Annotated in this window: 48 protein-coding genes, 4 tRNA genes and 1 pseudogene (1 of these 53 cut by a window edge); 17 read left to right on the forward strand and 36 right to left on the reverse strand. The window is 71.1% G+C overall.

Features of this window, described 5'->3' with window-relative positions; genetic code table 11:
• Positions 1-117: 117 nt before the first annotated feature.
• Positions 118-1,479 carry a trigger factor gene (tig, locus tag ACRX5S_RS26720; protein ID WP_436775654.1) on the reverse strand — a complete coding sequence of 454 codons (1,362 nt, stop codon included), beginning with the start codon at positions 1,477-1,479 and terminating at the stop codon, positions 118-120.
• A gap of 91 nt (positions 1,480-1,570) precedes the next feature.
• A tRNA-Pro gene (locus ACRX5S_RS26725) sits at positions 1,571-1,646 on the reverse strand.
• A gap of 146 nt (positions 1,647-1,792) precedes the next feature.
• Between ACRX5S_RS26725 and ACRX5S_RS26730 the strand changes: the two genes are divergently transcribed.
• Positions 1,793-1,866: transfer RNA gene (locus ACRX5S_RS26730), tRNA-Gly, on the forward strand.
• A gap of 61 nt (positions 1,867-1,927) precedes the next feature.
• On the opposite strand, the gene ACRX5S_RS26735 is transcribed toward ACRX5S_RS26730, so the two are convergent.
• The 12 genes from ACRX5S_RS26735 to ACRX5S_RS26790 all read right to left on the reverse strand — a co-directional run bounded on the left by ACRX5S_RS26735 (position 1,928) and on the right by ACRX5S_RS26790 (position 8,617).
• Positions 1,928-3,061 carry a tyrosine-type recombinase/integrase gene (locus ACRX5S_RS26735; protein ID WP_436775655.1) on the reverse strand — a complete coding sequence of 378 codons (1,134 nt, stop codon included), beginning with the start codon at positions 3,059-3,061 and terminating at the stop codon, positions 1,928-1,930.
• Positions 3,061-3,264 (reverse strand): excisionase family DNA-binding protein, encoded by a 204-nt coding sequence (locus ACRX5S_RS26740; protein ID WP_436775656.1) that lies wholly within the window; start codon positions 3,262-3,264, stop codon positions 3,061-3,063. The genes ACRX5S_RS26735 and ACRX5S_RS26740 overlap by 1 nt, the downstream gene beginning before the upstream one ends.
• A gap of 1 nt (position 3,265) precedes the next feature.
• A complete protein-coding gene (locus ACRX5S_RS26745; RefSeq protein WP_436775657.1) occupies positions 3,266-4,660 on the reverse strand; it encodes a replication initiator in 1,395 nt (464 codons plus the stop codon).
• 81 nt (positions 4,661-4,741) lie between these two features.
• Complete coding sequence (locus tag ACRX5S_RS26750) at positions 4,742-4,864, reverse strand: hypothetical protein (protein WP_436775658.1); 123 nt, start codon at positions 4,862-4,864, stop codon at positions 4,742-4,744.
• A gap of 88 nt (positions 4,865-4,952) precedes the next feature.
• Complete coding sequence (locus ACRX5S_RS26755) at positions 4,953-5,102, reverse strand: hypothetical protein (RefSeq protein WP_436775659.1); 150 nt, start codon at positions 5,100-5,102, stop codon at positions 4,953-4,955.
• 112 nt (positions 5,103-5,214) lie between these two features.
• Positions 5,215-5,352 carry a hypothetical protein gene (locus ACRX5S_RS26760; RefSeq protein WP_436775660.1) on the reverse strand — a complete coding sequence of 46 codons (138 nt, stop codon included), beginning with the start codon at positions 5,350-5,352 and terminating at the stop codon, positions 5,215-5,217.
• 17 nt (positions 5,353-5,369) lie between these two features.
• Positions 5,370-5,555: a mobile element transfer protein gene (locus ACRX5S_RS26765; RefSeq protein WP_436775661.1), complete on the reverse strand. Its 186-nt coding sequence runs from the start codon at positions 5,553-5,555 to the stop codon at positions 5,370-5,372.
• Between the two features lie 43 nt (positions 5,556-5,598).
• Entirely contained in the window at positions 5,599-5,880 is a 282-nt protein-coding gene (locus tag ACRX5S_RS26770; protein WP_436775662.1) for a hypothetical protein, read from the reverse strand.
• Positions 5,877-6,560, reverse strand: a complete 684-nt coding sequence (locus ACRX5S_RS26775) for a DUF2637 domain-containing protein (protein ID WP_436775663.1) — start codon at positions 6,558-6,560, stop codon at positions 5,877-5,879. Before ACRX5S_RS26775 ends, ACRX5S_RS26770 begins: the two co-directional genes overlap by 4 nt.
• Before the next feature lie 25 nt (positions 6,561-6,585).
• Positions 6,586-6,759, reverse strand: a complete 174-nt coding sequence (locus ACRX5S_RS26780) for a hypothetical protein (RefSeq protein ID WP_436775664.1) — start codon at positions 6,757-6,759, stop codon at positions 6,586-6,588.
• 90 nt (positions 6,760-6,849) lie between these two features.
• Positions 6,850-8,259, reverse strand: a complete 1,410-nt coding sequence (locus tag ACRX5S_RS26785; RefSeq protein ID WP_436775665.1) for an FtsK/SpoIIIE domain-containing protein — start codon at positions 8,257-8,259, stop codon at positions 6,850-6,852.
• Between the two features lie 10 nt (positions 8,260-8,269).
• Complete coding sequence (locus ACRX5S_RS26790) at positions 8,270-8,617, reverse strand: SCO3933 family regulatory protein (protein WP_436775666.1); 348 nt, start codon at positions 8,615-8,617, stop codon at positions 8,270-8,272.
• Positions 8,618-8,742: 125 nt separating this feature from the next.
• Between ACRX5S_RS26790 and ACRX5S_RS26795 the strand changes: the two genes are divergently transcribed.
• On the forward strand, positions 8,743-9,120 hold the full coding sequence (locus ACRX5S_RS26795) for a GntR family transcriptional regulator (RefSeq protein WP_436775667.1): 378 nt from the start codon (positions 8,743-8,745) through the stop codon (positions 9,118-9,120).
• A 222-nt stretch (positions 9,121-9,342) separates the two neighbouring features.
• Positions 9,343-10,857: a peptide deformylase gene (locus ACRX5S_RS26800; protein WP_436775668.1), complete on the forward strand. Its 1,515-nt coding sequence runs from the start codon at positions 9,343-9,345 to the stop codon at positions 10,855-10,857.
• Between the two features lie 50 nt (positions 10,858-10,907).
• Here ACRX5S_RS26800 and ACRX5S_RS26805 read toward each other — a convergent pair whose 3' ends face one another.
• Positions 10,908-11,774: a nuclease-related domain-containing protein gene (locus tag ACRX5S_RS26805; protein WP_436775669.1), complete on the reverse strand. Its 867-nt coding sequence runs from the start codon at positions 11,772-11,774 to the stop codon at positions 10,908-10,910.
• A gap of 749 nt (positions 11,775-12,523) precedes the next feature.
• Here ACRX5S_RS26805 and ACRX5S_RS26810 point away from each other — a divergent pair.
• On the forward strand, positions 12,524-12,763 hold the full coding sequence (locus ACRX5S_RS26810; protein ID WP_436775670.1) for a DUF2188 domain-containing protein: 240 nt from the start codon (positions 12,524-12,526) through the stop codon (positions 12,761-12,763).
• A gap of 351 nt (positions 12,764-13,114) precedes the next feature.
• Here the strand turns inward: ACRX5S_RS26810 and ACRX5S_RS26815 are convergent, their stop codons facing one another.
• Positions 13,115-14,377 carry an MFS transporter gene (locus ACRX5S_RS26815; RefSeq protein WP_436775671.1) on the reverse strand — a complete coding sequence of 421 codons (1,263 nt, stop codon included), beginning with the start codon at positions 14,375-14,377 and terminating at the stop codon, positions 13,115-13,117.
• A gap of 276 nt (positions 14,378-14,653) precedes the next feature.
• Here ACRX5S_RS26815 and ACRX5S_RS26820 point away from each other — a divergent pair, with 276 nt between their 5' ends.
• Together ACRX5S_RS26820 and ACRX5S_RS26825 are read left to right on the forward strand one after the other, a co-directional pair.
• Positions 14,654-15,565: an NAD-dependent epimerase/dehydratase family protein gene (locus tag ACRX5S_RS26820; RefSeq protein ID WP_436775672.1), complete on the forward strand. Its 912-nt coding sequence runs from the start codon at positions 14,654-14,656 to the stop codon at positions 15,563-15,565.
• Positions 15,566-15,716: 151 nt separating this feature from the next.
• Positions 15,717-16,205, forward strand: a complete 489-nt coding sequence (locus tag ACRX5S_RS26825) for a glutathione peroxidase (RefSeq protein ID WP_436775673.1) — start codon at positions 15,717-15,719, stop codon at positions 16,203-16,205.
• 57 nt (positions 16,206-16,262) lie between these two features.
• Here ACRX5S_RS26825 and ACRX5S_RS26830 read toward each other — a convergent pair whose 3' ends face one another.
• The 6 genes from ACRX5S_RS26830 to ACRX5S_RS26855 all read right to left on the reverse strand — a co-directional run bounded on the left by ACRX5S_RS26830 (position 16,263) and on the right by ACRX5S_RS26855 (position 22,383).
• On the reverse strand, positions 16,263-17,324 hold the full coding sequence (locus tag ACRX5S_RS26830) for a PP2C family protein-serine/threonine phosphatase (protein ID WP_436775674.1): 1,062 nt from the start codon (positions 17,322-17,324) through the stop codon (positions 16,263-16,265).
• Between the two features lie 224 nt (positions 17,325-17,548).
• Positions 17,549-18,451 (reverse strand): Fpg/Nei family DNA glycosylase, encoded by a 903-nt coding sequence (locus ACRX5S_RS26835; RefSeq protein WP_436775675.1) that lies wholly within the window; start codon positions 18,449-18,451, stop codon positions 17,549-17,551.
• Between the two features lie 375 nt (positions 18,452-18,826).
• On the reverse strand, positions 18,827-19,294 hold the full coding sequence (locus tag ACRX5S_RS26840; RefSeq protein WP_436775676.1) for a ribose-5-phosphate isomerase: 468 nt from the start codon (positions 19,292-19,294) through the stop codon (positions 18,827-18,829).
• A 71-nt stretch (positions 19,295-19,365) separates the two neighbouring features.
• Positions 19,366-19,953, reverse strand: a complete 588-nt coding sequence (locus tag ACRX5S_RS26845; protein WP_436775677.1) for a hypothetical protein — start codon at positions 19,951-19,953, stop codon at positions 19,366-19,368.
• A gap of 173 nt (positions 19,954-20,126) precedes the next feature.
• Positions 20,127-20,723: a biotin transporter BioY gene (locus tag ACRX5S_RS26850; protein ID WP_436775678.1), complete on the reverse strand. Its 597-nt coding sequence runs from the start codon at positions 20,721-20,723 to the stop codon at positions 20,127-20,129.
• Between the two features lie 214 nt (positions 20,724-20,937).
• A complete protein-coding gene (locus ACRX5S_RS26855; protein ID WP_436775679.1) occupies positions 20,938-22,383 on the reverse strand; it encodes an aldehyde dehydrogenase family protein in 1,446 nt (481 codons plus the stop codon).
• 153 nt (positions 22,384-22,536) lie between these two features.
• Here ACRX5S_RS26855 and ACRX5S_RS26860 point away from each other — a divergent pair, with 153 nt between their 5' ends.
• Positions 22,537-23,166, forward strand: a complete 630-nt coding sequence (locus ACRX5S_RS26860; protein ID WP_358349461.1) for a superoxide dismutase — start codon at positions 22,537-22,539, stop codon at positions 23,164-23,166.
• A gap of 260 nt (positions 23,167-23,426) precedes the next feature.
• Here ACRX5S_RS26860 and ACRX5S_RS26865 read toward each other — a convergent pair whose 3' ends face one another.
• The gene (locus ACRX5S_RS26865) at positions 23,427-24,101 is read right to left on the reverse strand and encodes a hypothetical protein (RefSeq protein WP_436775680.1); all 675 of its coding nucleotides are present in this window, start codon (positions 24,099-24,101) and stop codon (positions 23,427-23,429) included.
• Between the two features lie 166 nt (positions 24,102-24,267).
• Positions 24,268-24,885 carry a mycothiol-dependent nitroreductase Rv2466c family protein gene (locus ACRX5S_RS26870; protein ID WP_436775681.1) on the reverse strand — a complete coding sequence of 206 codons (618 nt, stop codon included), beginning with the start codon at positions 24,883-24,885 and terminating at the stop codon, positions 24,268-24,270.
• Between the two features lie 229 nt (positions 24,886-25,114).
• Between ACRX5S_RS26870 and pepN (ACRX5S_RS26875) the strand changes: the two genes are divergently transcribed.
• The 3 genes from pepN (ACRX5S_RS26875) (at position 25,115) to ACRX5S_RS26885 (ending at position 30,634) form a co-directional block, all read left to right on the forward strand.
• A complete protein-coding gene (pepN, locus tag ACRX5S_RS26875) occupies positions 25,115-27,670 on the forward strand; it encodes an aminopeptidase N (protein ID WP_436775682.1) in 2,556 nt (851 codons plus the stop codon).
• 38 nt (positions 27,671-27,708) lie between these two features.
• Entirely contained in the window at positions 27,709-30,267 is a 2,559-nt protein-coding gene (gene pepN, locus ACRX5S_RS26880) for an aminopeptidase N (RefSeq protein WP_436775683.1), read from the forward strand.
• A 181-nt stretch (positions 30,268-30,448) separates the two neighbouring features.
• On the forward strand, positions 30,449-30,634 hold the full coding sequence (locus ACRX5S_RS26885; RefSeq protein ID WP_436775801.1) for a hypothetical protein: 186 nt from the start codon (positions 30,449-30,451) through the stop codon (positions 30,632-30,634).
• 111 nt (positions 30,635-30,745) lie between these two features.
• On the opposite strand, the gene malQ is transcribed toward ACRX5S_RS26885, so the two are convergent.
• Positions 30,746-33,040, reverse strand: coding sequence for a 4-alpha-glucanotransferase (malQ, locus tag ACRX5S_RS26890; protein ID WP_436775684.1), 2,295 nt, complete (start codon positions 33,038-33,040; stop codon positions 30,746-30,748).
• A 255-nt stretch (positions 33,041-33,295) separates the two neighbouring features.
• Positions 33,296-33,799 (reverse strand): annotated as a pseudogene (locus ACRX5S_RS26895) (HNH endonuclease); the annotation flags it as partial.
• Between the two features lie 156 nt (positions 33,800-33,955).
• On the opposite strand from ACRX5S_RS26895, the gene ACRX5S_RS26900 reads away from it, so the two are divergent.
• The 4 genes from ACRX5S_RS26900 to ACRX5S_RS26915 all read left to right on the forward strand — a co-directional run bounded on the left by ACRX5S_RS26900 (position 33,956) and on the right by ACRX5S_RS26915 (position 40,113).
• Entirely contained in the window at positions 33,956-36,097 is a 2,142-nt protein-coding gene (locus tag ACRX5S_RS26900; RefSeq protein ID WP_436775685.1) for a prolyl oligopeptidase family serine peptidase, read from the forward strand.
• Positions 36,098-36,214: 117 nt separating this feature from the next.
• Positions 36,215-37,225, forward strand: a complete 1,011-nt coding sequence (locus ACRX5S_RS26905; protein ID WP_436775686.1) for a mechanosensitive ion channel family protein — start codon at positions 36,215-36,217, stop codon at positions 37,223-37,225.
• Between the two features lie 828 nt (positions 37,226-38,053).
• Complete coding sequence (locus ACRX5S_RS26910; RefSeq protein WP_436775687.1) at positions 38,054-38,452, forward strand: globin; 399 nt, start codon at positions 38,054-38,056, stop codon at positions 38,450-38,452.
• Positions 38,453-38,517: 65 nt separating this feature from the next.
• Positions 38,518-40,113 (forward strand): glycoside hydrolase family 13 protein, encoded by a 1,596-nt coding sequence (locus ACRX5S_RS26915; RefSeq protein WP_436775688.1) that lies wholly within the window; start codon positions 38,518-38,520, stop codon positions 40,111-40,113.
• Between the two features lie 602 nt (positions 40,114-40,715).
• Here ACRX5S_RS26915 and ACRX5S_RS26920 read toward each other — a convergent pair.
• From ACRX5S_RS26920 to ettA, 5 genes are all read right to left on the reverse strand, one after another.
• Complete coding sequence (locus ACRX5S_RS26920; protein ID WP_436775689.1) at positions 40,716-42,800, reverse strand: MMPL family transporter; 2,085 nt, start codon at positions 42,798-42,800, stop codon at positions 40,716-40,718.
• 434 nt (positions 42,801-43,234) lie between these two features.
• Complete coding sequence (locus tag ACRX5S_RS26925; RefSeq protein WP_436775690.1) at positions 43,235-44,434, reverse strand: glycosyltransferase family 39 protein; 1,200 nt, start codon at positions 44,432-44,434, stop codon at positions 43,235-43,237.
• Between the two features lie 314 nt (positions 44,435-44,748).
• On the reverse strand, positions 44,749-45,645 hold the full coding sequence (locus ACRX5S_RS26930) for a hypothetical protein (protein ID WP_436775691.1): 897 nt from the start codon (positions 45,643-45,645) through the stop codon (positions 44,749-44,751).
• 8 nt (positions 45,646-45,653) lie between these two features.
• Entirely contained in the window at positions 45,654-46,061 is a 408-nt protein-coding gene (locus ACRX5S_RS26935; protein WP_436775692.1) for an acyl-CoA thioesterase, read from the reverse strand.
• A gap of 136 nt (positions 46,062-46,197) precedes the next feature.
• Positions 46,198-47,862 carry an energy-dependent translational throttle protein EttA gene (gene ettA / locus ACRX5S_RS26940; protein WP_436775693.1) on the reverse strand — a complete coding sequence of 555 codons (1,665 nt, stop codon included), beginning with the start codon at positions 47,860-47,862 and terminating at the stop codon, positions 46,198-46,200.
• 121 nt (positions 47,863-47,983) lie between these two features.
• Here ettA and ACRX5S_RS26945 point away from each other — a divergent pair.
• A tRNA-OTHER gene (locus ACRX5S_RS26945) sits at positions 47,984-48,088 on the forward strand.
• Between the two features lie 197 nt (positions 48,089-48,285).
• Here ACRX5S_RS26945 and ACRX5S_RS26950 read toward each other — a convergent pair.
• The 4 genes from ACRX5S_RS26950 to ACRX5S_RS26965 form a co-directional block, all read right to left on the reverse strand.
• Entirely contained in the window at positions 48,286-48,717 is a 432-nt protein-coding gene (locus tag ACRX5S_RS26950; RefSeq protein WP_436775694.1) for a single-stranded DNA-binding protein, read from the reverse strand.
• 319 nt (positions 48,718-49,036) lie between these two features.
• Positions 49,037-50,653, reverse strand: a complete 1,617-nt coding sequence (locus ACRX5S_RS26955) for a GTPase (protein ID WP_436775695.1) — start codon at positions 50,651-50,653, stop codon at positions 49,037-49,039.
• A complete protein-coding gene (locus tag ACRX5S_RS26960; protein WP_436775696.1) occupies positions 50,650-52,395 on the reverse strand; it encodes an ATP-binding protein in 1,746 nt (581 codons plus the stop codon). Before ACRX5S_RS26960 ends, ACRX5S_RS26955 begins: the two co-directional genes overlap by 4 nt.
• 220 nt (positions 52,396-52,615) lie before the next feature.
• Positions 52,616-53,689, reverse strand: a complete 1,074-nt coding sequence (locus ACRX5S_RS26965) for a Gfo/Idh/MocA family protein (RefSeq protein WP_436775697.1) — start codon at positions 53,687-53,689, stop codon at positions 52,616-52,618.
• A gap of 245 nt (positions 53,690-53,934) precedes the next feature.
• Between ACRX5S_RS26965 and ACRX5S_RS26970 the strand changes: the two genes are divergently transcribed.
• Positions 53,935-54,007 (forward strand) — tRNA-Arg (locus ACRX5S_RS26970).
• 474 nt (positions 54,008-54,481) lie between these two features.
• A complete protein-coding gene (argG, locus tag ACRX5S_RS26975; protein ID WP_436775698.1) occupies positions 54,482-55,930 on the forward strand; it encodes an argininosuccinate synthase in 1,449 nt (482 codons plus the stop codon).
• A 314-nt stretch (positions 55,931-56,244) separates the two neighbouring features.
• On the opposite strand, the gene ACRX5S_RS26980 is transcribed toward argG, so the two are convergent.
• Positions 56,245-57,671, reverse strand: the 3' portion of a protein-coding gene (locus tag ACRX5S_RS26980) for an ABC transporter ATP-binding protein (protein ID WP_436775699.1). It continues 289 nt past the right edge of the window; only the last 1,427 of its 1,716 coding nucleotides appear in the window; its start codon lies off the right edge, out of view — the gene reads right to left on this strand; the stop codon is at positions 56,245-56,247.

Consider the following 57,671-nt stretch of genomic DNA (forward strand, 5'->3'; position numbering starts at 1 on the left):
GGGCCCGGCCGCTGGGCAGCGGCCGGGCCCTGGCACTGGAGCGATCGGTCGGACGGGGCGTCGGAATCAGCCGCGGACGACCGCGGCCTCCACCGGCACCCCGAAGTCCGCGGGCGCTCAGTGGTCGTGGTGCTCGTGGCCCTCGTCGCCCGCGTGCAGGTCCTTGGCCAGGTCGATCTGGTTGCCCGAAGCGTCGGTGGCCTTGGCGGCCGCCGCGATGACGTCCAGCGCCTTGCCGCGCGCGACCTCGCCGACCAGGACCGGGACGTACCCGGCCTGCATCACCTGCTGCGCGAACTGGTCCGGGCTCATGCCGGACTGCTGCGCGCGGGCGATGAGGTGCTGGGTCAGCTCCTCCTGGTTGACGGAGATCTGCTCCTTCTTGACGACCTCGTCGAGCAGGAACTGCACGCGCATGCCCTTGGCGACGCTGTCCTCCAGCTCGGCGTCGTACGCCTCGGCGGTCTGGCCCTGGATCTCCAGCCACTTGTCCAGCGTGACGCCCATCATCGAGAGCTGCTGGTCCATCTGCTGCTTGCGCTGGTCGATCTCCTCGGCGACGACCTTCTCCGGCAGCGGCACCTCGACCAGGTCGAGGAGCTTCTCCAGGACCTTGTCCCGGCCGTCGTTGATCTGGTCGTGCGCCTTGGTGTGCTCCAGGCGGCCCTTGATGTCCGCCTTCAGCTCGTCCAGCGTGTCGAACTCACTCGCGAGCTGCGCGAAGTCGTCGTCCAGCTCCGGCAGTTCCTTGGTCTTGACGGAGGTGACCTTGACCGTGACGTCCGCGGTCTGGCCCTCGCCGCTGCCGCCCTTGAGCTCGGTCGAGAACGCCTTCTCCTCGCCGGCGGACAGGCCGGTCACGGCCTCGTCCAGGCCGTCGATCATCGTCTCGCTGCCCACCACGTACGACATGCCGGACGCGACGCCGTCCTCCAGCACCTCGCCGTCGACCTTGGCCTCCAGGTCGATCACGACGGTGTCGTCCTTCTCGGCGGCGCGCTCGACGACCTTGAGCGAGCCGAAGCGGTCGCGGAGCTGGTCGATCTGCGCGTCGATGTCCTCGTCGGTGACCGCGAGGTCGTCGACGGACACCTCGATGCCGTCGTACTCCGGCACCTCGATGGCCGGACGGGTGTCCACCTCGGCGACGAACTTCAGGTCCGCGCCGTTGGACAGCTCGCCCACCTCGGTGACCTCGGTCACCTCGGGCTGGCCCAGCACGCGGAGCTCGTTCTCCTCGACGGCCTTGCCGTACGACGACGACAGGATGTCGTCGAACGCCTCGACGAAGACCGCCTCGCGGCCGAAGCGCTGGTCGATGATGCGCGAGGGGATCTTGCCCTTGCGGAAGCCCGGCACCGTGATCGACTGGCTGATCTTCTTGTACGCCGCATCGAGGCTGGGCTTGAGCTCCTCGGAGGGAACCTCGACGGTGAGCCGAACCCGGGTCGGGTTCAGAGTCTCCACGGCGCTCTTCACGGTTGGGTCTCCTTGTTGCGGGCGGCTGTACTTCCGGCCAGATGGAAATGGTCTGTAGCGGTGCGCTTGGGGGCTCCGCCACCAGGACGCGTGGTCGGGGCGGGGAGACTCGAACTCCCGATCTCCTGCTCCCAAAGCAGGCGCGCTAGCCACTACGCTACGCCCCGTGGCGCTCGGAAGAGTCTAGAGGACGCCACGGTACAGTCTGCACTGCCCGGTGGACGCCTCGTCGCGTGCCTGCCCGCACGCTCCCCCGCCGATCCGGTACTCTAATGCCCGGACGCCCGGTCGAAAGCCGAGCGTCGCGACATGTGCGGATGTAGCTCAATGGTAGAGCCTCAGTCTTCCAAACTGATTACGCGAGTTCGATTCTCGTCATCCGCTCCAACAGATCAGGCCCAGCTCAGGGGCACATTCCCCGAGCTGGGCCTGACTCGTTCTGGATCTTCTAGCCGCGTGACGTGCCCTTATCGTGCCCGTGGGGCCTCCGGGCCGAGGTCACGACATTGCTCAGGGCGTCGGCGATGAGGCGCTGCCGCTCGTCGGTCGCGTGCTGGTAGATCAGCGCCGCCCGCGCCGTGCTGTGACCCATCCGGGTCATCATCTCCCGGGTGTTCGCCCCGGCCGCCGCCGCGAGCATGTTGCCCGTGTGCCTCAGGTCGTGGAAGTGCAGGTGCGGCATGCCCACCGCCGTCCGCGCCCTATGCCACAGCTTGTGGAAGTGGTTCGCGCGCGGCGTGGCCCCCTTGGCGCCGACGAACAGCCGACCGTCGCGGCCCGGCTCGGCGTAGCACTCGATGTGCCACCGCAGCTCAGGCACCAGCACGGCCGGGACCACCACGGTCCGGACGCCCGCCGCCGACTTGGGCAGCTTGCGGAACTGCTGACCGTTGCGGAGCACGGCGACCGAGGCCCGGATCCGCACCGTGCGGGCGTTCACGTCCACGTCGTCACGCGTGAGCGCGATCAACTCGCCCCAGCGCAGGCCCAGCAGCGCGGCGACCAGGACCAGCGCGCGGAACCGCCGGGGCACCTGCCCGGCGAGGGCGTACACGTCGGCGACGGTCGCGATCGGCCGTTCCGGGGTGTGCTCCTTGCTCCCGCCCTTGATCTGGCACGGGTTCCGGCGGATCAGCTCATCCTGGACGGCGGTGGTCAGCACGGCCCGCATGAAGGCGTACGCCTTGGCCACGGTGGACGCGCCTACGCCGACGCCGAGGCGACCGGCGCGCCAGCCGCGTACCTCGGACGGGGTGATGTCGGAGACGTAGACGTCGCCGAGGGTCGGGGCGATGTGCAGCCGCAACAGGGACTGGTACAGCTCCACCGTTCGAGGGCTGAGCCCGCGTTCGGCGATCCACTTCGTGGCGTACTCCCCCAACGGGATCTTCCCGGCATCCGGGTCGATCCATCCTCCGCGCCGCATCGCCACGAGCTGTTCGGCAAGCCACTCCTCCGCGTCCTTCTTCCTCGCGAAGGTCAGCGGGGCGGGGCGGTCGATGCCGTCCGGGCCCTTGTAGCGCGCCTGGTAGCGGCCGGAGGGCAGTTTCCGCAGGCGTCCGAACTGTCGCTTCTTGGGCATCAGCTCACCGCCCGCAGGGAGCGCCGCGCCGGGGCGATCGTGTGCGCCGCAAGGTAGGCGTCCACGACGCTTTCCCGGATGCGCACGTGGGTGCCCACCTTGACGTACTCGATCCGCCGTTCCTCGATCAGGCGCCGGGGGAAGCGCGGACCCTTGAGGCCCATCCGCTCCGCCACCTCGTGGACGTTCAACAGCCTGTCCATGTCACCACTCCCCCGCGTCGCCGGTGTCGAGTTCGGCGCGTGCGTCGCGGGCGGTGTCGCGGGCGAGCTGCTTGTTGCGGGCGATGGTGGCGGCGATGAGGGATTCGCCGGGGGTGTGGCCATGTCCGGCGTAGGTCCAGTGGGCGATGACGAGGGTGGTGTCCGGGTCGGGCAGCGGATGTCCGGCAGCCTCGGCGGCGGCGCGGCTCTGGGCTTCGTTCCAGTCCGCGCGTGCGGCGCGCAGTGCGCCCAGGGTAGTGCTGTAGCGGCGTGACTTGGTGGTGAAGTGGCCCCGGAAGCCGAGCATGTGTGCCCACTTGCGCAACAGCAGGTGTTCGAGCCCGGGGTGTGCGCCGAGGGCCCACGCGGTGGTGACGAGGCGGCGGGCGTGGTCGGTCAGGTCGTGCCGGTCCAGGTCGGCGGGGCCGCCGATGGGGCGGTCAAGGGTGCCGGTCGCGGTCTCCGCGCCCTTGGTGGCGTACTTGGCGATGTACGCGGCCACCGCGCGGTCGGTGATCGGCTCTGTCGACAGGGCGTCGCCGACGATGGGCCGGATGTCGAGCTGGCGGCCGAACACGAAATCGGCCGGCATAGCGTCGGACTGCGGGGCGGGAACCCGGGCGCGGGAAGCCGCGGTGCGGATGGCGGCGTCCAGGACGCCGAGGCTGAACCGGGCGGCGGGCGGTGACACCTCGTCGGGGCCAGTGCGGCCATCCAGGCGGATGACGGCGTGGAAGTGCACGGCGCCGCGCCGCTGGTATTCGGCGACCTTCGCGAAGGACAGCCGCAGCCGTTCGGCGCAGTCGCGTTGGGTCAGTCCGGTGGCGGCGGCGAGGGCGCGGCGCAGTTCGATGGTGAAGCGCCGCCACAGGTCCCCGGCGTGGGCGTTCCACAGCACCGCCCCGGCATAGTCGTACCTCTCCGGGTCCAGCGGCGTGCCGAGTTCGGGGGCGTCGGCGTCGTGGCGCGCACCGCAGCGGCAGCGGCCGGTGTCGGGCCGGTTGTGGACCGGGCCGAACGACGGAGCGGTCAAGGTGAGGAACACACGCGGGTGTTCGGCCACGGTCTCCGGGACGGACTTGCCGCCGACGAGTCCGGCGCAGATCAGGTGGTAGGTGTCGCGGCGGTAGACCTCGGCGCAGGCGGGGCAGCGGGTTGCGCGGCGGTTGCCGCAGCGCACCAGCAGTTCGCCGGACGCGCGCGGGGCGGTGGGGTGGACGAGGATTTCGCCGGTGTCGGTGCGGATGTCGGTGCGGTCGAGGCGGATCGGGTCGGTGCAGCCTCCGGTGTGGGCGAGTTGCCGGAACGTCTCGTCGGTGCGGCCGGACCTGGCGAGGCGGGCCAGGTCGGCGAACGCGGCGTCGACGTCGGGCGCCGCGAGCGTGGGCGCGGTCAAGGGTGTGTCCTCCAGGTTGGTGGCGTGGGAAGGAGGCGGGGCGTCCGGATATCCGGGCGCCCCGCCGTTGGGTGCTGCGCGCTACTTGCTGCGGTGGTCGTTCTGGGGGTTGCGGGTGCGCGAGGTGCCGGTGATGCGGCGCCATTCGCCGCGGATGCGGGCCAGTTCGGCGGGGTTCGCCCCGGCCGGGCGGCGGGCGGTCACCGGGCGTCCCGCTTGATCTGCGCGTCGTCGCGGGACTGCTTGTTGCGGGCCCGGACGCGGTCCTCCAGGGCGCGGCGTTCGGCGTCGGTCACCGCTTCCCCCGTCCCCGGCACGCGGTGCAGGTCACGATGCGCGTGGCGGGGCGGCGGGCGGTGTGGCGGGGGCCGGTGACGACGGCGCGGCCGAAGCCGTCGCAGCTCGGGCACGGCTGGGCGAAAGTGGGGACGTTCGCGGGCATGATGGTGTCTCCTCTGCTGAGTCGTTGGTTCGGGTCGGTGAGGGATCCGGAGTCCCCAGGGGGCGGCCGTCTTCTTGGCGGGAGTGGGCCGTCCCCGGGGGCTCACGGGGGTTCAGGCGCGCGGGACGCCCAGGCAGGACGGGCACGCGGCGTGTCGGTCGGCACGGCGGCGGATCGCGGTCGCGCCGGGGAGGATCTGGCGGCGGGGCAGACGAACCGAGCCTTTGCCCTTGCAGGTGGTGCAGGCCATCGCTGGCTCCTCTCCGGTCAGTGGGCGGGGCAGCGGTGGGTGCGGGCGGCCAGGTCGGCGGCGTCGCGGTTGCTGTAGCTGGCGGACCAGCCGCAGTTCGGGGCGGTGCACGCGGCGGTGTGCCTGGGCTTGCCGCGCTGGTCGGGGCGGGTGCCGACGTTGACCGGGCCGACCCGGGTCACGCGGGTGAACGGTCGGTGCATGGGGCTTCCTCCTCTCGGGTGCGGTTCGGGCATGGGCGGGCGGTCAGGTGAACAGGGAGGTGACGCCGTTGACGCCGGAGACGGCGAGCTGCGCGCCGAACTGGCCGACGAGACCGCCGAGTTGGGTGTCGGCGAGCATCACGCCCGCGATGGCCATCAGGACCCATCCGGCCTTGCCGGTGCCGAGCTTGATCAGGAAGAACGCGACGACGAAGATCACGACGCCGGTGCCGAGGGTCACCGACCCGGCGGCGGGCGTGGTGCTGGGCGTGTTGTTCGGCTGGTCGCCGACGGCGAGCAGGGCGGCGGTCAGGTCCGGGTTCACGGGTTGCCTCCGGTGGTGGTCAGGTGGGCGGTGATCTGGTCAGCGAGGTGCGCCGCTACGCCGAGGCGGGCGCGGAGCGCGTCCGGGGCGATGGCAGTTCCGGTGGTGCGGTGGTGCTGGTCGGCGATCCGCCGGGCGTGGTCCAGCAGCGCCGGGGGCACCGCGACCGGCGCGGCCTCAGGCGGCGCGGCGGGCGGCTCAGGCGGGGCGGGCAGCGCGGGGGGATCGGTGTGCGGCGTGGCGTCGTCCAGGTCTGCGAACACCTCGACCTGGGGCGCCGGTTCGGGGGCGAACCCGGGCGGCGCGGCGGGCGAGGCGGCGTGGGGCCGGTGGACGAGGAGGGTGCCGCCGAGGAACGCCAGGGCGGGCCATCCCGCGACCGTCAGCCGCAGCCAGGCGGGCGGGTTCTCCAGGTCCAGGAGTCCGGCGGTGGCGACGTTCGCGCCGAGCGACGCGGCCAGCGCGACGACGAACCACAGCCACGGCCCGAACTGCGGGCCGCCGCAACTGCGGGCGACCATGAGGCGGCGCCACGCCGCCACCAACAGCAGGTCGACGGACACGGGGTAGGCCCACGCCTGCCAGCCGGACTGCCCGGAGGCCTGAGCGATGTCGTGCAGGTGCGAGAACGACAGCGCCCCCGCAATGGCCGCCTGGATCAGCAGCGGATCGAGGCGCACAGCGCGAAGTCGGCGCGACACCAGGTCACTTCCGCTTCTGCGCCGGGACGCGCTTGCTGCCCAGGCAGGTCATGCACATGGCGGCCTGCTTGACCGACTTGCCGCTGTTCTTGCGGCCGACCGTCACCGTGGTGTCGACGTCGCCCTGTCCCTTGCAGGCCGGGCACTTCACCGTCAGCGGCCTACGCGCAGCAGCCACGAGGGCTCTCCCTTCGGTTTCGGGCATGGATCGGGTAGGGACGCGGCGTGAGGCGGTCACGCCAACCGGATTGCGGGAAGCGCCAGTTCGTCAGGCGACCGGGACTTTGCCGGTCCCGTCCGGTGCGCCGACCTTCGCGATCAGCGCGTCAATGGCGGTGTGCAGGTCAACCGAGCCGAGCGTGACCGCCGGGGCGAACGGCGCCAGCGCGGGCAGGTCCGGCACGAGGTGCGCGGTGTCGGCGCACAGCCGGGCGACGTCGCCGATCTTGCGGTGCGGGGTGCGGATGTGTGACCAGCCGCCGGAGGAGTCCCCAGCGATCGCCGTGCCGGGGCGGTCCGCCGGAATCGCGGTGGCGGCCTGGGCGGCCTCGGCGGCGATGTCGCCGAACGCCATGTCGGCCGACTGCGAGTCGTTCACGCGGTGGCACACCCGGCCGGTCAACTGCGCCCGGAGCATGGTGGCGCCCTTGCCGAGGTCGGAGCCGAACCGCTGGCCGCACGCCTCCACGTAGATCCCGGCGGCGCGCCCCAGTTGGGCGAGCCGGATCAACGCGGTGACCAGCCGGGCGCGCCGTTCGTCGTCGGCCTTGCTGGCGGTCAGGAACAGTTCGGCGATCTCGTCCACGATCAGGACGACGGGCACCGGCCGCAGATGTTCAGGCAGGCCCCAGATGTCCGAGGTGATCTCGGCATCCTCGACCGCCGGGCCGATGCCCTGGGCCGCGCGGATCAGGTGGTAGCGGTTCTCCATCTCGACCACCAGCGCGGCCAACAGGTCGTCGACCTGGTCCGGGTCGACCGCGAGCGCGGACAGGCGCGGGGCGTACGGGGCAAGCTCCACACCCCACTTGCAGTCCACCCCGACCAGCGCGACCGGTTGCGGCGCAAGCCCGGCAACTAGGTTCCGCTGGAACACCGACTTGCCCGACTGCGTCGCCCCGATGACGAGCTGGTGCGGCACCGCGCGGTAGTCGCGCACATGCACCGTGCCGTCCGCCCGCAGCCCGACCGGGAACCGCAGCAGCGCCGACTCAGCCGACTTCGGCATGCGCACGTCCGCCAGAACGTCCCAGCCGACCACACGCAGTTCCACCCACCCGGGGCCGGGCGAGGACACGTACACCGCCCGCACGCCCCAGGCATGCCGCAGTCGCTCGGTCGCCACCGCGAAGTCGTCGGGTGTCTGGCCCGGGCGCATCCGGAGCCTCAGCCGGTAGCCCATCACAGACGGACGGAAACCGCGCCGACGCGGCAGCGACCGGGCTGCCGTGGTGTGCCGCATCCGCGCCAGCGACCGAGCCGTCAGCGTCGGATCGGCCGTCAGCCCGCATGCTTCCATCACCGACCGGTACGACGCCGTCAACCGGACCGCCGAGACCGGCAGCCCCACCGCCGACCAGTACGCGCGCGGCGCCCGAACCCGGGCAACACGAGCGCCACCAGCCACCGCAGCGACGGGGCCGCCGACACCGGCGAGCGTAAACAGCAACTCAGACACGGAGACTCACTCAGCCCCTCGCGCCGACCGGGGCCAGCGCGGTCACCGCGACCGCCCGGAACGAGATCCCGTGCTGCTTACGGCCGTTGAACTCCGTCTCCCACGGCCGCGCCACCAGACCCGTCAGCGCAACCAGCATGCCCGGGAGGAACTCCCCCGACAGCCCCGTCTCCGGCACCGCCACCGTCAGCAGCTCCACCGCACCGTCGTAGATGTAGTTCACCGTCACCGTGCTCATCGGTGCACCGGTCTCGTGGTCCATCGACCGCTCACCCGTGCGCTTGTCCTTCAACTTCGGCGCGGGCGGCACCACGAGCATCACCGTGGCCGCCGACGTGTCCACCGGAATCGAACGCATCAATGTCTCCTGGAAGTTGGAGCGGAAGACGACTGCCTGCCGCCTTAAGTGTCACAGTACACCTAGGACAGTCAGAGTCAAGAGTCCTGAGTGACCTAGAACAGATCTGGCGATACTCTGCTGGCATGACTCCGAGCGCCGACGACAAGCGGGCACCCGCTTCACAAGAAGTGGCCGATGTCCTCCGCGCCGAGATCAGAAGCGGCGCGCTCGCGGCTGGGGCAAAGCTGCCATCCGTTCGGCAGCTCGCCGAGAAGTTCAAGGTCGCCCCCATGACCGCTCAAAGCGCGGTCGAGATCCTTCGGGCTGACGGCTTGATCTACACAAGCCCCGGCCGGGGAAGCTTCGTTCGGGACGAGCTTCCTCCAGACGACCCCGGACACTCGCCCGAGTACCTGCTGATCAGCGAGCACCTTCACCGGCTGGATCGCACGGTCCAAGAGCTATCGGAGCGCTTGGCGGACCTGGAGCGCCATGGCAACGACCGTCAGTCGGCCGAGTAGCGACACGGGAAGCCCTCGCCGAGAGCTGCGCCACGGCCTCATCCAAGAGCGCGAGTCGGCGGCGGACACTTTCAAGTTCGTCCGGTGTCATGCCCATCGGTGGCTCCTCAGCCTTGGTGGAAGGTCGCAGAACCAGAAGAGCCGAACAGCAAGGTGTGACCACAGGCTGATTGCCGATCACTCACAGGTCACTCACAGGCACAACGCCCACGGGGAGGCGTCATGTCGGACGAAAGCCACGCCGCAGAACCGTTCATCGCTGAGTTGAAGCGCTGGCGCGAGGTACGCGGCCTCTCCCAATCTGCCTTGGCCAAGGCGGTTGGCTACACACCCTCGTACGTCTCCAAGGTCGAGAGTGGGCAACAGCGCCCAAGCCAGTCCTTCGCCGAACAGGCGGACCGCGTCCTGAACGCTGGCGGTGCCATCAAGCGCGCGTTCAACGAACTGGAGCCAGTCGAGCGCGCGACCGCTGGTGTGCCGCACGCCGGGTCCGACAGCGCAACAGACGTGCAGCCTTCAAGTCTCATCGTCAAACACGACGATGCAGAACTCCGTTATGACGGCCGGTACTACCGGGCCACGCAGCGCCGCCTGATCTACAACGCGAGCCCTGACCCCATCACGCAGTACTTGATCCGAATCTCCGTTGATCGCCATCCAGGGAACCCCGAGCGATCGAATCGCCTCTACCGTGACAATCCCTTGACTTGGGAAGAAATCAACCTGGCGGCGAAGGTAGGACGTGAGCCCATCGGCTGGCGCGTCCAGCACGACCGCGACGCGTTCAAAGAACTGTGGCTCCTCTTCGAGAACGAATACGGCAGGTACCCGCTCTACCCAGGGGAATCTACTTGGATCGAGTACAGCTACACGGTGAGCGATGACAAGTGGGGAACCTGGTTCCAGCGTGCCGTGCGACTGCCTACTGAGAAGCTGAGCGTGCGACTCGACTTCCCGTCAGAGCTGGATCCCGGCGTCTGGGGCACTGAAACAACGATGACAGCCGCCGCGTTTCCCTTCCGAACCGCCATCACTCATCACACAGTCGATGACCGCAGCATCTATGCATGGACCACTCAGGATCCGCCGCTGCATGCCCGATACCGGCTCGAATGGAAGTTCCGCGCCGGACCAAGCGATGAAGGAGATGCCAGTCATATGGCCCTGACGCCAAGCGCCAAGATGTCATCCATTGGCATCGTCCAGGTCGGCGACGAGATCCTGAACAAGCCCGCCCGGCCGTTCCAACTCCCCAAGGAGGCCGAGGAGGTCCGCAGAGTCGTGGCCGAACTCGTCTCGGCCGGAGAGCGCGCTGCCGGCATCCACGTGTTCAGCAAGGGAATGGGGTGCGCGGCCCCGCAACTCGGCATCGATCGAGCAGCAGCCATCGTCCGCACGGCTGAGGGCGAGACCATCACGCTCGTGAACCCCAGGATCATCGAGCAGTCAACCGAGGCGGACGAACAGTACGAGGGATGCTGGAGCTTCTTCGACGTACGAGGCATGGTTCCACGCCCGCTCAGCATCAGCGTGGAGCACCAAGACATCGACGGGCAACGTCGCATCACAATCTTCGAGCATGCGGTAGCTCGCCTAGTCGCGCACGAAGTGGACCATCTACACGGCGTTCTCTACACATCTCACATGCCGCTGGGAACCTCCCCGATTCCCGTAGCTCAATATCGAGGCACCGGCCAAACCTGGCAGTACAGCGGCGGTAGCACGCAGCCGCAATAGCAAGGCAGTTGGCGCCTTGCCACGGCATCACCTACGCATTGTCGGGCGACTCATCCACCCCAAGTCCGTGCGTCCCGCGCCGCAGCGTAAATCGCGTCGACCGTAGGCGGGCTCAGCTTGCCGGGCAGCCCCCACAGGATTGAGCCAAGCATGTGCCCGTCCGCGACTAAGACGCGATTCCGCGTCTGTCCATCACGGATCTTCCCGGCATTGACGAAGGCGAGCACGGGTTGCGCGTGTACGTCGAACCCACAGGCTGTGGTCAGACTCTTTGCGGCCCGCGCCGCTTCCCCGCGGCTCCTTCGGGGGTAGGGCTCTTTCGCCCGATTGATGGTCGCCATCTCATCACCGACCCAGATACTGGCTCCCCGGTGGTGCTTCGTATTCACAGTGAAGACTCCGGCAGGGCCGATCACGACGTGATCTATGTCTGCACCGCTGGGTAGGCGGACGGACTGGAGCACGTACCAGCCGCGCCCCTCCAGAGACGAGAGCGCAGCGCCCACAATGCGTTCGCCTGCGGCACCGACTTCCCACGATGTCGCGGCTGTACGGATGCGGAAGACCTTGGTCAACAGGCGCACGAAGCGGCTCGGAACCAGTTCGGCAGCTCGCTCCGAAACTGCTTGCCCCGCACGATTAGACGCCAAGTCCGTTGCAGGCGAGCGACCCGGCAGTGGCGGCGGCGGTGGCGGTGCAGCCGACTCAACCGGCGTCATGGGCGCCGCTGGGGGCACCGGAGGTGTCATGTGGGGCCGCAACACCTCAAGCACGCGCGACCTGAACTCTTCGACTTCAACTGTCAGAACCCCGGTCTTGCGATCGTAGAACGCGACGCGTTGGCCGCCGGAACCCAGGTTCACGTAGAGGCGATCATGTCCGTATCGCTTCCACGGAGTCACCACCAGATCGGTCACACGCCACCCCCGAGGGACGTAGGAACCATCCAACTACCGGTACTACCCTCCCAGTTCAGCAGACGCGACCGACAGCCGGAGGCTCGTTACAACTTTCCCTACGTGTTCAAGAACCCCGCACCCGCGCGCACAGCGCGCCGGGCGCGGGGCCGCCGCCGCCGACCGGGCATGCGGCGTGGCCGCCGTTCCGGGCCGCCGCCGTCGGCCCCGCGCCCAAGAGCAGGCGCGCAGGAGGTCACGAGGACCGGCACCGCGAAGCTTTACCGAACCTCGATAGCCGGGGGCCCACCGGGAGCAAGAACGGGGGCCCAATGTGGGAATTCGGGTGGGGTGCCTACGGCCCCCACATTCACCGATCAAGTTTACGGGCCCCCGTTCATGCTCCCGCCCCGGCGATCAAGGTTCGGCAAACCGTCGCGGCGCCTCCTCCGCGGCGCGACCCTCCGTGTTGTCGGTGGGGCGGCGTATACTCCGGCGCTTCTCGCGGACCACAACATGTAGTGACAGCAAGGGACTTGATCATCTACATGTTGTGGCGTGTCGCGTTTGCGCGGCGCTTCCGGGAGTGCTACTACTGAGGCGCCCACAACGAGACGGCCCCGCCAAACGGGGGCCGACTAGACGTCGGGCCGCCCATCTGCGGGGCCGTTGCACATTGTGGAAGGTGCGCTTCGGACCCTACCCCTCTTGTTGAACGTGGGCCAAGAGGGCAAGCGATCGGTTGGCCTGACTGCGGAGAGGAATCCGATATGTCAAGGCCAAAGACTGTCCACGTCACGAAGCGCCCGGACGCCCAGTGGCAGGCGAAGGCAGAGGGTGCTGACCGCCCGATAGCCGTGACCGCGACCCAGAGCACGGCCGCCGCGCGAGGCACGGAATGGCTCCGGCGCAACGGCGGCGGCGAACTCGTCGTTCACGGTGTCGACGGAACCATCGTCGACAAGCGGACGATCGCCCCCGGCAACGACCCGTTCCCGCCGCGCGGCTGATCAGCATCCAGCATGAAGGCACGCCCCGGTCTGCGCGCAGCGGGTCGGGGCGTGCCCGCCACATGCCCGATGGCCCGGTGCACGACGGGGATTCACGGGGAACAGCGCGGGCTTGGTGCGTTCACCTGCGGAATCGTCTTCCCACGTCGTGCACAACGCGCTCGGTTAGTCTTCCAAACTGATTACGCGAGTTCGATTCTCGTCATCCGCTCCACACTGACAGGCCCGGCCGGGGTGGTTTCCCGGATCCGGGCCTGTTGCGTTGTCGGGCTGGGTTGTCGGGCTGCGTCGTCGGCCTGTGTTGTCGGGTACGGGTTGTCGGCCTCGGGTTGTCGGGACGGGCCGGGCCGCTCAGCTTGCGGGCTCGGGGGTCGCCTTTTCGGGGCTTGCGGGCTCGGCCGGGGTCGGGGCCGCGGGCGCCTGGGGGCGGGTGGCCGGGCGGCGGAGCCAGGGGCTGCCGGCGAGCGCGATGACGGCGCCGAGGGCGGCGGCCACCACCGGGACGGAGTAGCCGGCGGAGGAGCCGTGGGCGTCCACGACCGCGCCGCCGATGGAGGAGCCCGCCGCGACGCCGACGGCGAGGCCGGTGATGGTCCAGGACATGCCCTCGGTGAGCTGGCGGGCCGGGACGAAGTCGCCGACGAGGGACATCGTGGTGACCATGGTCGGCGCGACCGAGAGTCCGGCGAGGAAGAGGGCGGCGCCGACGAACCAGAGGTTCGTGACGAAGAGCAGCGGGACCATGCTGGCCGCCATGACGAGGACGCCGGTGAGGAAACGCGCCGCACCGGAACCGCGCACCTTGACGATGCCGAAGGCGATGCCCGCGACGCACGAGCCCAGGGCGTAGACGGACAGGGCCACACTGGCGAGGGCCTTGTGCCCCTCGTCCTCGGCGAAGGCGACGGTCACGACGTCGATGGACCCGAAGATGGCGCCGGTGGCGATGTACGTCAGGACGAGCACGCGCAGGCCCGCCGCGCGGATCGCGGAGCCGTGCCTGGCTCCCTCGGCCGCGCGTACCGGCGGCTCGGTCTTGGTCTGGGCGCACAGGAGCACCGCGCCGGTGGCCAGGAAGGCCCCGGAGACCAGGACGCCGGCCTCGGGGAAGACCGCGGTGGACAGGCCGACCGCGAGGATCGGGCCGAGGATGAAGCACATCTCGTCCACGACGGATTCGAACGAGTAGGCGGTGTGCAGGCGTTCGGGGTCGCCGCGGTAGATGTGCGACCACCTCGCCCGGACCATCGAGCCGAAGGTGGGCATGCACCCGACCGCGAGCGCGCTGACGAAGAGCGTCCAGTCGGGGGCTTCGAGCCGGGCGCAGAGCAGCAGCGCGGCGCCGCCGGAGAGGGTGACGACGGTGGCCGGCAGCGCGACGCGGCGCTGGCCGAAGCGGTCGACGAGGCGCGAGATCTGCGGTCCGCAGACCGCGCCGGAGATCATGATCACCGCGGTGACCGCACCCGCGAGCCCGTACGAGTCGCGCATCTGGGAGAGCATCGTGACGATCCCGATGCCGGTCATCGAGAGCGGCATGCGTGCGACGAACCCGGCCGCGGAGAACGCGAGGCTTCCTGGCGCTTCGAATATTCGCCTGTAGGGGGACAGCACAGAGGCTCCACGTTGGTACGCGAGTGGTCAGGAGCGCTCTCTTTGCGTCGGATGCCACGGAAAGGGAGCGAGTGCTCAGCTTACTCGTGTAAGGAACAACGTTTTAGGTCTTTAGTCTTTGGCTTCGACGGGCGGGGACCGCCGCGTTCGACGGAGCGACGCCGGCCGGCGCGGGCCGGTGCGGGCCGGTGCGTCGAGCGTCACGCCGCCGTCCTCCTGGTTTCGGTGGCCGAACTCGGATATGACGAAGCGTCACGTCCCGAAGGAGGCCACTCGATGTTGTCCGGCGAAAAGATCCTGATCACCGGCCCGGCGGGGCAGATCGCGTTCCCGCTCACCGAGCACCTGGCCAAGGACAACGAGGTGTGGGGCATCGCCCGTTTCTCCAACCCGGACGACCGCGCGAAGGTGGACGCCCTCGGCGTCACGACGCGCGCCGTCGACCTCGGAGCCGCGGACTACAGCGAGCTCCCGCAGGACTTCACCTATGTCCTGCACCTCGCGACCTTCCAGGCCCCGGGTCTGGACTACGACGAGGCTCTGCGGGTCAACGCGGAGGGCACCGGCCTGCTGTTGCAGCACTGCCGCAAGGCCAAGGCCGCGCTGGTGATGTCCACGGCCTCGGTGCTGCGCCCCCACGAGGACCCCATGCACGTGTACGCGGAGACCGCCGCGCTGGGCGACGCCAACGTCATGCACGCCCCGACGTACTCCGTGTCGAAGACCGCCGAGGAGGCGGTGGCCCGCTTCTGCTCCCGCGCGTTCGGCCTGCCGGTGACCATCGCGCGCATGAACGCGTCGTACGGCCCCAACGGCGGCCTGCCGACACACCACCTGACCGCGATCCTGGAAGGCCGCCCGGTGGTCACCCGCTGGGACCCGTGCATGTACAGCCCGATCCACCAGGAGGACATCAACGGCCAGACCGAGGCGCTGCTCGCCGCCGCGTCCACGCCCGCGACGATCGTCAACTGGGGCGGCGACGAGCCGGTCAGCGTGCAGGAGTGGTCGGCGTACTTCGGCGAGCTGACCGGCAGGCCCGCCGAGGTGCAGGTGGTCGAACAGCCGGGCTCGCTGCGCGGGCAGATCCAGGACACCGCCAAGCGGATCTCGCTCACCGGGCCGTGTGCGGTTCCGTGGCGCGAGGGGTTCCGGCGTACGGTCGAGGCGTGGGGCGCGGCCGGCTGACCGGCGGCGCGCGTCCGCCCCGGACCGGGGCGCGGACCTGACCGACCCGGCGTGACCAGCGAACCCGGCAGAACCCAACGCAACCCAGCAGAACTCGGCAGAAATCGGCGAAACCCGGGAAACCCGGGGAAACAAGGAAGGGAGAGCGGCTGTGAGCCTGCTCGACACGTCCATCGCCCGCCTCGACGGCACCACCGGCACCCTCGGCGACCTGACCGGCGGCAAGACCGCGCTGGTCGTCAACGTGGCGTCCAAGTGCGGTCTGACCCCGCAGTACACCGGCCTTGAGGAGTTGCAGAAGGAGTACGCGGGGCGGGGCTTCACCGTCGTGGGCGTGCCCTGCAACCAGTTCATGGGGCAGGAGCCCGGATCCGCCGAGGAGATCCAGGAGTTCTGCTCGACGACCTACGGCGTCTCCTTCCCGCTGACCGAGAAGATCGAGGTCAACGGCGACGGACGGCACCCGCTGTACGCCGAGCTGACGCAGACCGCCGACGCCGAGGGCGCGGCCGGCGACGTGCAGTGGAACTTCGAGAAGTTCCTCGTCGCCGCGGACGGCTCGGTCGTGGGCCGCTTCCGCCCCACCACCGACCCGCACGACCCGGCCCTGGTCGCGGCCATCGAGAGCCGCCTCGCCTGACGACGCGGAACGGTGTCCCCCTCGGCCGCGCCGAGGGGGACACCGTCGTGTGCGGGGTCAGAGGTTGCCGTGGCGGCGGATCAGCACCACGGCCCGGTCGTCGGCCACGTTGCCGCCGGCCGAGTCGGCGATGCGCCGCGCGCCGTCCGCGAAGTCGTCGGCGACCAGCTTGTCCGCCTCGCCGAGCAGGCGGTCGATGCCGACGCTGATGTCCTGTCCGGGCACCTCGACCATGCCGTCGGTGAACAGCAGCAGCGCGTCACCCGGCCCGAGCACGCCGCTGACGCCCTCGTACGTCGATCCGGGGATGACGCCCAGCAGCGGCCCCTCCGCCTCCCGCACCTCCCAGACACCGGACGCGGCGACCCAGTGCGCGCCGGGCGGGTGGCCGGCCGAGAGCAGCTCGTACTCCCCCGTCTCCAGGTCGATGGCAACGTGCACGGCGGTCGCGAAGCCCTCGTCCCAGCCCTGGCGCAGCAGGTAGTCGTTGGCGGCCGGCAGGAACCCGCGCGGGGCCAGCGAGCCGATGAGACCGCCGAAGGCGCCGGACAGCAGCAGCGCCCGGGTGCCCGCGTCGAGCCCCTTGCCGGATACGTCGACGAGCGCGATCTCCAGCGTGCGGCCGCCGCGCCTGCCGCGCGTCGCCACCACGAAGTCGCCGGAGAACGCCTGGCCTCCGGCCGGGCGCAGGATCACGTCGGTGTGCCACTGCGGCGGGAGTTCGGGCACCAGGCCGTGTGCGCGCAGGCGGTCGCGCAGGTCGAAGAGCATCGTCTCGCCGCGGGTGCCCTGGAGCCCGAGCCGGGTCCGCTTGCGGGCGACGAAGACGACCATGAACGCGACCAGCGCCACAACCACGACGGCGCCGGGCCGCACCAGGTCGGTGCCGTGCACCCGTTCGAGGGCGACGAGGACGCCCGCCGTCGCGGCGTACAGCAGGAGCAGGCTCGCCATGCGCAGGACCAGGCCGCCGACGAAGAGCGGGACCACGAGGGTGGTCACCGGAAACCACGCGTCGTCGACCGACGGAAGCAGGCCGCACACGGTCACCAGAGCGAGCAGCGCGACCAGAAAGAACCGGTCGGAGGGCAGCAGCGTGTGCCGGACCCAGAATGCCAACTTCCTTCCCCGACGGGCGAATCGCCGGGCCCGCGACTCCCTCGTCTCCGCCATTGCGCGACCCTACCCAGCACTTCGCGCCACGTCGACGGAGTGTCGGCGGGGCTGCCCCGGCACATCCGGACGTACCCGGAGAAAATCCGAGGAGATATCGACATGTCTCCGGATTGCCTGTGGCGTCCGGTGGTCGGCGGCTCCTGGCCGTGGACTCCGCCGGGCCGAGGTCAGCGCCGTCGCGCGGTCGCGGCCGAACGCGGCGCCTCGGTGCTTCCGGGCGAGGCCACTCGCGCCGCGGCCCGGCGGCGCGCCTTGGGCTGGCACTTGGGGCACCAGAAGAGGTTCCGTCCGGCCAGTTCCTCGATGCGGACCTTGGAGGTGCACACGTGGCAGGGCATGCCGGTGCGGCGGTAGACGTACACCTCGCCGCCGTGGTCGTCCTTGCGCGGTTCGCGGCCCATCGCCTCGGGGGTGTGCTCGGGGCGCACGGTGTCGATGCGGTTGAGGCGTACGCCCTCGGCCATGAGGTCGACCAGATCCGCCCAGATCGCGTCCCACACGCGCCGCTTGACGAGGCGGCCTTCGCGGTGCGGGTCCAGCCGGGCGCGGAACAGCGCCTCCGCGCGGTAGACGTTGCCCACACCGGCCAACACCCGCTGGTCCATGAGCAGTTCGGCGATCGACTTGCCGCTGCGCGAGATGCGCTGCCAGGCCTCGTCGGGGTCGGCGTCGGCGCGCAGCGGGTCGGGGCCGAGGCGGGCGTGCAGGGCGTTCTTCTGCGCGAGGGTGACGATCTCGCAGGTGTTGGGGCCGCGCAGGTCGGCCCACCCGTCGTCGCCGACCATGCGCAGGCGTACGACGCCGACCACCGGCCCCGGCTCCCCGCCCGCGGGGAACTCGCCGAAGCGGAACACGCCTGCTATGCCGAGATGCACATGGATCCAGCGCTCGCCGGGGAACTCCAGGAAGAGGTGCTTGCCGTGGGCCTCGGCACCGACCATCTCGGCCCCGTCCAGCAGGGCCGCCGCATCGGCGAACCGCCCCTGGGGACTGGAAAGCGCGACCTCGCGCCCCGCGAAGCGCTGGATGTGTTCCGCGGCAAGACGGTGGATCGTGTGACCCTCGGGCACGTACTCCCCTTCCGGAGGCGGACGGCGGTCAGCGGCTCAACCGCCCCCAAAGTAACCGACCGCACCGACACGTCGGACGGGCGGTCGAGGCCGTGGCCGAGGGCCGGCGGAGGCGTGGCGTGGGTGAGCCCGGGAAGCAGGCGGGCCCCAATGTCACCTCCGAAGCCGACGGCCCGGCGACGGTGCCGGGGCACCACCTGCCGGGCCGAATGCGGCGATCAGCTTTGCGAGTCGGAGGAGGAACCCGGGCCCGCCTGCGGCACTCGCGCACGGGCCACCGGGTGCTGTGGGCCGGCGGCCGTGGGACGTGGTCACCGGACCTTGCCCAGGGCCGCGCCCAAGCCCCGGCAGCGGGCAACCGGGCCGCCCCACGCGCTACGGGAGCGGGGGCAGCTCGCCGGTCGTCTCGTACGCGCTCATCTGGTCGATGCGCTTGATGTGGCGCGGGGCGTCGGAGAAGGGGGTGTCCAGGAAGACCTGGACGAACTTCGTCGCCTCGTCGGCGGTGTGCATGCGCGCGCCCAGGCTGATGACGTTGGCGTTGTTGTGCTCGCGCGCGAGGGCGGCGATGTCCTCGCGCCACACGAGCGCGGCGCGGATGCCCTTGACCTTGTTGGCGGCGATCTGCTCGCCGTTGCCGGAGCCGCCGATGACGACGCCGAGCGAGCCGGGGTCCTTGGCGACGGCCTCACCGGCGCGCAGGCAGAAGACGGGGTAGTCGTACGCCTCCGCCTGCACGGCCGGGCCGACGTCGACGGCTTCGTGGCCGTTGGCGTTCAGCCAGTCGATGAGGTGCTTCTTGAGGTCGTAGCCGGCGTGGTCGGAGCCGAGGTAAACGCGCATGGGGGCAGTCTCTCAGGCCGTCGGCCGAATCTCACACCGCGGGTCCGCCCGGCCGCCCGGACCGGTGCGACTCAGTAACGGCGGTCGCTCGGCGGCGGGGGCTGGACCGACGGGAAGGACGACCCGTACCCGAGCGAGCCGCCCGCGGTGGCGAACACGCAGGCCAGGCCGACGAACCAGCCCGCAAGCAGCCCGTATCCGCCGCCGTACGCGAGCATGGAGAGCGTGCCCGCGAGTGTGCGGTCGTCACCGTCCCCCGCAAACGACGTGGTGCCCGGACCGCCGCCGGAGACAAGGTAGTTCACGAACGTGTAGACGGCGCCGCCCGCGACCAGCGAGAACCAGCCGGTGAGGAAGGCCGGGAACCCGTCGCGGCGGGCCGCCGCCCCGATGACCAGGCCGACCGTGACGATGAGGCCGACGGCGCCCAGCAGTCCGCCGATGACGCGGTCGTCGTCGATGCCCTCGAAGATGCCGCCGGTGTCCACGATCCAGAGCGGTGTGGCGAGCCAGTCGAGGATCTGCCAGCCGGAGTTCGGGCCGGCGTCCCGGTGTTCGAAGATCTCTTCCCACAACCATTGGTTGCCGAATCCGGCAACGAGAAGGAAGGCCGCGATGGTGCCGGCCCAGACAGCGCGCCGTGCAATCCCGGTGTTCATGGCGCGGATCGTAGGCCGTGGCCTCCCGCCCCCGGAAGACTCCGCGGCGTATTGCGCCGGCCCGTTCGCCGGACGCCGCCACCCGGGGGCCGAAACGCGGAAGGGCCCTTCCGCCGTACGGCGAAAGGGCCCCGGGTGCCGCGGTGTTCCGGATGCGCGGCTGTGCGCGCCGGTCAGCTCCGGCGGTCGGCCAGCTTCCACGCGGCGGGCAGCAGCCCCATCGCGAGGGCGATCTTGAGGCCGTCGCCGAGCAGGTACTTCTCCATGCCGATCTCGTACGCCTGCGTCAGGCTGATGCCGAGGTCGTGGGCCAGGTACGACAGCCCCACCGCGTAGATCACCGCGTTGCCGAGCAGCATGACCGCCGCGGTGCCCAGCGGTCCGCGGTCGGCGCCGCGCCGGGCCAGCGCGCCCGCGAGGGCGGCGGCGAGGACGAAGCCGACGACGTACCCGAACGTCGGCATGCCGGTTCCGGAGGTGCCCTCCGCGAACCACGGCATCCCGGCCGCACCGGCCGCGAGGTAGAGCGCCATCGCGGCCATGCCGCGCCAGGCGCCGAGTGCGGTCCCGGCGAGGAGGACGGCGAAGGTCTGGCCGGTGACCGGGACGGGCGAGCCGGGGACGGGCACCGAGAGCTGGGCGGCGAGGCCGACGAAACCGGCGGCGCCGACGACGAGGGCGGCGTCGCGCACGGTCGCGCCGCGGAAGGCCCGGGCGGGGACGAGGTCGGCGAGTACCGGCAGGGAGGTGCCGGGCAGGGCAGTGCTCACGAGGACTCCACACTCAAGATTCAGTTGCGGGACCAGGCGAACGTACCGAACCCGTTAACGACCGTTCATGCCGGTGCCCGACAACGTACGGATCGGTTCGTTGTCGGGCACCGCTCTCAACGCCGTCCCGGGCGCGGCACCCGACGCCGCGCGGTGCCCCGCACATGGCGAGGCCGGGCGCCGCCTCCCGCGCCGCCCGGCCTCACACGCGTCCTCAGAGCTGGATCGACTTGACCTCCAAGTACTCCTCCAGCCCGTACCGTCCGAGCTCGCGGCCGTTCCCCGACTGCTTGTAACCGCCGAACGGGGCAAGGGGGTTGAAGGCGCCCCCGTTGACGTCCACCTGGCCGGTGCGGATCCTGCGGGCGAAGGCCAGGCCCTCCTCCTGCGTCCCGGCCCACACCGCGCCGCCGAGGCCGTACGAGGTGTCGTTGGCGATGCGCTCCGCGTCGGCCTCGTCGTCGTACGGCAGGATCGACAGCACCGGTCCGAAGATCTCCTCGCGCGCGATCGCCATGTCGTTGGACACGTTCGCGAAGACCGTCGGGCGCACGAAGTAGCCCGCGTCCACGCCCTCAGGGCGCCCCGGCCCGCCGGTCGCGAGCACCGCGCCCTCGTCGATGCCGCGCTCGATGTACCCCTGCACGCGCTCGAACTGCACGGACGACACCAGCGGCCCCAGCTTGCCGTCGAGCGCGCCCGCGGCCGCCGCCGCCAGCTCCACCGCGCGGTCGTGGTCGTCGCGGTGCACCAGCATGCGGGTGAGCGCGTTGCAGGCCTGGCCGGAGTTGAGGTAGGCGCCGTTCACCCCGGCCTTGACCGCGGCCTCCAGGTCCGCCCCCGGCAGGATCACGTTCGCCGACTTGCCGCCCAGTTCCAGGGCCACGCGCTTGACGGTCGGCGCGGCGAGCGCGGCGACGCGCGTACCGGCCCGGGTCGAGCCGGTGAACGACACCATGTCGACCCCCGGGTGCGAGGCGATCGCCTCGCCGACCACCGGGCCGCTGCCGGAGACCAGGTTGACCACGCCCGCCGGGATCCCGGCCGCGTCGAAGATCTCCATGAAGACGTACGCCGCCGACGGCGCGACCTCGCTGGGCTTGAGCACCACCGTGCAGCCCGCCGCGAGCGCGGGGCCGAGCTTGTTGGTGATCTGGTGCAGCGGGAAGTTCCACGGCGTGATGGCGCCGACCACGCCGACCGGTTCGCGGACCACCAGCGAGTTGCCGATGCGCTCCTCCCACACGAACTCCTCGGCGAGGCGCACGTATGTGCCCAGCACGCCGATGGGCAGGCCGACGTGCACGCGCTGCGCGAGCGGGCCGGGCGCCCCGATGTCGCGCGACACCGCCTCGGCCATCTCGGCGGTGCGCTCGGCCAGCAGGTCGCGGACCTTGGCCAGGTGCGCGGCGCGCTCGGCGGGCGGGGTCGCCGCCCACGCGGGGAAGGCGCGGCGGGCCGCGGCGACCGCGCGGTCCACGTCCTCGGCGGTGCCGTCCGGGACGGTCGCGTGCACGGCCTCGGTGACCGGGTCGACCACCTCGATGACGCCGGCGCCGGTCGACGGCACCCAGGCGCCGCCGATGTGGATGGTGTCGTGCACCGTGACCGCCGCCTGTGCGGGCGTCGCGGCTCCCGTGGTCTCCGCCTGCTGTGTCATGCCCGGCAACCCTTCTCCGCTGGCTCCATTGCCTACGTCTCCCGGAACGCTACGTCCGGCGCGCCGCGAGGTCACCCCTCGGGGGCGGGAATAGGTTTCTTGCGTAGGATCTTCAATTGCAAGTAACTTGCAATTGAAAACGTCTCGGAGGAACTGATGACCTACACCTTGCCCGAGCTCCCGTACGACTACGCGGCGCTGGAGCCCGTCATCAGCGGCCAGATCATCGAGCTGCACCACGACAAGCACCACGCCGCGTACGTCAAGGGCGCGAACGACACGCTGGAGCAGCTCGCCGAGGCGCGGGACAAGGACCAGCTCGGCGGCATCGTCGGCCTGGAGCGCACGCTCGCGTTCCACCTCGCCGGCCACGTGCTGCACTCGATCTACTGGACGAACATGTCCGGCGACGGCGGCGGCGAGCCCGGCAAGGACGGCGCCGAGGGCGAGCTGCGCGAGGCCATCGAGGAGCACCTGGGTGGGTTCGACAAGTTCAAGAACCAGCTCACCAAGGCCACGGCGACGACGCAGGGTTCGGGCTGGGGCGTGCTGGCGTGGGAGCCGCTGGGACAGCGCCTGATCGTCGAGCAGGTGTACGACCACCAGGGCAACATCGGCCAGGGCGCCGTGCCGCTGCTCGTGTTCGACGCGTGGGAGCACGCGTTCTACCTTCAGTACAAGAACGTCAAGCCGGACTTCGTCGACGCCATGTGGAAGATCGTGAACTGGCAGGACGTCGCCGCCCGTTTCGGCAAGGCGAAGGCGGCCGGCGCGCTCGTCTGAGCAACTGCCCGCCCGAGCAACTGCCGGGCCGCACCGCAGATTCCGGAGGGACGTGACCTCCGGGGCCTTTCGAACTGATCGTCTTCCCAGCGTCAGCTTCAGTAAGGCCGGAAACGACCCCGCGCGCGCCAATCGCGCGGGGTCGTTTCGCTGCGCACAACCCTAGGCCGTGTCCCAGGCCGTGCGTGAAGACGCCGTGCCCGAGGAGGCGGCGCCTGAACAGGCAGCGCTCGAAGGCCTGTCGGACCGCGCAGCTGCGTTCAGGCAGCCGGCGCGGTCCACACGAGCGGGCGGCTGCGGCCGACGACGGCGTACTCGCGGGCAAGTCCGGCCTCATGCAGGCGTGCCAGCGGAGTGAAGGACAGGCCGTACTCGTCCTCGCCCTTGTCGAAGCCCCAGTCCTTGTAGACCTCGACCTCGTAGACCACGCGCACGTCCGGCGCCGCGTCCGGCCCCTCCGCGGACTCCCCCGCGATGTCCAACCGGCCGGTGATGCGGTATTGCAGCCCGCGCAGTGCGAGCCACCAGTCCAGGTCGTCGCCGCGTCCGATCCGCACGCCGTGCCAGTTCGTCGTCACGTCGAACTCGCGCTCGGTGCCCGCGCTCTCCCGCCAGCGCGCGACGGCGAGTTCGCGCCATTCCTCCAGGTGCCGATCGGCGACGCGGCGAAACGGTGCGGTGGCAAGCGGCCCCTCGGGGTCCACCGCGAAGTCGGCGCCGGTGCGCCCGTAGTAGTGCCGCACGGCGGCGGCGCTGTGCCGCAGGCCGACGACGCGCCAGACGACGGCGGTGGGGCGCAGGGCCGCGGAGAACACCCGGTCGCGGACTCCGGGACGGCGCGATCCGAAGGGCGCGTTGCCGTTGGGCGTACGCGGGTCCGGTCGGCCGCGGCGGGCCGTGCGTACCAGGGGTCTGGAGCGTTCAGGCGCGGTCATCTGTCTAGTTTATTGGCCTATGTCACGTTCTGTGGTATGCGTGCGCATGCGTGCTTCACGGTGTCGCCGCGTCGAGCATCGCACGCACATGCGGGCGTACGCAGGAGGCCGCGGGCGGACGATTCCGCCACGCGGCCCCCTCGGCCCCAGCGCCTGCTCGGCCCGCTCAGTCGAAGATCGGACCCTCTGTACGGGTGCGCTTGAGCTCGTAGAAGCCCGGCGTGCTCGCCACCAGCAGGCAGCCGTCCCACAGCCGCCCCGCCGCCTCGCCCTTGGGGGCGGGCGTCACGACCGGGCCGAAGAAGGCGACACCGTTGACGGACACGACCGGCGTACCGACGTCCTCGCCCACCAGGGTGATCCCCTGCTTGTGCGACGCGCGCAGGGCCTCGTCGTAGTCGGTGGAGTCCACGGCGTCCGCGAGGTCCTTGGGAAGGCCGGCCTCCTCAAGCGCCTCCTCGATCATCGCGCGGTCGAACTCCCGGCCCCCCGGGTGCCGCCGGTTGCCCAGTGCGGTGTAGAGCGGGAGCAGCGCCTCGTTGCCGTGCTTCTGCTCGGCCGCGATGCACACGCGCACCGGGCCCCAGCCGCGCTCCAGCATCTCCTTGTACTGCTCGGGAATGTCGTCCCGGTTCTCGTTGAGCACCGACAGGCTCATCACGTGCCAGGTGACGTCCACCGGACGCACCTTCTCGACCTCCAGGATCCAGCGCGAGGTCATCCAGGCCCACGGGCACAGCGGGTCGAACCAGAAATGCGCTTGGTCGCGCTGCTCGGTCGTCAAGATCCGATCCTTCCGCTTCACGGGTGGTGGGTGCTACACGCCCCCAAGCCTGCAACCCAGCCTCCGCACGCGCCATTCCGCAACGGCGCCGCCGATCCGCACCGCCGTGAAAGGATCAGGACGCACAGGAGCAGGACGGCACCGTTCCGGGCCGACGGCGCAAACATCGCCGGCGGCCGCGGCAGCGCAGGCACCGCCGCGACAGGCGGAGACAGAGGGAGCGTGACCCGTGCCCGGTAGGAACCTGACGCGCGACGAGGCCCGCGAGCGGGCCCGGCTGATCGGCGTCGAGGCGTACGACATCGCCCTCGACCTGACGACCGGGCCGACCACGTTCCGGTCCGAGACGGTGATCCGGTTCACCTGCGCCGAGCCGGGCGCCGCGACGTTCGCCGACCTGCTGGCCCCCGAGGTGCACGAGGTGACGCTGAACGGGCGCGCGCTCGACCCGGCGGCGGTCTTCGACGGCTCGCGTGTCGCGCTCGACGGGCTGGCGGCGGAGAACGAGCTGCGGGTCGTGGCGACGTGCGCGTACAGCCGGACCGGGCAGGGGCTGCACCGGTTCGAGGACCCGGTGGACGGCGGCGTCTACACGTACACGCACTTCGAGCCCGCGGACGCGCGGCGGCTCTACGCCGACTTCGAACAGCCGGACCTGAAGGCGTCGTTCACCTTCACCGTGGTGGCCCCCGAGGAGTGGACCGTCGTGTCGAACGCCGCCGAGGCGTCGCGCGAGCCGGTCCGCGACGGGGTGGCGCGGTGGCGGTTCGCACCGACCGAGCGCATCTCGACGTACATCACCGCGCTCGCGGCGGGCACGTACCACGTCGTGCGCGACGTCTACGAGGGCGACGGCACGACCATCCCGCTGGGCCTGCTGTGCCGCGCCTCGCTCGCCGAACACCTCGACGCGGAGCGGCTGCTCGGCCAGACCAAGGCCGGGTTCGCGTTCTTCCACCGGGCTGACCGCTTCGCGCTGCCGTACCCGTTCGGCAAGTACGACCAGGTGTTCGTGCCGGAGTACAACATCGGCGCGATGGAGAACCCCGGCTGCGTCACTTTCCGCGACGAGTACGTCTTCCGCTCCAAGGTGACCGAGGCGGCGTACGAGGGGCGCGCCAACACCGTGCTGCACGAGATGGCCCACATGTGGTTCGGGGACCTGGTCACCATGACCTGGTGGGACGACCTGTGGCTCAAGGAGTCTTTCGCCGACTACATGGGCACCGCGGCCGTCGCCGAGGCCACCGAGTACGAGGACTCGTGGGTGTCCTTCGCGATCCGCCGCAAGGCCTGGGCCTACCGGCAGGACCAACTCCCCACCACGCACCCGATCGTCGCCGACATCCGCGACCTGGAAGACGCGATGCTGAACTTCGACGGCATCACGTACGCCAAGGGCGCGTCCGTCCTCAAGCAGCTCGTCGCGTACGTCGGCAAGGACGCCTTCTACGCGGGCTCGCGGCAGTACTTCGCGCGGCACGCGTACGGCAACACCGGCCTGGAGGACCTGCTCTCGGCCCTGGAGGCGTCCAGCGGGCGCGACCTGTCGACGTGGTCCAAAGCCTGGCTGGAGACCACCGGCATGAACCGGCTTGTGCCCGAGGTCGAGACCGACGCGTCCGGCACGGTCACCTCGTTCGCGGTGCTCCAGGAGGGCGAGCCGCCGCGCCCGCACCGTATCGCGATCGGCTGCTTCGACGACGACGGTTCGGGGCGCCTGGCGCGCGTGCGGCGCGTCGAGGTCGACGTGACCGGCCCGCGCACCGAGGTCCCGGAGCTGGTCGGGCACCCGCGGTCCGCGCTGATCCTGCTCAACGACGACGACCTCACGTACTGCAAGATCGCCTTCGACGACGTGTCGGCCGCGACCGCGCTGGCCCGCCTCTCGGACCTGGACGACGCGCTGGCCCGCGCGCTGGTCTGGTCGGCGATGTGGAACCTCACGCGCGACGCCGAGCTGCCCGCCCGGGAGTTCGTGGACCTGGTGCTGCGCCACGCGTCGGCCGAGTCGCGCATCGCGGTCGTGCAGATGGTGTTGGAGCAGGCCGAATCGGCGCTGGAGCACTACGCCGACCCCGCGTGGCGCGCGGAGGGCCGGGCCCGGCTGGCCGCCGGGGCGCTGCGCGAACTGCGCGCGGCCGAGCCGGGCGGCGACCACCAGCTCGCGTGGGCGCGCTGCTTCGGGCGCACCGCGACCGGGCGGGAGGGCCTGGAGTTCCTGCGCGCCCTGGTGGCCGGCGAGGACGAGGTGCGCGGCCTCGTCGTCGACAAGGAGCTGACCTGGCTCATCACCGAGACGCTCGCCGTCGAGGGCGTCGCCGGGGCGGCCGACATCGACGTGGTGCTGGCCGGGGACGACACCGCGGCCGGACGCCAGCACGCCGCGGCCTGCCGCGCCGCCGTCGACTCGCCCGAGGCCAACGCCGAGGCGTGGCGCTCGGTCGTGGAGTCGGACGAGCTGCCGAACGCCATGGTCGACGCCGTCATCCGCGGCTTCAACCGCACCTCCGCGCCCGCGCACCTCGCGCCGTACACCGAGCCGTACTTCGCCGCCCTCGACCGCGTGTGGGCGGACCGCTCCATCGAGATCGCCCGCCGCATCGTGGTCGGGCTCTACCCGATGTGGGACGTCTCACCGGAGCTGCTGCGGCGTACCGACGACTGGCTCGCCGACGACCGACGCGCCCCCGCGCTGCGCCGCCTGGTCATGGAGCGGCGCGACGACGCCGCCCGGGCGCTGCGGGCCCGGGCCCGGGACGCGTCCGCCGGGCGCTCCGCCTGACCCGAACCGATCCACCGACCGCAAAGGAGACGACCGGCGTGCCCGGTACCAACCTCACCCGTGAAGAGGCCCGCGAGCGGGCCCGGATCCTCACCGTCGACAGCTACGACATCGCGCTCGACCTGACCGGCACCGGGCCGACGTTCCCGTCCGAGACGACCGTGCGGTTCTCCTGCGCCGAGCCGGGCGCCTCGACGTTCGTCGACCTGGTCGCGCCCTCGGTCGAGTCGGTCAGCCTCAACGGCACCGCGCTCGACCCGGCGAAGGTGTTCGCGGACAGCCGGATCCGGCTGGACGGACTGGCCGCGGAGAACGAACTGCACGTCGTCGCCTCGTGCGCGTACATGAACACCGGCGAGGGGCTGCACCGGTTCGTGGACCCGGTGGACGGGAAGACGTACCTCTACACGCAGTTCGAGGTCGCCGACGCGCGCCGCGTGTTCGCCAACTTCGAACAGCCGGACCTGAAGGCGTCGTTCGCGTTCAGCATCTCGGCACCGGAGGACTGGCAGGTCGTCAGCAACTCGCCGACGCCCGACCCGATCCCGGCACTGGAGGGCAACGGGGCGGCGGTGTGGCGGTTCGCGCCGACGCCGCGGATCTCCACGTACATCACGGCCCTGGTCGCCGGGCACTACCACGCGGTGCACGACTCCTACACCGCCGCGGACGGCACGGTCGTGCCGCTCGGGGTGTTCTGCCGCGCGTCGCTCGCCGAGTTCCTGGACGCCGACAACATCTTCGACGTCACCAAGCAGGGCTTCGACTACTTCCTCGAACAGTTCGACTTCCCCTACCCGTTCGCGAAGTACGACCAGCTCTTCGTGCCCGAGTACAACGCGGGCGCGATGGAGAACGCGGGCTGCGTGACGATCCTGGAGGACTACGTCTTCCGGTCCAAGGTGACCGACGCGTCGTACGAGGTGCGCGCGGAGACGATCCTCCACGAGCTCGCGCACATGTGGTTCGGCGACCTCGTCACCATGCAGTGGTGGGACGACCTGTGGCTCAACGAGTCGTTCGCCACCTACGCGTCGATCCGCTGCCAGGCGGAGGTGACACGCTGGAAGCACGCGTGGGCGACGTTCGGCAACCGCATGAAGACGTGGGCCTACCGCCAGGACCAACTCCCGTCCACGCACCCGATCTTCGCGGACATCCGCGACCTGGAGGACGTCGAGGTCAACTTCGACGGCATCACCTACGCCAAGGGCGCCTCGGTCCTCAAGCAGTTGGTCGCGTACGTCGGCAGCGACCAGTTCATGGCCGGCGTGCGCACGTACTTCAAGCGGCACGCATGGGGCAACACGACCCTCGCGGACCTGCTGACCGCGCTGGAGGAGACCTCGGGCCGCGACCTGTCCGCGTGGTCGGCCGAATGGCTCCGGACCGCGGGCATCAACACCGTGCGCCCGGAGATCGCCGTCGACGAGTCCGGCACGATCACGTCCTTCGCGGTGCTCCAGGAGGCCCCGGAGGCGTGGCCGACGATCCGCACGCACCGCATGGCGATCGGCTTCTACAACCGCACGTCCGAGGGCCTGGTCCGCTCGCAGCGCGTCGAGCTGGACGTCTCCGGGCCGCGCACCGAGGTCGCCGAACTCGTCGGCCGGGCCCGCCCCGACGTCGTGCTGCTCAACGACGACGACCTGACGTACTGCAAGATCCGCCTGGACGAGCACTCGCTGGCCGTCGTGACCTCGGCCATCGGCGAGTTCGCCGACCCGCTGCCGCGCGCGCTGTGCTGGGCGGCTGCGTGGGACATGACGCGCGACGCGGAGATGGCGACGCGCGACTACCTGACCCTGGTGCTGTCCGGTATCGGGCAGGAGAAGGACATCAACATCGTCGGCTCGCTGCACCGCCAGGTGATCAGCGCATTGGAGCTGTACGCCGACCCGGCGTGGCGCCCCACCGGCCTCGCACGGCTCGCCGAGGCGGCGCTCGGCCACCTGCGCTCGTCGGCGCCCGGCAGCGACCACCAACTGGCCTGGGCCCGCTGCCTGGCCGCGGTCGCGGTCACCGACGACCAGATCGCGCTGCTCAAGGGCCTGCTCGACGGCACCGAGACGGTGGACGGCCTCGCGGTCGACACCGACCTGCGCTGGTCGCTGCTCCAGCGCCTGGTCGCGGTCGGCGCGGCGGACGCCGACGCGATCGAGGCGGAGCGCACCCGCGACGACACGGCGGCGGGGGCGCGACACGCGGCGGCCTGCCTGGCGGCGCGACCGACGCGGGAGGCGAAGGACGAGGCGTGGGCGTCGGTCGTGGAGTCCGACGCGCTGCCGAACGCCACGCAGGGCGCTGTCATCGGCGGGTTCGTGCAGCCGGACCAGCGCGACCTGCTCGCGGCGTACACCGACCGCTACTTCGACGCGATCGCCGGGATCTGGGAGCAGCGGACCAACGAGATCGCGCAGATGATCGTGATGGGCTTCTACCCGTCCGTCCAGGTCTCGCAGGACACCCTCGACCGCACGGACGCGTGGCTCGACGCGGCGGAGCGGGTGCCCGCGCTGCGGCGGCTCGTGGTCGAGAGCCGCGACGGCGTCGCGCGGGCCCTGCGCGCGCAGGAGAAGGACCGCGCCTCGGCGTAGCGGCGGGTGCCGCGGCGTCCGCCCCCGTTCCGCGCGGCCCCTCCGGGTCGCGCGGAACGCGGGCGCACGTCACCCTCGCGGCTCCCCCGGTGGGGCGGGCCGAGTCGCCGACGAGTACGGTAGGACCGTGGTCAACAGGAATGCACTGCGTGCCGGCACGGTCGCGGCCGGCGTTACGCTCATGCTGCTCATCTCGTCCCCGGCGTTCGCCCTGACGCGGGACGACGGCGACGACCCGGGCTCCGGTCTGAGCATCGGCGAGACGCTCGGCTACTTCGTCGGGCTGCCGATCCTGCTCTTCGCGGTGATCGCGTTCCTGGTGTCGCTGCCCGACATCATGCGCAAGGGCGGCAACAAGAACCAGTAGGTTCCCCCGTCGTCCGGGTGGTCCCACCCAGGACGCCAAGCGGTGCGCAGCGGCAACAAGAACCGGTAAGTTCCCCCGTTGTCGTTCCGGAGTGCTGCGCAAGCCTGTTGCTCACAGGCCGCGCAGCACTCTCGCGAGCGAGGACGCCCGCGCGCTCGCGGTGAGGTCCTCCAGCAGCACCTTCCGGCCCGCCGAATCGGCGACCGGCAGCAGCCAGTTCGGGTACTCCCGTGACGTCCCCGGGAGGTTCTGCGGGCGGCGGTCCCCCACCGCGTCCGGCAGCCAGACGCCGAGCATCCGGCAGGGGGCCCGCACGAGCAGGCGGTGCAGCGCCTCGACCGTCTCCCGTTCCCCCGCCCCGGGCCGCAGCAGCCCGCGCGAGCGCAGCAGGTCGAGCCAGGCGTCGCGGTCCCGGTCCGCGTCCGCGCGGGCGGTGTCGGCGTCGGTGGCCAGCAGCCCCAACTCCGCCCACAGGTCCACGTGTTCGCCGCCGAGCCGGGCCGCGGTCGGCGGCAGGTCGTGCGTGGTCACGGTCGCGAGGGACAGCGCGCGCCACTCCTCGGGCGGCATCGGGCCCGCTTCGTTCTGCTCGAACCACAGGACCGAGGTGCCCAGGATCCCCCGCTCGCGCAGGTAGTCGCGCACCCACGGCTCGACGGTGCCCAGGTCCTCGCCGACCACCACGGCACCGGCGCGGTGGGCCTCCAGGGCCAGGATGCCGACCATCGCCTCGTGGTCGTAGCGGACGTACGCGCCGCGGTCGGGGCGGTTGCCGCGCGGGATCCACCAGAAGCGGAACAGGCCGAGGATGTGGTCGACGCGGACCGCGCCGGCGTTGCGGAAGACGGCGCGCAACAGCTCGCGGTAGGGGGCGTACCCCGCCTCGGCGAGCCGCACGGGGTGCCACGGCGGCTGGCTCCAGTCCTGGCCGAAGGCGTTCATGGCGTCCGGGGGCGCGCCGCCGGACGCGCCGAGCGCCAGCACCTCGCCGCCTCGTGCCGAGCCGAGGATCCACGCGTCGGACCCGTCGGGGTGCACGCCGACCGCGAGGTCGTGGACGACGCCGAGCGGCATGCCGGCGTCGCGGGCGGTGCGCTGGGCGTCGGCCAGCTGCTCGTCGGCGATCCACTGGCACCAGCGGTGGAAGTCGACGGCGGCGGAAAGGCGGCGGCGGGCCGCGCGGACGCCTGGCCCGTCGGGGTCGTGGAGTTCCGCGGGCCAGTCGTGCCAGTTCGGGCCGTACTCCTCGACCAGCGCGCACCACGTCGCGTGGTCGTCGAGCCAGCGGCCCTCGGCGGCGAGGAAGGCCCGGTAAGCGGCCTCGCGCCCGGGGCTGCGCGGCACGCGGTGCACCATCGCCAGGGCCTCGCGCTTCGCGGTGCGCACCCGGTCGCGGTCCAGGCGCTCACCGGACCCACGCGCCCCGGTGTCGGCGATGTCGGCCGCGCCGCCGTCCCCGGGAGCGGTGGCGGTGGTGGTGCCCGTGGCCGTGTCGGTGGCGGCGTTCTCCAAGTCCCCCGTGCGCAGCCGCAGTTCCTCGGCGACCGCGTGTTCGACGGGGCTGAGGTACGCGTACTCCGGCACCGCCTCGACGCGCACGTACATCGGGTCGGTGAAGCGGCGGCTGACCGGGAGGTACGGCGACGGCTCGACCGGCGCCACCGGCGACGCGGCGTGCAGCGGGTTGACGAGGACGAAGCCAGCGCCGTGCCGGCGGGCCGACCACCCGGCCAGGTCGGCGAGGTCGACCAGGTCGCCGATGCCCCACGAGCGGCGGGAGAGCAGCGAGTAGAGCTGGACCATGAAGCCCCAGGAGCGGCCCGGGGGCGGGGCCAGCCGGGCGGGGGTGACGGCGACGGGTGCGGTGGCGTGTCGTTCGTCGGTGCGGGCGCCGGGGACGCCGCCGGAGCCCTGCGGGGTGTCGGCGGTGGAGAGGACGCGGGCGTGCAGGGTGTGCCAGCCGAGGGGCAGGTCGACCGGGAGGGCGTACGCCCGCTCCTGGACCGCCTGGCCGTCCGCCGCGGGCGGCAGGTGGCGGGAGCGCTCGGCGAGGTCGCGGCGGACGCCGCCGTCCTCTTGTTCGATCCACAGTTCGAGCCGGGCGCCCGGGTCGGTGTGCACCGAGAACGTCTCCGCGCGGCCGGAGCGGGTCACGATGACGGGGGGAAGCAGGCGTTGACGACGGGTCAGCTCGTGTTCCGCGAGCGCGGCGCGCACGGCTTCGGGGGTCTCGGCGTCGACGCCGAGGGCGGCGAGGACCGCGCGGACCGTGGCCTCGTCGGCGTGGACGACGTCGCCGCGCCAGCCGTGGTGCTCGGTCGCGACACCGTACGCCCCGGCCAGTCGGGCCAGGTCACCGGTGACGGCCCCGACCGCGGCCTTGTCCTCCGTGCTCGTGCGCTCCATTCAGCGAGCATCGCACCTGAGGGGCCTTTGACGGGGCTGTTCCGCGCGCGCGTCGCCCGAAGGGGCGCTCCCGTCGGCGGAGCACCCCTTCGGAGACGGCGACGGCGGCGGACCTTCTGCCTCGTCCGGCAGGGCCCGCCGCCGTTATGCGCTTGCGGCTTGGTCGTATTGGTCGTACTGGTCGTAATGCCCCTTGCGGGCACTATGGTCGAAATGCTGATGCTGGTGCTGGTGGTCGGTGCGGCCGAACCCGTACTCCTCCGCCCCGTAGGGCGCCAGGTACGGCTCCCAGCGCGGGTCGCGGAACCCGGTCCCGATGATGCGCCAGGCCAGTCCGCTCGGCTGCGCCGGCTTGCGGTGCATCCGCCAGCCCAGCTCCGCGATGTAGCGGTCGCTCTTGACGTGGTTGCAACGGCGGCACGCCGAGACCACGTTCTCCCAGGTGTGCTGTCCGCCCCGACTACGCGGAATGACGTGGTCGACGCTGGTCGCGGCGCCCCCGCAGTACACGCAACGACCACCGTCCCGCGCGAAGAGCGCGCGACGGGTGAGCGGCACCTGGCCCCGAAAGGGAATTCGGACAAATCGTGTCAATCGAATAACGCTCGGTACCGGAATCTCTGTGGTGGCGCTGTGCAGAATGCTGCCGGATTCCTCCAGGCAGGTGGCCTTGTTGTTGAGCACGAGAATGAGTGCCCGCCGTACGGAGACCACGCACAAGGGCTCGTACGACGCGTTGAGGACCAGTGAATGCGGCACGTAATGCCTCCTTTTACGCCTGCGGCACGTGGCTCGCGCCGGGACGATCGGCTCCCAGTGTCGCTGCCCGCCTACCCCTCGCGCTACAAGGAATCCCCAAGGCCACACGCCGTTCACCTGTGGGTGGGTCCCGCGAGGCGGGTCTAGGATCCCGGCATGATGTGTCCGGACTATCCCGCCGCCCCCCGGTCCGACACCGTCGATGTCCTTGCCGGACGCCCTGTCGCGGACCCTTTTCGGCCGCTTGAGGACCCTTCTTCGGAGGCCACCCGGGCGTGGTCCCGGGCCCAGGCCGAGATTTTCGCCACAGCGGCCGCGGAACTGCCCGAAAGGGACCGTTTTCGCGACCGGGTCGCCGCCCTCCTCGCCACCGGGACCGTCGGAGCGCCGGTGTGGCGCGGCGACCGCTGCTTCTTCCGCAGGCGCCTCCCCGCGCAGGAGCACGCGGTCCTGGTGACGGTCGGCCCGGACGGGGCCGAACGGGTGCTGATCGACCCCGTGGCCCTCGACCCGACCGGCACGACGACCCTGGACGACTGGCGGCCCTCTCTCGAAGGGGACCTCCTCGCCTACCGCGTGTCCCACGGCGGCACCGAGGAGTCCGAGACGTACGTGCTGGACGTCGCCACCGGCGCGACCGTCGACGGGCCGGTCACCCGTACGCGTGAATCACCGCTCGCCTGGCTGCCCGGCGGCCGGGCCATCTACCTGCAACGCAACCTCCCGCCCGAACAGGTGCCCGAGGACGAGCGGCAGTACCACCGCCGCGTCTACCTGCACCGGCTGGGCACCGACCCGGACACCGACACCGAGGTGTTCGGCGCGGACCGCGACAAGACCTCGTTCTTCCGCGTCACGGTGTCCCACGACGGCCGCCACCTGGTCGTCAGCGCCTCCGAGGGCACCGCGCCGCGCAACGACGTATGGATCGCCGACCTGACCGCGGGACCGCCGGAGGCGCCCATACTGCGGCCCGTGCAGGTCGGCGTCGACGCGCGGACCGGCGCGCACCCCGGGCGTGACGGGCGCCTCTACCTCTTCACCGACCATGGCGCCCCGCGCGGGCGGATCTGCGTCACCGACCCGGCCACCGCCGACCCCGGCCCGGAGTCGTGGACCACGCTCGTGCCCGAGGACCCGGACGCGGTCCTGGAGGACTACGCGATCCTCGACGGCCCCGAATTGGGCGACGCCCCGGTGCTGCTGGCCGCGTGGACCCGGCACGCGGTCGGCGAGCTGACCCGGCACGACCTGCGCACCGGCGCCCGGCTCGGGCCCGTACCCCCGGCCGCGGACGGCTCCGGACCCGCGCTCGGCTCGATCGGCGCACTCGTCGAACGGCCGGAGGGCGGCTGCGAGGCGTGGTTCGGCTGGTCGGACTACCGCACGCCGTCGTCGGTGCGCCGCTACGACGCGCGGACCGGCGAGGTCTCGGTGTGGGCGACCGCGCCGGGCGCCGTCGAGGTGCCCGAGGTGCACGTGAGCGTCGAGGAGTACCCGTCCAAGGACGGCACGACCGTGCGCATGTTCGTCGTCTCCCCCACACCGGACCCCGACGTGCCGCGCCCGACCGTCCTCTACGGCTACGGCGGCTTCGCGATCCCGATGACCCCGGGCTACTCGGCGGGCGTCCTGAGCTGGGTCGAGTCCGGCGGCGTGTACGCGATCGCCTGCCTGCGCGGCGGAAGCGAGGAGGGCGAGGACTGGCACCGCGCGGGCATGCGCGAGCACAAACAGCGCGTCTTCGACGACTTCCACGCCGCCGCCGAACACCTCCTCGCCCGCGGCTGGGCGGCCCCCGGCGGCCTCGGCATCTCCGGCGGCTCCAACGGCGGCCTGCTGGTCGGCGCGGCGCTCACCCAACGGCCGGAGCTGTACGCGGCGGTGGTCTGCTCGGCCCCGCTGCTCGACATGGCGCGCTACGAGCTGTCCGGCCTCGGCCGCCTGTGGACCGACGAGTACGGAACGGTCGAGGTGCCCGAGGAACTGGACTGGCTGCTGGGGTACTCGCCGTACCACCACGTCACCGAGGGCGTGGAGTACCCGGCCGTGCTCTTCACGGTCTTCGAGGGCGACACGCGCGTCGACCCGCTGCACGCGCGCAAGATGTGCGCGGCACTCCAGACCCTGGGCGCGGGGAGCCGGCCGGTGCTGTTGCGCGCGGAATCCGACGTGGGCCACGCGGAACGGTCGGTCTCCCGCGCGGTCGACCTGTCGGCGGACACCCTGGCCTTCCTCGCCCGGTGGACCGGCCTGTCCGGGCGTACCGCCGGAGGCGGGGGCGCGCCCGGACCGTGAAGCGGGCGCCGACCGGCGTGCCGTTACCGTGGTGGAGGCCCTCCGCAGGGCCGGCCCGCGCCGTCCGACCAAGTGAACTCCAGCCCAGCACCAGACCAGCACCAGAGAGGTCCGCACGTGTTCGCACCGGGACTCCCGGCCGTGTTGCTCGCCGCCGCCGACGACGAACAACAGGACGGCAAGGTGTCGAGCTGGTTCGACCGGCACGGCGAAACGCTCGTGGTGACGCCGATCCGCATCCTGGTCATCGTCATCGTGGCGCTCATCGTGCGGGCCATCACCCGCAAGATGATCACGCAGCTCATCGCGCGCATGGCCAACGACGGCGCGAACGGCAGCGGCCGCCCGGTCACCGGGTTCCTGCTCAACGCGGAACGCCGCCGGCAGCGCGCGGAAACGGTCGGCTCGGTCATGCGCAGCATGGCCTCGTTCGTGATCCTCGGCATCGCGACCCTGCTGGTGCTGAGCGAGCTCAATGTCAACCTCGCCCCGCTGCTCGCCAGCGCCGGAATCGCCGGCGTCGCCATCGGCTTCGGCGCGCGCAACCTCGTCACCGACTTCCTGTCCGGCATGTTCATGATCCTTGAGGACCAGTACGGCGTCGGCGACCTCGTCGACGCGGGCCCGGCCTCCGGGACGGTCATCGAGGTCGGCCTGCGGATCACCAAGCTGCGGGACGTCGACGGCACCGTCTGGTACGTCCGCAACGGCGAGATCAAGCGCGTCGGCAACCACAGCCAGGGCTGGGGCACCGCCAAGATCGACGTCCAGGTCGGCTACCGCGAGGACGTCGACAAGGTCCGCGACCTCATCGTCACCGCCACCGAGCAACTCGCCGACGACGAGAAGTGGAGCGAGACCGTCTGGGGTCCCGGCGAGGTCATCGGCATGGAGTCGGTCACCCCGGAGTCCGTGGTCCTCCAGGTCCAGGTCAAGACCATGCCCGGCCAGGAACTCCCGGTGGCCCGAGAACTGCGCGCCCGCCTGAAGCGCACCTTCGACCAAGCCGGCGTCCGCCTCTCCGAACCCGTGGTGACCGCCATCCCCGCCACCGACCCCGCCCCACCCACTCCCCCCGCGGACCCCGCTCCGCCGCCGCCCCCGCCCCCAACGCCGACAACCCCCTGACCGCCCCACCGCGAAGGACAGTCCACAGGCGCTACAAGGCGGACTCCCGGGGAAGCAGACGCCACCGTGTGGTGGGAATCGGTCACTCCGCTTCGGATCGCAACAGCCGCCGCCAACCGCGCCGTGACGCCCACTGCCCGGTCGCCGACCACGCCGCCGCGCGGCGCGAGTGTGGGAGGTTCCGCACGGCCGTCCGCTCGCGGCGGCCGCTGCTCCCCCGACTCGAACACAGCCCAACACCCCCACCGCCTCGCACCGACCGCGGCTCCGCCGGACGCCGCGCAGCGCGGCCCGCTCACGGCGACCCCTGCACCCCCAGCTCGAACACCGCCCAACCACCCCCACCGCCTCGCACCGACCGCGGCTCCGCCGGACGCCGCGCAGCACGGCCCGCTCACGGCGACCCCTGCACCCCCAGCTCGAACACCGCCCAACCACCCCCACCGCCTCGCACCGACCGCGGCTCCGCCGGACGCCGCGCAGCACGGCCCGCTCACGGCGACCCCTGCACCCCCAGCTCGAACACCGCCCAACCACCCCCACCGCCTCGCACCGACCGCGGCTCCGCCGGACGCCGCGCAGCACGGCCCGCTCACGGCGACCCCTGCACCCCCAGCTCGAACACCGCCCAACCACCCCCACCGCCTCGCACCGACCGCGGCTCCGCCGGACGCCGCGCAGCCTCACCAAAGACCTCTCCCGCGAATCGATGGGTGCGTGGTGTGGACGCAACACCGCCTGCCCCCGCCGTTCGGTCTCCGATCTCGCGTTGCGGAAGGGCGGGTTTGGGGACTCCGTCGGGTGGGGGGTATCTGCGAGGATGGGGCGGTGAGTGAATCGACGGCGGATCAGAGCCGCTCCTTTTATGACGCGGTGGGCGGCGAGGAGACCTTCGTCAAGTTGGTGCACCGGTTCTACGAGGGCGTGCGGGCCGATCCGCTGCTGCGGCCGATGTATCCGGAAGAGGATCTGGCCGGGGCCGAGGAGCGGTTGCGGCTGTTTCTGATGCAGTACTGGGGCGGGCCCCGGACGTACAGCGACTCGCGCGGGCACCCGCGACTCCGCATGCGGCACGCGCCGTTCGCGGTGACGCCCGCGGCGCGCGACGCGTGGCTGCGGCACATGCGTACCGCCGTCGACGAACTCGCGCTCGCCGAGCCCTATCGCACCCAGTTGTGGGACTACCTCGTGTACGCCGCGGAGTCGATGGTGAACCGCGCGGAGTGACGGCACGGCGCGGTGGACCGGCCGGGGTGATCCCGGGATCGGGGAGTCTGCGGAGGTGACGGCACGTGGATGCGACCGGGCAGTGGTGGCGGGACGCGGTGTTCTACCAGGTGTACCCGCGCAGCTTCGCCGACTCCGACGGTGACGGCGTCGGCGACCTGCCCGGCGTCGTGGAACGCCTCCCGCATCTGCGCGACCTCGGCGTCGACGCCCTGTGGCTCAGCCCGTTCTACCCCTCGCCGATGGCCGACGCCGGGTACGACGTCGCCGATCCGCGCGGTGTGGACCCGCTGTTCGGGACGCTCGCCGACTTCGACCGGCTGGTCGACCGCGCGCACGCGCTCGGCCTGCGCGTCGTCATCGACATCGTGCCGAACCACACGTCCCACGAACACGCCTGGTTCCGCGCCGCGCTCGCCTCCCCGCCCGGTTCCTGCGAACGCTCGCGCTACCTCTTCCGCGACGGGCGCGGAGCGGACGGCGGGGAGCCGCCCAACGACTGGACCTCGCAGTTCGGCGGTCCGGCATGGACCCGTGTCCGCGAAGCTGACGGCAGCCCCGGCCAGTGGTACCTGCACCTGTACGCGCCGGAGCAGCCGGACCTGAACTGGCGCAATCTGGAAGTGCGTTCCGAGTACCTGTCGATTCTGCGGCACTGGCTCGACCGCGGCGTGGACGGCTTCCGCATCGACGTCGCGCACGGGCTCCTCAAGGCCGTCGGCCTGCCGGACGCCGGCACCGTCCCCCAGGGCTGGGAAGGCCGCATGCACCACCGGTTGCCCTACTGGGACCAGCCCGAGGTGCACGACGTCTATCGCGGCTGGCGGCGCGTCCTCGACGAGTACGGCGGGCAGCGGATCGCGGTCGCCGAGGCGTGGGTGCCGCACCCGGACCGGCTGGCCGCGTACACCCGCCCCGACGAGCTGCACCAGGCGTTCAACTTCCCCTACTTGATGGCCGGTTGGGACGCCGGGCGGATCCGCGCCGTGGTCGACGCGTCGCTCGACGCCGCGCACCGCGTGGGTGCGCCGCCGACGTGGGTGCTGGCCAACCACGACGTGCCGCGGGCGCCGACGCGCCTCGGCGGACTGGACCGCGCGCTCGCGGCGCTGCTCCTCGAACTCGCGCTGCCCGGCTCCGTGTACCTCTACCAGGGCGAGGAACTGGGCCTGGAGGAGGTCGTGGACCTGCCGGACGACGTACGGCAGGACCCGGTCTTCCTGCGGTCCGGCGGAACGCTGCGGGGGCGCGACGGGTGCCGCGTACCACTGCCGTGGTCGGCGGACGGGGCCTCGATGGGGTTCTCGCCGAACGGGCGGGCATGGCTGCCGCAGCCGGCCGGGTGGCGCGCGCTGACCGCGGAGGCGCAGGTGCGGGACCCGGCGTCGACGCTGAGTCTGTACCGGCGTGCGCTGCGCCTGCGCCGCGAACACCCGGCGCTGGGCGGCGACGGTGTGCTGACGTGGCTTCAGTCCCCGGAGGGGACACTGGCGTTCGAGCGCGCTCCCGGGTTCGTGTGCTTCGCCAATCTGACGGACGCCCCGGTCACGGTGCCGCCGATCGGCGCCCTGCTGGAGGCCAGCGCGCCCGTGGACGCCGCGCCGGACGGGGGCCACGTGCTGCCCGGACACACGACTTCCTGGTGGAGCGTGGGCGGGTAGTCCGCCGCGGTCGCGGCTGGTGTGCGTGCGGGGCTGCGGTTTCTCGCGTGTGGGCAAGTTCGGCCGACGTTGCGAGGGGTTGCGAGGCGTTGCGAGGGGTTGCGAGGCGTTGCGAGGCGTTGCGAGGCCCTGCGAGGCGTTGCGAGGCGTTGCGTACATGCCAAGGGCGGTCTCCTGGGGGTGAGACCGCCCTTGCCGGGATGCTCCCCACATGCCGTCCCCCCCTCGGGTCGGCACGCGGGGTCCCGCGGTCCGCCGGCGCTTCACGGGGTTGTCCGGCGGGCTGGAACCAGATTGGCGACGGCTCCGGCGGCGTCGCTATGGGATGGGGACAGCGGTTACCTGTCCAGGACACAGGAGTTGCGTGCCGCGCACGTTCGTACATGTCCGGTGACACGAAACGGCCCGACGGGGATGGGGAGTGTATGTCACGCAAAGGGGCGCGCGATAGACCAAGATTCACATCTCGGACTATCACGCGCCCCGTGCCGCACGGCCACTGACGCTCAGTCAGCGACCGTGCGGTCCGTGCCGTCGATGCATTCCGTGCGCTGCGTGCTTTCTGTGCGTGGCACGCGTCGCGAGCCGGTCGGACGCTGCCGTCAGACCAGCGCCTCGTCGCGCTCGCGGCCCGGCCCCTCGGTGCCGTCCGAGTCGCCGACGGCCGGCTCCTCGGCCCGCTTGGCGAGCTGGCTCGGCCACCAGATCTTCGGCCCGATGTCGTGCGTCAGCGCGGTGACCAGCACCGAGCGGACGATGAACGTGTCGAGCAGAACACCCAGCGCCACCGCGAAGCCCATCTCCACGAAGGTGACGAGCGGCATCGTGGTGAACACCGCGAACGTCGCCGCCAGCACCAGGCCGGCCGAGGTGATGACGCCCCCGGTCGCCTCCAGGCCCACGATCGCGCCCTTGCGGGTACCGCGCTTCAACGCCTCCTCGCGCACCCGGTGCATGAGGAAGATGTTGTAGTCGATGCCCAGCGCGACCAGGAACACGAAGATGAACAGCGGCATGCCGACGTCCATGCCCGCGAACCCGAACACGTGGTTGAAGATCAGCGAGCTGATGCCCAGGGCCGCCGCGAACGACAGGACCACGGTCGCGATCAGGATCACCGGCGCCAGGATCGAGCGGAGCAGGAGGCACAGCACGATCAGCACGGCGAGCAGGATCAGCGGAATGATGACCTTGTCGTCGTGTTCGGACGCCTTCTCCATGTCCAGCGCCATCGCGGGTCCGCCGCCGACCTTGGCGTCCGCACCCGGCAGCGCGTGCACCGCGTCGCGTACGCGCTCCACCGTCTCGCGGGCGGCCTCGGTGTCGGGGCCGTCCGAGGTGGTGGCGTACAGCTCGACCTTGCCGTTCTTGGGCGGCCCGGCCGGGGCGACCCCCTCGGGCGCGATGCCCTCGGTGGCCTGGATCGTGTCGATGAGCTGCTTCTGCTGCGCCTCGGCGCCGATCACGACGATCGGGTCGCCGGAGCCGAGCGCGAAGGACTTCGCCGCGATCTCCATGCCCTTGATCGACTCGGGCTTGCTGGTGAACTGGTCCTTGAACTCGACGCCGGAGGCCTTGAGGCCCATGAGCCCCATCGAGAACGCCGCGAGCACGACCGCGGTGACCACCCACACCGAGCGCGAGCGCTTCTCGATGAGCGCGCCCACCCGGGTCCACACGCTGTTCTTGTGCGACTGCTCGGTGCCGACGTGCGGGATCTTGGGCCAGAACGCCCAGCGTCCGAAGATCACCAGCAGGGCCGGGAGCAGCGTGGTCATGACCAGCAGGCCGACCGCGATGCCGATGGCGCACACCGGGCCGAGGCCCTGCGTGGAGTTCATCTCGGCGGCCAGCAGGACCAGCATGCTCAGCGCCACGGTGGCGGCGCTCGCGATGATGGCCGGGCCCGCGCGGTGCAGCGCGTGCGCCATGGCCTCGTGGCGGTCCTCGTAGTTGCGCAGCTCCTCGCGGTAGCGCGCGATCAGGAGCAGGGCGTAGTCCGTCCCGGCTCCGAAGATCATGATGTTGAGGACCGCGTAGCTCTGGCCGTTCACGGTGATGCCGGCCTTGGTCGCGAGGTACACGACCGCCCACGCGGCGAACATCGCGAACACCGCGGAGATCAGCGGCACGAACCACAGGACCGGCGAGCGGTACGTCAGCAGCAGGATGATGATGACCACTGCCATCGTGAACATCAGCAGCGTGCCGTCGATGCCCTCGAACGCGGCGGCCTGGTCGGCACCGATGCCGGCCGGGCCGGCGGTGAACGACTCAAGGCCCGCGGGTGCGCCCTCGTCCGCGATCTTGCGGATCTCCTTGACGGCCTCGTTGAGGTCCTCCCAGCCGCCGTCCTTGATCGCGATCGGGATCTCGATCTGCGCCGTCGTGTTGTCGGCGCTGTAGTCGGCGGTCAGGTTCTCGCCGGCCACGCCCTCGACGTCGAGGTACCGCGCCTGGTCGTCGGCGATCGCCTGGCGGTCCTGGTCGGACAGCCCGCCCGGACGGTAGTAGATCTCATTGGCGTTCGCGATCGTGTCCTCGCGGAAGTCCTTCTGCTCCTCGACCACCTTGGTGGACTCGGCGCTGCCGGGCAGCCACGCGGACATCTCGTTGTCCTGCGCACCGGACAGCTTCCCGGCGAGCGGGAACAGCGCCACGATGATGACGATCCAGCCGATGAACACGACCCATTTACTGCGGCGCCCGCATGGCAGTGCGGATAGCGCCTTCCAACTCTTCATCTAGCCCCCACAAACGCGATATGTCGCGAGCCTTCTCACCGGACACGATGTATCGCGTCTGCGCAAGGTGTCAAGGAAACAATCAGCCGGTTGGCGAAGTGATCGCTTTGCATGTCGGATGGCCCACTATTGGTCCAGACCATGACACGATCCGGGCCGGGCACAATCGACAATCCAACAGGCCGCGGACCCCTGCGCGCCATCCTTTTTACGCGCGTCACCCCATGGCGGACGTGATCAGCGCAACGGGAGCCGGGTGGGGGGTGTGGGTGCCGCCGACTGCCGTCGGCTGCCGCCGCGGTTCTGCTCGGGGGTGCGGCGTGATCAGGCGGGTACGGCGTGGGCGTGGGCGCGACGTGGGCACCCTACGCGTGTGATCAGGGGGCGCCGCGGCCGTAGTGCAGGGGCGACCACCCGGCGAGCCACACGAATCCGGCAGCGAACAACGCCAGGACGACCACCAGCGTTCGGCCGCGCAACCGGGTCGCCGCGGCGATGAACATCGGGAACGCCGTCCACACGAAGCGCGGCTTGCTGCCCTGCGCGGACGCCGTGAACGACAACAGCAGGATCCCGAGCGTGAACACGGTGATCGCGGGCGGGAACTTCTCGCGCAGCAGCCAGACCACGCCGATGACGGCCAGCACGAAGAACACCGTGTGCATCAGGTTCTGCGCCGGTTCCTCGCGAACCGCCGGGTCGAGCCACAGCACACGTTTGACTGTGTTGACACCCCAGTCGGTGTGCTGGTCCCAGCCCTGGTCCTGGGTCTTGAACCAAAACCGCGCGTCGTCGTACCGCAGCGTGCCCCACAGCAGGTACGCCGCCCCGCCGATCGGCGACAGCAACGGCGCCCACAGCGCCTTCCAATCGCGCTCGCGGTGGATCGCGATCCCGGCCGCGACCGCGCACGCGGCGCACAGCGTCACCATGTTGGGCCGCACCGCGGTGCCGATCCCGGCCAACACCCCGGCGAGCACCCACTGCTTGCGCAGCAGCGCGAGCAGGCAGAAAGCGGCGAGCAGTGCGGCGAGCGACTCCGCGTACAGGAACCCGAAGACGAACGCGCCGGGAAACAGGCAGTACAGCAGCACCGCGCGGTCCGCGACGCGGCGGCCGCGCAGGTGGTCGGCGAGCTTCCACACCGCGTACGAGCTGGCCGCGCCCAACACGACCGAGACGATCAGCGCGGCGAGGACGTAGCGCCCGCCGAGCGGCACCGCCACCGCCTTGACGATCATCGGCAGCAGCGGGAAGAACGCCGTGTTGTTGGCCTTGACCGAACCGTCGGCGTCGAGCGGCAGTTGGTCGGGGTAGCCGAAGCGGGCGATGTCGAGGTAGTTCGACGCGTCCTTGAAGATGAAGTGCAGTTCCCAGCCGTGGTACTTGCGGCGCTCGACCGAGGGCACATAACGCACGTTGCGGTCGCCGAGCCAGGCCCACACGCCGAGCGTGAGGATCCACGTGGAGGCGTATGCGAGCAGCGGGAAGGCCCACGGTCGGGGCAGACGGTCGCTCAGCGGGCGGGGCTCCCCGCCGGTCGGCTCGGCCGTCTTTACGGTGGTGTGCGCGCTCATCCCCAGCCTTCGGCGGTCATTCGGCGATCACTTGGGCGGTGTTTGTCGGTGTTTCTGTCGGTGTCTCTGGCGGTGTCTCGGGCTGTCGGTCCTGCGGTGGGTGGGGCGGTGGTTCGGGTGTGGCGGTGGTTCGGGTGGGGCGGTGGTTCGGGTGGGGCGGTGGGGGCTGAGTTCTGGTTCGAGCGGGGCTCGGTTCTGGTTCGGGTGGGCTCGGATGCCCGGTGGTGCCGGGTCGGCTTCGGATCAGCCCCGCGGTCGGACGAGACGATATGGCTTCTGGTGCCGCTCCTCCTCATGTCCCCGTGCGGCCGGGGTCAGCGCGGGACGAACAGGCTCGGGCCGCCGGATCTGCGCACCGACACCGAGCCGTACGGCGCGTCGAGCCGCAGCCAGCCGCCCACCGACAACACGGTGGCCTCGGCCCCCGCGTCGACCGAGCCCAGGAAGCCGAGGGACGCGGCCGCGTGTGCCGCGCGCAGCGGCAGGTGTGTACCGGGGACGCCGCTCAGCGCACGGCTCCACACGTCCTCGGCCATCCGGTCGAGGGCCGCGCGGGTCCGCTCCTCTGCCGCCAGCGCCTCGGTACGCCCGCGGAACCGCCCGACCGCCTCCGCGACTTCGCGGACCAGCCCGGCGATCGGCAGCGACGCAAGTTGCGCCCACCCGGTGCGCGGCGGAAGCATCGCGGTCCACGGCGGCCCCGTCACCTCGGGCGGCACGTCCACGACGGCTGTGGTCTTGGGGTGGTCGGACCGGTCCGCGTCGGGGTGGCCGACGCCGGGATGGCCGCCCTTGGATTGGGCGCCCTCGGACTCGCCGCCTTCGGACTTCCCGCCCCCGGATTCGGCGTCCTCGGGTCCGGCGTCCTCGGACTTGGCGCCCTCAGATTTCACGTCCTCAGACGTCGCGTCCCCGGAGTTCGCGTCCCCGGAGTTCGCGCCCCTGCTCCCCTCCTCCACCGCGGCCAGCGCGTCCAGCAGGCGCCCGGCCGACACCGTGGCGTCGAGGCGTACGGGATCGGCCAGTTCGGTCGTGCGCAGCGCGACCACGCCGGACGTGCCGCCGCCGAACGGGACGCGGCCGAAGGTGCCGAGCACCGCGCCGTCGGCCCGCAGGTGGACGACCGCGGCCCGGTCGTACCGCAGCAGGCGCACGAGGTAACCGGCGAGGTCCGCGAGGGCGGACCCGTCGACAAGGTGCAGGGCTGTCATGGTGGTGGTCAGGCCTCCAGGAAGCCTTCGAGGTAGCGCCGCTCCTCTTGGTTGATCCGGCGCGGCCGCTGGTCGTCCAGCGCGTACGGCACCAGAACGGACGCCGCACGGGCGTAGACGTGGTCGTCGTCCAGGATTTCGTACGCCAGTCGGAACTGCGCGGCCCTGATCTCGGTCACCCATGTCTCGATGCGGATCGGCTCCGGCCGCCACACGAGCGGGTGCCGGTAGTCGATCTCATGCCGGGCGATCACCACGCCCTCGGCGAGGGTCTTGGCCCCCTCGCGCTGGCCGAGCGTGAACATCATGTCCACGCGCGCCTCCTCCAGGTAGCGGAGGTACTGGACGTTGTTGACGTGCCGGTAGGCGTCCATGTCGGACCACCGCAGGGTCGCCTGGTACACGTGCCTGGCCACGATCGGCCCTCTCTGTGCTGGAGCCCGGGGTCGCACGGCGCGGCCCCGGTGGAGCCCGGGGTCGCACGGCGCGGCCCCCGTCCCGGATTCTCGCGTTCCTCGCGCAAGCGACAGGGACGGGGGCCGCTTCCCCGCGTCAGCCGCGGGTGAGCTTCTTGTACGTCGCGCGGTGCGGACGGGCCGCCTCCACGCCCAGGCGCTCGACCTTGTTCTTCTCGTACGAGTCGAAGTTGCCCTCGAACCAGAACCACTTGGACTCGCCCTCGTAGGCGAGGATGTGGGTCGCCACGCGGTCCAGGAACCACCGGTCGTGGGAGACGACCACGGCGCAGCCGGGGAATTCCAGCAGCGCGTTCTCCAGCGACGACAGGGTCTCGACGTCGAGGTCGTTGGTCGGCTCGTCGAGGAGCAGCAGGTTGCCGCCCTGCTTCAGGGTGAGCGCGAGGTTGAGGCGGTTGCGCTCACCGCCTGACAGCACGCCCGCGGGCTTCTGCTGATCCGGGCCCTTGAAACCGAACGCGGACACGTAGGCGCGCGACGGCATTTCGACCTGTCCGACGTTGATGTAGTCGAGGCCGTCGGAGACGACCTCCCACAGCGTCTTCTTCGGGTCGATGTTGGAGCGGCCCTGGTCGACGTACGAGATCTTGACGGTCTCGCCGACCTTGATGCTGCCGTCGTCGGGGGTCTCGTCGCCGATCAGCATCTTGAACAGCGTGGTCTTGCCCGCGCCGTTGGGACCGATGATGCCGACGATGCCGTTGCGCGGCAGCGTGAACGACATGTCGTCGATCAGCACCTTCTCGCCGAACGCCTTGTTGAGCTGGTCGACCTCGATGACCACGTTGCCCAGGCGCGGGCCCGGCGGGATCTGGATCTCCTCGAAGTCCAGCTTCCGCATCTTGTCGGCCTCGGCCGCCATCTCCTCGTAACGCGCGAGGCGGGCCTTGCTCTTGGCCTGCCGCCCCTTGGCGTTGGAGCGGACCCACTCCAGTTCGTCCTTGAGCCGCTTGGCGCGCTTCGCGTCCTTCTGGCCCTCGACCTTGAGACGGGTCTGCTTGGTCTCAAGGTACGTGGAGTAGTTGCCCTCGTAGGGGAAGGCGCGGCCCCGGTCGAGTTCGAGGATCCACTGCGCGACGTTGTCGAGGAAGTACCGGTCGTGGGTGACCGCGACGACGGTGCCGGCGTACTTCTCCAAGTGCTGTTCGAGCCACTGCACCGACTCGGCGTCGAGGTGGTTGGTGGGCTCGTCGAGCAGCAGCAGGTCGGGCGCCTCCAGCAGGAGCTTGCACAGCGCCACGCGGCGGCGCTCGCCGCCGGAGAGGTTGGTGACCGGCCAGTCGCCGGGCGGGCAGCCCAGCGCGTCCATCGCCTGTTCGAGCTGGGCGTCGATGTCCCACGCGTTGGCGTGGTCCAGCTCCTCCTGGAGCTTGCCCATCTCGTCCATCAGCGCGTCGGAGTAGTCGGTCGCCATGAGCTCGGCGATCTCGTTGAAGCGGTTGAGCTTGCCGAGCGTCTCCGCGGCGCCCTCCTGGACGTTCTCCAGGACCGTCTTCTCCTCGTTCAGCGGAGGCTCTTGGAGGAGCATGCCGACGCTGTAACCCGGCGACAGGAACGCGTCGCCGTTGGAGGGCTGCTCCAGACCCGCCATGATCTTGAGCACGGTCGACTTGCCCGCACCGTTGGGGCCCACGACGCCGATCTTCGCGCCGGGCAGGAAGGACAAGGTCACGTCATCGAGGATCACCTTGTCCCCGTGGGCCTTGCGGGTCTTCCTCATCGTGTAAATGAACTCCGCCATGCTCCCGATCCTAGGGTCTGTCGATATCCGCTCCGGAACGAGTGTCCTATGGCAGGACCCAGGGGAGCGAACCTGATCGTGCCGGGTATTCGCACGACCGCGCGTGACGTGCGTGCTAGCTTCGGTCGTGCTGTCGGGCGTCCGGTGCGAAGGCAGCGGGTACTTCGGAACCGATGGCCGGGGGTTGTCCTCGGCCCGGGGGTTCGAATCCCCTCGGACCGACCCAGGTCGGTCTGTGGCTGAGCGGCCAATAGCGTCGGTATAAAACCGCCGCCGACTCTGATCTCGGACGCCCCACGGCGCTCAAGGCCTGCGGCCTCCCGTGCCGCGCGCGGCCGGCGAACGCATCGAAATGCGAGCGGGGCCCGGCTGGGCCACAGTCCCGATCCCGGGATCCGCCGGTATCCGCTCCGGACGAGTGTCCTACGCCGCACGCGCCCGAGGCGAATCGGATTCCGTTCGGCCTCCCGGGGTGTGACCCGCGTCGCGTTCCCGGCGCGGGGCGCGGGTGAAGTGCGAGGTCCCCCGTGTCAGATCGTGGCCGAGTGAATACGCCTCGACCTCGACGCTGGTGTACCAGCGCTCGTCCCGCTGCCACTCGCGGATGCTGAGTCTCCCGGCGACCACGACCGGATCTCCCTTCTCCACGGAACTCATGGTGTGCTCGGCCAGCCGCCGCCACGCGACCACCGTGTAGAAGCTGGAATCACGGCTGACCCACTGGTTCGCGTCGCGGTCGAACCTGCGCGGGGAGACGCCGAGGCGGAAGCGTGCCATGGGCACACCGGTGTTGGTGAGCGACGTGCGTACCTCGCTCACGACGTTGCCGATGAGCGTGACGTAGGTGTCGTTCACGACGGGCCTCCCGAGGGTGCGGATCGTCGGCGTCGCGTTGCCGTGCCTCAACCATCCACCAGCCCGGAGGGTCCGATCGGCCGCCGGCACAAATCTGTGGACAACGGTCGGCCGCCGGATCCGTGATCGAACGGATCTGCGAGAAACGTGGCGGGTGAGGGGCCTGGAACCGTTCGGCGCGCGTGGCGCAAGCCCCCGGAAGGGTGGCGCCTTGTCCACAGATTTCCGGAAGGCGGTTGCGGGGGTTGGGGGTTGCAGACGATCGCGGGCACCGCTGCGATCGGTTTCGGATCGGAGATCGGGGCCACCGCGCGGAGGGTCAGTGGATGTGCAGCGGCTCGCGGGCCGCGACGAACAGCGCGTGCGCCTCGCGGTAGCGCTCCAGTTCGCCGTTGGCGGGCTCGACGAGGTGTTCGTCGACGACATCCACGACCCGGCCGACCAACTGCCGCTCGGCTGCCTCCCGCCACTCCCTCTCGGCATCAGCACGCCATACCTGCTCTGCGTACGTCGCCCCCACCGCCGACACGATGCCCAGGAGCAGCGGGAGGAGTGCCGCGTACCAGCCGTTCCAAGGGCCGACCGGCTCGACGTCGGCCAAGGCGAGGACGACGCCGACGATCCCCAGGCACGCCAGGCCCACGCCCGCCCGACGGACGACGGCTGCCGCGCGCACCTTGCCGGGCATCGCGGGCGCGCCGGTCGGAGCCGTCGACAGTTCGGCCTCCAGCGCTGCCGGGACGCGCCGAGCGCCGCGGCCGAGCGCGCGGCGGACCTCGGCCGCCCAGCGCTCCGGGAGGCCGCGCGTGAGTTCGGCGGCGGCATCGCGTACGGCCAGGTCGACGCGGTGCGTCTGCACCGGGACCCGCCCGAGCGAGCAGCCCCCGCCGCGGTCCGTCCGCTCCCCCGCTGGCTCGGTCGCCCCTACTGCCGGAATCCGAGTAGTTGCGGATGCTGCCATTACGGCGCCGAGGCCGGCCGCCGTCCCGAGCCCGTCGACGAGTTGCGCGCGCACGCGTCCCGACACCGGCTCGGCGCCCGGCACCACGCCGGTGAACTCGGGGTCGAAGCTTTCCGCGACGCGGTCGAGGTCTGCCGACACGCGCAGTACGGCGGCACGGCGGCCCGCGGCGACGGCCGTGACGATGTCGCGCAGTTCGCGCACCCCTTCTCCGGTGGCGGCGGACGTCGCGACGAGCCGCACGTCCGGCAGCCCGTCGGCCGCCAGCAGTTTCCGCAGGTCGGCGAGGCAGTCGTCGGCGGTGCCGGGCGGCAGTCTGTCGATCTGGTTCAGCACGATTGTCATGACGTCCGTGTGCCGGGCGAGTGGCCGCAAGTAACGCTCGTGGACGGCCGCGTCCGCGTACTTCTGCGGGTCGAGCACCCAGATCAGGTGGTCGGACGCGGCGACAAAGCCGTCGACCTCGTCGCGGTGGTCGGTCTCGACGGAATCGTGGTCGGGCAGGTCGACGAGGACGAGGCGGGACATCACGGGGTCTTGCAGCGTGCCGGTGCTGTCGAGCGCGCCGTGCCTTGGGATCTGCCGGGCGCGGGGAACGCCGAGCAGGTCGAGCAGCGGACGAGCGCTCTCCAGGTCCCATGCGCAAGCCAGCGCCGTCGCCGTCGTCGGACGCCGTGCCCCGGTCTGCGACAGGTCGAGCCCGACAAGCGCGTTGAACAACGACGACTTCCCGGACCCTGTGCCGCCCGCAAGTGCAACGGCGGCGTGCTGGGGTGCGGTGCGCAGGCGCGCGTCCGCCCGGTCGAGCAACGCGCGTGCCTCGGCCAGGTGTTGCGCAGGCAGGCGACCTTCGGCCGCGACCGTCATGCGCTCAAGGGCGGACAAGCGGGCGAGTAGGCGCGACGGCTCCTCCGCGGTGCCGTAGTCGTGGCCGGGGTACGGCCCGGGCACGAAGCGCTCGGTCGTCCCGCTCACCCGGCGGCCCTCCGTCTTGCCGTGTCCGCCGCTACTGTGTTCGCCGTCGCGGCCATGGCCTCGCGCAGCCCGTCGCCTGGCTTGGTGCGCAGCGCCGTGACGGCGCGCATGTGCAGGTCCCGCTGGGCGTCGAGCAGTTCGGCGGCCAGGCCGCGCACCGACGCGCGCAGGGGGACCACCTCGTGGCCGAGTGCGGGCGGGAGTGCCGCGCGCGCCTGCGTTCCGGCGTCGTTCGCGCCGCGCGCTTCGCCGGTGGGGCCGGCAGCGGCCGTGCCCTCGGTGGTCGTGCCGGGGGCGGCTCCGCCGACTGCGCCGGAGTTGCCGCCCCTCTCGCCGCCTCCGCCGATGCCGTCGATGTCCCCCGCATCGTCGGCGAGCGCGGCGGTCATCAGAAGTACCTTTGTCAACCTACTTCTTGACATTCCGTCAGGCACCCGGGCGGCAGCCCCATTCCGCCACGCGGCGGCCGCCCGCGCTGCGGCAGTCGCTTCGGCCTCGGTCCCGCCTTCGGCCGCTTCCGTGTCCCCCGGTCTCGGCGCATTGGCGGGCGTCCCGTCACCGACCAAGGCCGACCCGCCCGGCCTGTCTAGCCAGCATCTCGACGTCAGCCCGGCGGCGCGCTCCGCCACGTCGCGGAACAGGGTCTCGACGCCCTCCACCAGCACCGCTTCCATCGCCGCCGCGCCGGAATCAGGCAGCCCCGCCGACACCCACGCGCGCCAGTGCGCGAGGACGTCTCCGGTCAGCACCGAGCCGCCGCAAAGGGCGCTGTCGACGTGGCGGCGGGCTGCCGCGTACGCGCGGTCCACGCACACGGCCAGCGCGCCCGCGGCCTCGTGCTGCCGTACCGCACCCATGCCGAGCACACGGGCGCGCTCTGGCAGGCTGCCCAGAACGCCGCCGAGCGTCCGCCGTACGGCCGCATCGCGCGTACCGGCGTCCGTCGCCCGGTCGTACAGCCAATTGCGGACAGGGGCGACCTGATCCCGCGTCAGCATGCGTCTGACCAGGGTCGTTTCCGGGAGCGCGAACAGCGGGACGCTGCCGAGCCCGGTGCTCGCCAGCAACGCCTCGAAATGCGGGCGGACCTCGTCGAGGTCGCCGTCCGGCACCCTGTTGAGCACGATCGCGATCTCGGTCGCGCGGTCCCCGGCGATTCGCAGGAGGTGCCAGGGGACGGCGTCCGCGTAGCGCGCGGCGGTCGTGACGAACAGCCAGACGTCCGCCGCACCGAGCAGGCGTACCGCGAGCGCGCGGTTGGTGTCATCGATCGAGTCGATGTCCGGGATGTCGAGAACCGCCAGGCCCTCGGGCACACGGTCGTCCACTTGGAGCACCAGGGCGGGGCCCTGGCCGGGCGTCCGCGTCGGGCGCGCGATGCGACGGAGCCCGGGGAGCACGCGCGTGCCGGAGAACCAGCGCCGGTCCGCCGCCCGGCATACGAGGACGGGCACGCGCGTGGTGGGCCGCAATACGCCTGCGGGGCTGACCTCGCGTCCGACCAGGGAGTTCACGAGGGTCGAGCGGCCCGCCCCGGTCGATCCCCCGACGACCGCGAGCAGCGGCGCCTCGGGGTGGCGCAGGCGGGGCAGCACGTAGTCGTCGAGCTGGGCGACCAGTTCGGTGCGCGTACGCCTGTCCTCGTCGGCGCCCGGCAGGCCCAGCGGCAGAGGCAGCTCGTCGGCCTCGTCCCGGAGCCTGGCCACCGCGGCGGACAGTCCCTCGCCCGCGGGGCTCACCACGTCATCACCACGACTGCTCAATCCCCAGAAATCCGGGAAAATCACCCATCCGTTTCGGTGACGCTTGTCAGTGACGCGCGCTGTCAGGCCCGGGATGTGCGCATGCCGGTTCCCCCGCAAGCCGCATGGGTCACGTCGGCCTCGTCGGACCTGTCGGCCCCGTTTGACCTCACCGACCATGTCGGCCCCGTCAGTTGCGTCGGTCCCGCCCGAGCGACCGTCATACAGGCGGCAGCGACACAACGACGCCTTCGCGCGACGACTGCCGCGCGGCCTCGATGACCTCCAGAACCGTGATCGACTCGGCAAGCGGCACCGGCGACGCGGCGCCGTCCCGCAACGTCGCCGCGACCTCGCGGTAAAACTCCTGGTAGGCGCCGGGCATCGTACGCAGAGGGCGGGCGTCCTCGGGCGTACCCATCTTCCCCCAGGCCTCGTCCGTCTCCTCGCCCCAGTCGGCGGCGTCGGGCGTGCCGCCTGCGCGCAGCGCGGCCTCCTGCACGTCCATGCCGAACTTCACGTACGACGCCTTGCTGCCGAGCACCCGGAAGCGAGGGCCGATGTCGGCCGCAGTCGCACTCATCCACAAGTGCGAGCGCACGCCGCCCGCATGGGTCAGGGCCACGAAGGAATCGTCGTCGACCGCGACACCCGGGCGACTGAGGTCGAGTTCGGCGTACACGCGCTCGGGGCGTCCGAACAACGCAACCGCCTGGTCGATGAGGTGGCTGCCGAGGTCGTACAGGATCCCGCCGAGGGCGGCCGGGTCGGCGTCCTCCTTCCAGCCGCCGAGCGCAGGCTGCGGCCGCCACCGTTCGAAACGCGATTCAAAGCGCAGTACGTCGCCGAGCTCGCCCCCCTCCATCAGGTGCCGCACGGTACGGAAGTCACCGTCCCAACGCCGGTTCTGGAACACGCACAACGTCCGCCCCCGTGCCTCCGCCAGCGCGGCCAACTCCCGGCCCTCCGCGGCACTTCCGGCGAACGGCTTGTCAACGACGACATGGAGCCCGGCGTCCAGCGCCTCGCGGGCGAAAGGGGCGTGGAAGCGATTGGGCACCGTCACCACGGCGAGGTCGAACTCGTCGGCGCGGTCGAACAGCTCGGTGGCCGCGGCGACGATCTCGACGCCTTCGCCGTACCGCGCGCGGACGGCTGCGGCACGCTCGGGGTTGCCGGTGACGACCGCGGTCAACGCGAACTCCGGCAGCGCGTCCAAGAACGGCGCGTGGAATGCGGCGCCGCCCAGTCCGTAACCGATGAGCGCCGCGCGCAGCGGCTTGGTGCCGTTCATTTGTGTACGTCCTCGCAGGTGGGTGACCATGATCAGGCGGAACCGGTGCTTACGGAACCGGCAGCCGCGCACGCCGCGACCGACCGTGTCCGTTTTGCCAGGAAGCGGAACCCGCCTGATCACATTCTGGCCGCCGTCTGCGTCTGATCAGGTAACGGTCGCTGCGGCGTGGGCAGTACCAACGGCAAGCGGCTCTATTGTGTTGTGCCGCGGCCGGATCCCGTGCATGATCCTCAATCGCCCCAGCCCCCGTAGCTCAGCGGACAGAGCAGGCGCCTTCTAAGCGCTTGGTCGCAGGTTCGATTCCTGCCGGGGGCACCTCACGCCTGCGAGACCAGGGTCTGCCCTGGTCAGCATAGATCTACGCAGCGTAAAACCCCGGTAAGGGCCACACAGCGGCCACCGTGCGGAAGCGTTGCACCAAGCGCTATGGCATTGCTTTGATTTCGCGAAATCGCGGCGTTTCCTCGCACGGCCGGGCGAACTCATCGGGACGCTCGGCCTCTCGCGGAATCGCCTCGGAATGCCGGGGCGGCGCCGCTTCCGATCCGGAAGGGGCGGGCCTTCGCGCGGGTCGTACGCGACTGTGCATCCGACAACCGTGGCGACCGCGGGACGCTCCCGCCGCCGTCACCCTCTCGGGTGCAACTCGCACGGACAAATCGCGCCGGCCGCTCGCGCGGTCCGCACCGCGAGTCCCGGATCATCCCGTCGGGACCGCCGCCGCCCCGGGTTCATGCGGCCCCGACCTGCGGCCTTGCATATTCATACGGGATGATGCATAGTCTTGCCATGTCCAAGGTCCTCACCTCCCTCCCCACCGGAGAGCGCGTAGGCATCGCCTTCTCGGGCGGGCTCGACACCTCGGTCGCCGTCGCCTGGATGCGCGCCAAGGGCGCCATCCCCTGCACGTACACCGCCGACATCGGGCAGTACGACGAGCCCGACATCACGTCCGTGCCCGGCCGCGCCTCCACCTACGGCGCCGAGATCGCGCGACTCGTCGACTGCCGCGCGGCGCTCGTCGAGGAGGGCCTTGCGGCACTCGCGTGCGGCGCGTTCCACATCAGGTCGGGCGGCCGCCCGTACTTCAACACCACGCCGCTGGGCCGTGCCGTCACCGGCACCCTGCTGGTGCGCGCGATGCTTGAGGACCGGGTGCAGATCTGGGGCGACGGCTCTACCTTCAAGGGCAACGACATCGAGCGGTTCTACCGCTACGGCCTGCTCGCCAACCCGCACCTGCGGATCTACAAGCCTTGGCTGGACGCGGACTTCGTGACCGAGCTGGGCGGCCGCAAGGAGATGTCCGAGTGGCTGCTCGAACACGGGCTGCCGTATCGCGACTCGACGGAGAAGGCGTACTCGACCGACGCCAACATCTGGGGGGCCACCCACGAGGCCAAGATCCTGGAGCACCTGGACACCGGCATCGAGACCGTCGAGCCGATCATGGGCGTGCGGTTCTGGGACCCGTCGGTGGAGATCGCCGCGGAGGACGTCACGGTCGGCTTCGTCCAGGGCCGCCCGGTCAGCATCAACGGCAAGGAGTTCGCGACCCCGGTCGACCTGGTCATGGAGGCCAACGCGATCGGCGGGCGGCACGGCCTCGGCATGTCCGACCAGATCGAGAACCGGGTGATCGAGGCCAAGAGCCGCGGCATCTACGAGGCGCCGGGTATGGCCCTGCTGCACATCACCTACGAGCGCCTGCTGAACGCGACCCACAACGAGGACACGGTCGCGGCGTACCACAACGAGGGCCGCCGGCTCGGCCGACTGCTGTACGAGGGCCGCTGGCTGGACCCGCAGGCGCTGATGGTGCGTGAGTCGTTGCAGCGGTGGGTCGGCACGGCGATCACCGGCGAGGTGACGGTGCGCCTGCGGCGCGGCGAGGACTACTCGGTGCTCGACACGCGGGGTCCGGCGCTCAGCTACCACCCGGACAAGCTGTCGATGGAGCGCACCGAGGACTCGGCCTTCGGCCCGGTGGACCGGATCGGCCAGCTCACCATGCGGAATTTGGACATCGCCGACTCCCGCGCCCGGCTGGAACAGTACGCAGGCCTCGGCCTGGTCGGCACCGACCACCCGACCCCGATCGGCGCGGCACAAGCCGCCTCGACCGGCCTGATCGGCGCCATGGACAAGGGCGACGCCCAGGCCATCGCATCGCGCGGTGAGGTGTCGGAGGAAGAGGCCCTCCTCGACCGCGCCGCCATGGAGTCCGGCACGGACTGAAGCGAGTCCGGCACGGACTGAGGACGTCCGAGCCGCCGACGAGCAGCACTGTGCGACAACGATGGGCCCCGCCGAACACTCGGCAGGGCCCATCGCCGCATCGCGGCGACATCGCGATCGCACCAACGCCGTCTTCGTCGAACGCGAGGTCGAACGCGAGGTCGACGCGGCGTCGAACGCGGCCTCGAACAAGGGTGTCGAACACAGCGCGGACTACGCCGCTTCCAGTGACCAGGCGCCGATCGCGGCACGTTACGCAGACAGCAAACGTTCCCGAGGTAAGGAAGGTTCGGGCGGGCGGGGAGGCGGACGGCTCAGGTCTGGCGGGTACCGGACCAGGCGTTCCACAGGGCGGCGTATTGGCCGTTGGCCGTGACGAGTTGCTGGTGGGTGCCGATCTCCACAATTCGGCCCGCGGCCAGGACCACGATGCGATCGGCGGAAGCCGCCTGGGTCAGGCGGTGCGCGACGATCAGGGCGGTGCGTCCTTCCAGGGCCCGTGCGGCCGCCGTCTCCAGGGCGCGGGCGCCGCTGCTGCCCGCCTCCGCCGTTGCCTCGTCCAGGATGGCGACCGGCGGATCGGCGAGAACCAGTCGGGCCAGAGCCAGTTGCTGTGCCTGCGCGCCCGTCAGGGTGTGTCCTCCTGTGCCCACGACCGTGTCCAGGCCGTCGGGCAGCGCCTCGGCCCAAGTCAGCGCCCCCACCCGCTCCAGGGCCGCGCGCAGTTCGCCGTCGTCCGCGTCGGGGCGGGCGAGGCGCAGGTCGTCGGCGAGCAGCCCGGCGAAGACGTGCACCTCCTGCGTCACCAGCGCGACGGTGCGCCGCGTCGACTCCGGCCCGAGATCCGACAGTGCCACGCCGCCCACCGACACCGTCCCGCCGGACGGGGCATGCACGCCCGCGATCAATTTCGCCAGCGTCGTCTTCCCCGCGCCGCTCGCCCCCACGACCGCGACATGCTCGCCCGGCTCCAGCGCCAGGTCGACGCCCGCCAACACCTCGGGCCCGCCCGCGCCGTACGCGTGCCGCAACCCGCGCACCTCCACGGAGGCCCCCGCCGCCTCCGCCCGCCGCCCCGCATCCGGCTCCGGGTGGTCGGCCACACCCACGAGCCGGGTCAATCCCGCCGTCGCCGACTGCGCGTCGTCGAGCAGCACCAACGCACTGTTCATCGGCCCGAACAACGCGTGGAAGTACAGCGCCGCCGCGGTGGCCGTGCCGATCGATGCCGACCCGTCGCGCACCAGCAGGAACCCCGCCCCCAACACGGCCGTCAGCCCCACGAATTCGGCGATGTGCAGGCGGCAGTAGAAGCGCAGCACCAGCCCGACCCCGCGCAACTTGAGATCCATCGCCTCGGCCGAACGCCGCTCCGCCCGCGTGCGGTGCTGCCCGCCGAGCCGGAACGCGCGTACCGTCGCCGCTCCCCCGATGCTGTCCAGCAGCTGCTGCTGCCGAGCCCCCGCCGCGACGCGGCCCGCGGCGTACAGCGGAACCGCTCGCCCGACGTACCACCGCGCGGTGTGCAGTTGCACCGGCACCGCGAGCAGCGCCGCCAGCAGGAACCGCCAGTCGAGAACCGCAAGCGCCCCCAAGGTCAGCACGATCGTCAGTACCGACCGCACCAGCACCGGCAGCGCCTTGCGCACCGCCTCCGCGACCAGCGACACGTCAGCCGTGACCCGCGACGTCAGATCGCCCGAACCGGCCTTCTCCACCTGCTCCAACGGCAGACCGAGAG

It is taken from the genome of Yinghuangia sp. YIM S09857, assembly GCF_051388915.1.
Classification (GTDB): domain Bacteria; phylum Actinomycetota; class Actinomycetes; order Streptomycetales; family Streptomycetaceae; genus Yinghuangia.

Coding starts and splice junctions, on each gene's coding strand:
- ACRX5S_RS26795 (WP_436775667.1), top strand. CDS start 8,743: ATGACTCCGAGCGCCGACGACAAGCGGGCACCCGCTTCACAAGAAGTG.
- ACRX5S_RS26845 (WP_436775677.1), bottom strand. CDS start 19,953: ATGAACACCGGGATTGCACGGCGCGCTGTCTGGGCCGGCACCATCGCG.
- ACRX5S_RS26755 (WP_436775659.1), bottom strand. CDS start 5,102: ATGCCCGCGAACGTCCCCACTTTCGCCCAGCCGTGCCCGAGCTGCGAC.
- argG (WP_436775698.1), top strand. CDS start 54,482: ATGTCCAAGGTCCTCACCTCCCTCCCCACCGGAGAGCGCGTAGGCATC.
- ACRX5S_RS26900 (WP_436775685.1), top strand. CDS start 33,956: ATGATGTGTCCGGACTATCCCGCCGCCCCCCGGTCCGACACCGTCGAT.
- ACRX5S_RS26925 (WP_436775690.1), bottom strand. CDS start 44,434: ATGAGCGCGCACACCACCGTAAAGACGGCCGAGCCGACCGGCGGGGAG.
- ACRX5S_RS26840 (WP_436775676.1), bottom strand. CDS start 19,294: ATGCGCGTTTACCTCGGCTCCGACCACGCCGGCTACGACCTCAAGAAG.
- ACRX5S_RS26735 (WP_436775655.1), bottom strand. CDS start 3,061: ATGCCCAAGAAGCGACAGTTCGGACGCCTGCGGAAACTGCCCTCCGGC.
- ACRX5S_RS26800 (WP_436775668.1), top strand. CDS start 9,343: ATGTCGGACGAAAGCCACGCCGCAGAACCGTTCATCGCTGAGTTGAAG.
- ACRX5S_RS26740 (WP_436775656.1), bottom strand. CDS start 3,264: ATGGACAGGCTGTTGAACGTCCACGAGGTGGCGGAGCGGATGGGCCTC.
- malQ (WP_436775684.1), bottom strand. CDS start 33,040: ATGGAGCGCACGAGCACGGAGGACAAGGCCGCGGTCGGGGCCGTCACC.
- ettA (WP_436775693.1), bottom strand. CDS start 47,862: ATGGCGGAGTTCATTTACACGATGAGGAAGACCCGCAAGGCCCACGGG.
- ACRX5S_RS26820 (WP_436775672.1), top strand. CDS start 14,654: ATGTTGTCCGGCGAAAAGATCCTGATCACCGGCCCGGCGGGGCAGATC.
- ACRX5S_RS26885 (WP_436775801.1), top strand. CDS start 30,449: ATGCTGCTCATCTCGTCCCCGGCGTTCGCCCTGACGCGGGACGACGGC.
- ACRX5S_RS26865 (WP_436775680.1), bottom strand. CDS start 24,101: ATGACCGCGCCTGAACGCTCCAGACCCCTGGTACGCACGGCCCGCCGC.
- ACRX5S_RS26790 (WP_436775666.1), bottom strand. CDS start 8,617: ATGCGTTCGATTCCGGTGGACACGTCGGCGGCCACGGTGATGCTCGTG.
- ACRX5S_RS26765 (WP_436775661.1), bottom strand. CDS start 5,555: ATGCACCGACCGTTCACCCGCGTGACCCGGGTCGGCCCGGTCAACGTC.
- ACRX5S_RS26930 (WP_436775691.1), bottom strand. CDS start 45,645: ATGACAGCCCTGCACCTTGTCGACGGGTCCGCCCTCGCGGACCTCGCC.
- ACRX5S_RS26810 (WP_436775670.1), top strand. CDS start 12,524: ATGTCAAGGCCAAAGACTGTCCACGTCACGAAGCGCCCGGACGCCCAG.
- ACRX5S_RS26855 (WP_436775679.1), bottom strand. CDS start 22,383: ATGACACAGCAGGCGGAGACCACGGGAGCCGCGACGCCCGCACAGGCG.
- ACRX5S_RS26965 (WP_436775697.1), bottom strand. CDS start 53,689: ATGAACGGCACCAAGCCGCTGCGCGCGGCGCTCATCGGTTACGGACTG.
- ACRX5S_RS26760 (WP_436775660.1), bottom strand. CDS start 5,352: ATGGCCTGCACCACCTGCAAGGGCAAAGGCTCGGTTCGTCTGCCCCGC.